Raw genomic sequence first — 57,266 nt, 5'->3', positions numbered from 1 at the left:
TTCTCGTACACCAATAGGTCCAATGGTAGACCAACAGAAATATTACTATTGAGTGTTGAGTCCATGGAGATTAAGGCGCATTTGGTCGCGAGATTGAGTGGGGTGGAATGATTTAAGACGCGATCCAAGATCGGTTTGCCATATTTAGATTCCCCAATTTGGAAGTAACAGGTCTCTGGAGTTGCCTCAATGAAGTTGCCGGCAGAATAAATATTAAAAAGACGCGGGCGCTCACCTTTGATTTGACCGCCAAATATCAGATTGCAATTGAAATCAATACCAGCTTTTTCAAGTGATTTATGTTCGCGCTCATAGACCTGCTTGACTGCATCGCCCACCACTACGGCAGCATCGTGTGAGTTTTTAACAGTCCAAAGATTTTCTTCGTTAAGTAACTGACCTTGGAGCAGGATTTCTTTAACGGCTTGGGTGATCGCAAGATTCCCAGCGCTCATAAGGGTAAAAAAGCGATCATTGTTCTTTTGAAACAATGTCATTTTTCTGAAAGTGCCGATTTGATCAACGCCAGCATTGGTGCGGGAGTCAGATAAAAAAACTAGACCATCTTTTAGACAAAGTCCAACGCAATACGTCATCCCACAACCCCTTTAATGAATTCCTTGGAATTATCTCTTAACTTGAGTGAGCTTAAGTTAATTGCTGGATCGAGATACTGGCACTGAGTTCTTCGCCTCCGCCTCCAGAGCGAACCCCTTTGACTGGGGCAGCAGAGTAGTAATCCCGACCAATCGCTAAGCGAATATGGCGAGAATCTACCAAACAAGCGTGAGTGATATCAATGCTAGTCCATAAGCCTTTGTCGACATCACTGCAAAAATCAATCCAGGCATGGCTTGCAAGGTTAGGGGACTCTTCTGCAAAGAAATAACCGCTAACATAGCGCGCAGGAATTCCGGAGGCGCGGCAGAGTCCCAGCATGACGTGCGCATGATCCTGGCAAACACCCGATTTCATGGCAAAGGATTGGGCTGCCGTCGTTGCGAAATTCGTTTGTCCAGGGACATAAGTAATCGCTTCTTGAACCGCAGCTGCTAGCTTAAGCACCGCATCAACAGAATGCTGCTTCGGTAATTTGCCCTCAAAGTAAGAGATCATTTCTTCAGAGGGCTCGGTGAGATTGGTTTGTTGCAGTAGATAGTACGGGGAGACAGCTTTTGAGTCATCAATATATTCAAAAGCGCCTTGAGTTCTTACTTCCCCTTCAGCCTCAATCATCATTGAAGTGTAGGGAGTCTCTTGAACAAAGGCGCTGCAGGTATTGCCAAAAGCATCCTGAGAAACAGTAGATTTAATCGGTGTACTGACCTTCCATTTTTCAATCTGCTGACCAGCCACGTGTGGTGGGGTCAAGCGTAATTCTTGAATTGAATAATGCACTGGGGTTTCATAACGATATTCGGTGCGATGACGGATCTTGAGATACATATACTCTTTGTTGGTACTTAGGCCACTGCCAATGGAATGAGATAGGCATTACTGAACTCATCTGCGATGTGATTGATACGCTCTAAAAATTGCTCAATGAACTCTTCTAAACCCTGAGAAAAGACCTCATCGATATCTGAGTAGTCTAGACTTGCCTTGAGTTTTCCAAGCAAGCGCTCAATTTCTTTCGATTGCTGATTCTTCATCTCAGATATGAGTGGGATTAACTCGTTGACGCAGCACACTAATGAGCGAGGCATTTGCTTGTTAAAGATCAGTAATTGGGCAACTTGCTTTGGTGTGACCTGATCTGAATAAATTTGACGGTAGATTTCAAAAGCAGACACGGAGCGAAGTAGAGCGGCCCAGTGGTAGAAATCAAAGAAATCCACACCCGCTTCATCGTCAGATTTGTTTTCAGCACGTAGCGCTTTGAGTGATGCCTGGTCTTCGTATTTTGTTTCTAAGATGCGGGCAGTGTTATCAGCGCGCTCTAAGAGGGTGCCAACACTCATAAAGTAGAAGGCTTCATTCTTCAGCATGGTCCCATGCATTACACCTCTAAATAGGTGGCAACGATGCTTGACCCATTCTAGTAGGCGACTTGGATCGGCCTGATTTCTGGCTTCCAGAATGCGCTGCAACTCCAACCAAGTGGTATTTTGTGTTTCCCAAACTTCGGAAGTGATCTTGCCGCGTATGACACGAGCATTCTCACGCGCCGCAAAGAGACAGGAGACGATGCTCGAGGGATTGCTGGTTTCATAGATCATGAAATCCAAGACATTCTCTCGATTGACAACATCGTATTGACTCATGAAAGCTTCTTCGAGCTTGGAGATGGTGAGAAGCTTTCTCCAGCTTTGCTCTAAGAACTCTTCGGGTTGCGGCAATAGGGATGTCTGATGATTCACATCGAGCATGCGAGCGGTGTTCTCTGCACGCTCGGTATAACGAGCCATCCAATACAAACAATCAGCGGTACGACTCAGCATATTCTTTTCTCCGCCTTATTCTTCTAGAACCCAGGTATCTTTAGTGCCGCCACCTTGGGAGGAGTTCACGACTAAAGAACCTTCTTTAAGAGCCACGCGGGTTAATCCGCCGGGAACCATCTTGATGGTTTTCCCAGACAATACGAATGGTCTTAAATCAATATGTCTTGGAGCAATGCCGGATTCCACAAAGGTAGGGCAGGTGGAGAGCGCTAGTGTGGGCTGAGCAATATATTTATCAGGGTTAGCAATCAAATGACCGCGAAACGCTTCAATCTCCGCTTTTGTCGAAGCTGGTCCAACCAACATGCCGTAGCCACCAGCACCATGAGTCAGTTTAACAACCAGCTTTTCAAGGTTGGCAAGTGTGTATGCCAGGTCATCTGGTTTACGACATTGGAAAGTCGGCACATTATTAAGAATAGGTTTCTCACCAAGGTAAAACTCGATCATCTCTGGAACATAAGGGTAGATCGATTTGTCATCGGCTATTCCAGTACCAATCGCATTCGCTAGGGTCACATTACCGGCGCGATGTGCAGAGAGAAGTCCGGCAACACCAAGAGTCGAATCTGAGCGAAACGCAAGTGGATCCAGGAAGTCATCATCGACGCGGCGATAAATGACATCAACACGTTCTGGACCTTGGGTTGTACGCATAAAGACTTGTTCATTCTTCACGAACAAATCTTTACCTTCTACTAGCTCAACACCCATTTGTTGTGCGAGGTAACTGTGTTCAAAGTAGGCTGAGTTGTACATGCCTGGCGTGAGCACCACGACATTTGGTTTTTTGACATCATCTGGTTTGACGGACTTGAGGCACTCCAGCAATAAGTCGGGATAGTGTTCAACCGGTGCGACACGGTATTTCTGAAACAGATCCGGGAAGAGACGCATCATCATCTTGCGGTCTTCCACCATATAAGAGACACCAGAAGGAACGCGTAAGTTATCTTCAAGAACGTAGAACTCGCCTTCACCGGCGCGAACAATATCGATCCCTGCAATCTGTGCGTAAATATCACGTGACACACTGACATTGCGCATCTCGGGACGGTATTGCGCATTGTTAAAAATTTGCTCAGCAGGGACAATGCCTGCTTTGATAATGTTTTCGTCGTGGTACACGTCGTAGATAAAGCAGTTGAGCGCTTTTACACGTTGACGTAAGCCAGCCTCAAGCTGTTCCCATTCTTTTGCAGCAAAGATTCTAGGGACTTGGTCAAACGGAATGGTTCTCTCGGACCCCAGATCGTCTCCGTAGACAGCGAAGGTAATGCCAACCCGACGAAAGATCAGGTCAGCCTCAGCTCGCTTGAGACCCATCAGGGTGTCACTTTGCTGTTTTAGCCAGTTATGGAAAACTTGGTAGTGGGGTCGCGCTTTGCCTGTGGCATCGAGCATTTCATCAAAAGGCGATTTCATAGTTACAAACTAATGCCTTTGGATGGATTGATTTTAATAGTTTGAAGCAGCTTGGTGCTGATATGCACTTTTATAGTGCATAAATGTTCGGATTTGACCCTATTAGCCCTAGGGATAGTCTATACCGTTTTTTAGGCGTTCAAGTCGCCCCTGGCAATGCGACCTTTTTGAACTTCCCATTCCCGCTCTTTGGTGGCAGCCCGCTTGTCATGTTGCTTCTTGCCACGCGCCAAGCCAATCTCACATTTAACATTGCCTTTGGAGAAATGCAGGTTTAAGGGGACGAGGGTGTAGCCCTTTTGCTCTACTTTACCGATGAGCTTGCGTATTTCGATGGCGTTGAGCAGGAGCTTGCGGGTGCGGGTGCTATCTGGAACGATGTGGGTAGAGGCTGAGAGCAGGGGGGTGATATGACATCCGATTAAAAACAGCTCCGCCTTGCGAATGACAACATACGCTTCCTTGACGTGCACGCGACCTGCCCGAATGGCTTTGACTTCCCAGCCTTCTAGAACCAGCCCTGCCTCGAAGCGTTCCTCGACAAAATAATCGAAGAAGGCTTTTTTGTTATCGACGATACTCATATTTATTTAGCTTCTCAAGATCGATTATGGCAGACGTCTACAAGACCGTTTTAATTGGGCAGTCAGCCGAGCGAATGTATGGTTTGGTAACTGATGTCGCTCGCTATCCCGAGTTCCTGCCTTGGTGTGGCGGTGTAGAGATTTTTGAGCAAACCGAAACCGTTTTAGAAGCCAAAATCAATATTAAGTTCAAGGGTATTACTCAGTACTTCCACACCCGTAATATCAACCATTGCCCAGAAACCATCGATATGGTGTTCGTGGATGGCCCCTTTAAGCATTTTTCTGGTCAGTGGAATTTCATTCCCTTGAAGGAAGATGCCTGTAAGGTCGAATTTAAGCTCCATTGGGAATTTAAGAGCAGCATTCTCGATAAGATCATCGGGCCTGTTTTTGGGCATATCGCAGGAACCTTTGTAGATTGCTTCGTCAAGCGGGCTGAAGATATCTATGGCCAGTAAATCTATTGAAATCTTCATCTGTGACGCTAGAAATGGCGAGCCTGTACTGCAGTCATTTCAGCTCAAATTAGCAGATGGTCGGAGTGCTACGGTTGGGCAGGCACTGCTCCAAGTGGGCATTGCCACAAGTCCAGAAGACCCTGTTTTGGCTCGAAAGGGTTGTTTTGGGGTGTTTGGTAAGCGTAAAGACTGGGATAGCCCTATTTATGAGGGCGATAGGTTGGAGCTCTATTCCATGCTCTTAATTGACCCCAAGACGGTACGTCGCAAGAAGGCCAATCAAAACCAGGATGCCAAATTCCAAGCTGCCGCAGCTAAAAGAAAGGCTAGGAGGCTATAATCTGTTTTTGTGACTAGGGGTTTTGCATGCGACTCATTCAAAAAGCACTCACTTTTGACGATGTGCTCCTCGTACCGGCTTATTCATCGGTACTCCCTCGAGATGCCAGTCTGGCAAGTAAGTTAACTCGAGATATTTCACTCAATACACCATTGGTATCTGCAGCGATGGATACCGTGACGGAAGGTCGTTTGGCAATTGCCATGGCCAGCGAAGGCGGCATCGGCATTGTTCATAAAAATCTCACACCGTCAGAGCAAGCTCGTGAAGTGGCTAAGGTGAAGCGTTATGAATCTGGCGTTCTGCGTGATCCAATCACTGTTGGTCCAGATGCTACCTTGCGTCAAGTCATTCAGTTATCACGTGAACACGGATTCTCTGGTTTCCCAGTTCTCACTGGCAAAGAAGTGGTTGGCATTATTACTAACCGCGACTTACGCTTCGAAGAAGATTTGGATGCGCCGGTAAAAACCAAGATGACGCCGCGTGAGCGCCTCATTACTGTTAAAGAAGGCTGCACATTAGACGAAGCAAAACGTTTAATGAGTCACCACCGCTTAGAGCGCGTTCTGGTTGTTAATGACAAGTTTGAATTGCGTGGACTTATTACCGTTAAAGATATTCTGAAGGCGACCGAGCATCCCAATGCTTGTAAAGATAGTGAAGGTAAATTGCGCGTCGGAGCTGCGGTGGGTGTTGGTCCAGATAATGATGAGCGTATTGAACTCTTAGTTCGCGCTGGCGTTGATGTGATTGTTGTCGACACTGCCCATGGCCATAGTCAGGGCGTATTAGATCGCGTCAAATGGGTGAAGATGAATTATCCGCAAGTTCAAGTGATTGGCGGCAACATTGCCACTGGCGATGCTGCAAAAGCATTGGCTGATCATGGTGCTGATGGCGTGAAGGTAGGTATTGGCCCCGGCTCCATCTGCACAACGCGTATTGTTGCTGGTGTTGGTGTTCCGCAAATTAGTGCGATTGTGAATGTAGCCAATGCGCTCAAAGGTACTGGTATTCCGTTAATTGCGGATGGTGGTGTGCGTTACTCAGGTGACGTTGCTAAAGCATTGGCAGCAGGTGCAAGCTCGGTCATGATGGGTGGCATGTTCGCTGGCACAGAAGAGGCTCCCGGTGAAGTGTTCTTGTATCAAGGGCGTTCATACAAGAGTTACCGCGGCATGGGTTCCTTGGGCGCAATGGCCGATGGTTCTGCCGATCGTTATTTCCAAAGCGACATTGTTGCGAATGCAGAAAAACTCGTGCCAGAAGGCATTGAGGGGCAGGTACCTTACAAAGGTAGCGTGCTCGCGATCTTGCATCAACTGACTGGCGGTATCCGTTCATCCATGGGTTACTTAGGTTGCCGAACAATTGATGAACTTCATGAGAAAGCCAATTTTGTGGAAATCACTTCAGCGGGTGTGCGCGAGTCGCATGTTCATGATGTGAAGATCACCAAGGAAGCGCCGAATTACCATATTGATTAAGACTTAAATGAAGGCTGTTCTTTAGTGCACGACAAAATACTGATTCTCGACTTTGGTTCACAGGTAACTCAACTCATTGCAAGACGCGTGCGCGATGCACGTGTCTATTCTGAGATTCACCCCTACGATTGCGATCCAGAATTTATTCGTAAATTCATTCAAGAGCGGGGCGGCAAAGGAATCATTCTTTCTGGCGGTCCAAGTTCAGTAACCGAAGATGGCAGCCCTCGCGCTCCACAAATTGTGTTTGAGCTCGGTGTTCCCGTGCTTGGTATTTGTTATGGCATGCAGACTATGGCAAACCAATTGGGTGGCGCGGTAGCTTCTGCCGAGTCTCTAGGCAAGGCCCGTGAGTTTGGTTACTCAGAAGTTCGTGCTCATGGTCACACCAATCTACTAAAAGGTATTCAGGATTTTTCCACCAGCGAAGGCCATGGCATTCTCAAGGTGTGGATGAGTCATGGTGATTCTGTAACGACCCTGCCACCATCATTTAAATTGATGGCCTCTACCGAGTCTTGCCCGATTGCTGGTATGGCTGATGAAGAGCGCCGTTTCTATGCCTTCCAGTTTCATCCAGAAGTGACGCATACGATTCAAGGTACCGCCATTATTGAGCGCTTTGTGCATGAGATTTGCAAGTGCAAGCCTGACTGGGTGATGGGTGATTACATCTCTGAGGCCGTGGAAAATATTCGCAAGCAAGTTGGTGATGATGAAGTCATTCTCGGTTTGTCGGGTGGTGTGGACTCCAGTGTTGCTGCGGCTCTCATTCATCGCGCTATTGGTGATCAGTTAACTTGTGTGTTTGTTGACCATGGCCTGCTTCGTCTAAACGAAGGCGACATGGTGATGGAGATGTTTGCACGCAACCTCGGCGTAAAAGTCATTCGTGTCGATGCTGCCGCTACTTTTATGGGCGAGCTGGCAGGCGTTGCTGATCCAGAAGCGAAGCGCAAAATTATCGGCAAAGAGTTCGTCGAAATATTTCAGACTGAGTCGGGAAAAATAAAGAATGCCAAGTGGCTTGCTCAAGGCACTATTTATCCGGATGTGATCGAATCTGCTGGTAAAGGTAAAAAGGGTGCTCACACCATTAAGAGTCATCACAATGTTGGTGGCTTACCTGAAGATATGCATCTTAAGTTGCTTGAGCCATTGCGTGAGTTGTTCAAAGACGAAGTGCGTGAACTCGGTGTTGCTCTAGGTTTACCCCGTGAGATGGTGTATCGCCATCCATTCCCGGGGCCAGGTCTTGGGGTTCGCATCTTAGGTGAAGTAAAGGCAGAATTTGCTAGTTTGCTGCAACGTGCCGATGCGATCTTCATTGAAGAGCTACGTAATACGATCGATGAAGTCAGTCAAAAATCCTGGTATGACTTAACAAGTCAGGCTTTTGCCGTCTTCTTGCCAGTAAAGTCAGTAGGTGTGATGGGCGATGGCAGAACATACGAATATGTTGTGGCACTCAGAGCAGTACAAACACAAGACTTTATGACCGCACATTGGGCGCATTTACCCCATGAATTATTGGGTAAAGTATCTAATCGCATCATTAATGAAGTACGTGGCATCAACCGTGTTGTTTACGACATCAGCGGAAAACCACCGGCAACCATTGAGTGGGAGTAGGCGATTTAAGCCTGCTATCACCCATGCTCGAGTTACGAGAAACTTCCCTCGAAATCTTGGCAAACACAGATGTACAAGCTAAGGTAAGTCAGCTATATCACTTGTTTGATGAGTATCAGCATCAACGCATTGCTTTAAATCTTTCTGCCAGCTTGGACGCTCAAGAATTAATACTGCCTGGACGTCCACTCAAGCCAGAGCTCGTTCCACCTTTGCAAGCCCCAAAAAGAAGAATGACTACTGTTCAAGGCAGGGCAATCCTATTGCACTCGCTTGCGCATATTGAATTTAATGCCATGAATCTTGCTTTGGATGCCATCTGGCGTTTTCCGGATATGCCTCAGCAATACTATGAAGATTGGTTAAAGGTTGCTAAAGAAGAGGCTTACCATTTCAGCTTGGTGAATGAACACATTCAGTCATTTGGATTTACCTACGGTGATTTTCCAGCGCATAACAGTTTGTGGGAGATGGTTGAGAGAACGACAGATGCAGTGATCGCTAGAATGGCTTTGGTTCCAAGAACGATGGAGGCAAGAGGTTTGGATGCGGTCCCAGGAATTCGTGATCGGTTTAAGCAAATCAAGGATGATAGGGCGGTCGAAATTCTGGAGATTATTCTCAATGATGAAATTGGACATGTATTGATTGGTAATCGCTGGTTTAATTTCTTATGCGCTAGGGATAATGTATCCCCGATCACGGCATATAGAGAACTCGCAAAGAAATATCACGCACCGGTCCTAAGGGGTCCATTCAACATCGAAGCGCGTAAGCAGGCTGGGTTTACTTCGGAAGAGTTAAGTCTGATGGAGTCGCTATGAAGGTTCTCAGTCTGATCCCACCGATGACGCAGCTCAATACGCCGTATCCATCGACTGCTTATCTCACTGGTTTCTTAAGATCTCGCCAGATTGACGCGGTACAAGAGGATTTAGCGCTAGCTCTCGTGTTAAGTTTCTTTACCTCACAAGGTATCTCTGAGATACATACTCAAGCTCTTACCCTGCCAGAACAAGATCGCAGCGCTAGCGTGAATTATTTCTTAGATTATTTTGAGAGCTACCAAGATACGATTGAGCCTGTAATCGCATTTCTCCAGGGGCGCGACAGCACTTTGAGTCATCGCATTAATACCCGCGATTTTTTACCAGAAGGCCCTCGTTTCTTCTCCCTTGATGCCTATGATGATGAAGATTCTGCCGATCCTTTGGCATGGGCATTTGGGGCGCTGGGTTCCCATGACCGGGCGCGTCATTTAGCAACGATCTATCTCAATGATTTGTCTGATGTATTACGTGATGCTGTAGATGATCGCTTTGAGTTTGTGCGTTATGCAGAGTCACTCGCAAGTAGTCAGCCAACTTTTAACCCATTGGCTGAAGCTTTGGCAGCTCATCCTACTTTAATGGATTTGAGGCTACAGAAATTAACAATCCAAGCGGTAGAGAAACACCAACCGAGTCTTGTTATTTTGTCCGTGCCTTTTCCGGGTGCTATGTATGCAGCCCTCCGAATTGCACAAACAATAAAAGCCAAATATCCAAAAATCAAGATTGCCTTAGGTGGCGGTTATGTCAATACTGAATTACGCGAGCTTACTGAGCCTCGCCTATTTGATTATGTGGACTTCATCAGTTTAGATTCTGGTGAGAGACCTTTGCTTAATATCCTGGAGCATCTCGATGGCAAAAGGTCAGTAGAGCGATTGGTTCGTACCTTCGTTCGCAACGCAGCCAGTCAGGTTCAATATATGAATTGGCAAGAGCCTGATATTCCATTTGAGGATGTTGGGGTCGCCACTTGGGACGACTTGCCTTTAAATTCTTATTTGTCGCTGTTAGATATGCTTAACCCGATGCACCGGCTTTGGAGTGATGGTCGGTGGAATAAGCTCACGGTGGCACATGGCTGCTATTGGAAGAAGTGTAGCTTCTGTGATGTCAGCTTAGATTACATTTCACGGTATGAGACTGCATCAGCCAGCTTATTAGTAGATCGTATTGAGCAAATCGTTACCGAGACTGGTCAGACAGGGTTTCATTTTGTTGACGAAGCTGCACCACCGAAAGCCTTGAAAGCGCTTGCTGAAGAACTCTTACGTCGCAAGGTAATGATTTCTTGGTGGGGCAATATTCGCTTCGAGAAAACATTCACCCCTGACCTAGCAGAACTACTTGCCAAGAGTGGCTGTATTGCGATGTCAGGTGGTTTGGAAGTTGCATCTGATCGATTGCTCAATCTGATGAAAAAAGGTGTCACTGTAGAGCAGGTAGCTCGTGTGACAAAAGGATTTTCTGATGCAGGAATTTTGGTGCATGCCTATTTGATGTATGGATTTCCAACACAAACTGTTCAAGAGACTGTTGATGCTTTGGAGTATGTGCGTCAGCTATTTGAAAACGGCTGTATTCAGAGTGGATTTTTTCATCGCTTTACTTGCACTGTTCATTCGCCTGTTGGTAAAAATCCAGAGGAATACGGCATTACCTTGATACCACTTCCTCCCGTGAGTTTTGCCAAGAATGACATTGCGTTTAATGACCCCAGTGGTATTGATCATGACGCTTTAGGTCTAGGCCTTAAAAAGGCTATCTATAACTTCATGCATGGCGTTGGGTTGGAGCAGGAAGTGCATACTTGGTTTGATGAGTGCGACATGTTAATTCCTCAGTCAAAAGTTGCCCGCAATAAAATAGTCCAATGCCTCTAGACACCTTCATTTGAGGACTATCTTTAAGTACAATATTTAATAGAAACAAGAGATTAGATCATTCACTTGCAACGCATAACGGGGAAAATATGAAACTATCACGTCGCACTTTCATTGCTTCAGCAGCTTTAGTTCCAGTAGCTTGTGGTGTGCCGCTTTCATATGAACGGGGTACACCTGTAGCCCAGCCTAAACCTCTGCCTGCAGTTCGCCCTCCAGAAGTTGGTCAAGAGTGGTCCTATATCAAGCGCAACGTTTTTGATGGTAAAAATCTGGGGCTTGTTACTGAGCGCATTGCTTCAGTTGGGTCAACAATTGTGGTCGAGCGCACTGACGAAAATGGTGGAAAGCTTGCTAATGAGGTGCAGGGTCCGTGGGGAATGGTGATTACAGATCCACATTGGTCACGCGTTATAAACTTCAATCCAGCAATTCCGCTTTGGCCGCAAGAATTATCTGCAAGCTGGAATAAGCAAGTCAGCACTAAATACAAATTGGCTAGATATCCGGACGCCTCTTATGGATGGCAGTTGTATATGAGCGCTCATGGTTGGGAGCAAGTTAACGTGCCCGCTGGGAGCTTTCTGACTTTGCGTTATCAAAACTTGATTAACTACGAAAGTGATGATGACAACAAAGTGAATTGCATTCGTAAAGAAACGATTTGGTTTGCTCCTAGTGTTGGTCGCTGGGTCGCTCGGGAGTCTTCAGGTTCCTACATGATTCAGGGTCAGTTAGGCATGCCTAACTTGGAAGATAGCCTCCAGTGGCAACTCACCTCCTACAAATAAAAGTGCATCAACGTTTACTCCGCGCAGCATTCTTGCTGACGGCAAGTCTGTTGCTATCTGCTTGTATTTCTTCACAACTCTATCCAAGTGGAGTACCTGCGACTCAACCCATTCCAGCGCCTACTACACGCGCTCCGAAGATTGGTCAAGAGTGGGTGTACAACGTACGAAATGTGTTTAACCAAGAATTGGTGGATGTTGTTACTGAGAGAGTAGTTTCGGTCGGTGAGCAGGTTCGCATTCAGAGGTCGGGCGCAAAAGCTGGTCCTTTACCTGATGAAATTCAAAGTCCATGGGGATACGTACTTCAAGATGCTCACTGGAATCCGCCACAAAAGTTTATCAAGCCAATGCCTCTATGGCCCGAACAACTGACATCTGGTTTTAACCAGTTTTACAAAACGCAATATCAAGTTCTTGGCTACCCCGATGGTATCTATTACTGGGGTATGAGTATGAAAGCTAGCCAGTGGGAGTTGATCCAGGTTCCTGCCGGTCAATTTTTGACGCTCAAATACCATGATGAGATGCCTTACTTTGAGAGTAATGACGTTTTCCGGGTGGGTAATATTCGTGATGAAGATGTCTGGTTTTCACCAGAAATTGGCCGCTGGGTCATTCGTAGGGGTACTGGGCGCTACATTACTAATGGTGTCGCCTGGGCCAATGCCTATTGGGAAGACTACCTCCAGTGGGAGCTTGTGTCCTAGAAGTAAGCCTAGCGCTTAAAATCAGTGCATCTCTATGTATACCGTTAAAGAACTTTTTCCAACCCTTCAGGGTGAGGGCGCTCACGCAGGTCGTTCCGCCATCTTTTGTCGTTTTGCAGGCTGTAATCTATGGAGTGGTCGCGAGGAAGACCGTGCTACTGCTATCTGTCAATTTTGCGACACAGACTTTGTGGGCAGCGATGGTGATGGTGGTGGAAAATTCGAGACAGCACTGGCACTAGCTGAGGCTATTGAAGCGGCATGGAGAAGCACTTCAGCAGGCCCGCATAAACGTTATGTTGTTTTTACTGGTGGCGAGCCTCTATTGCAATTAGATGAGGCATTAATTACAGCCTTACATCACAAAGGTTTTGAAGTTGCCATTGAGACCAATGGCACTATTAAAGTACCCAAGGGCATTGATTGGGTTTGCGTGAGTCCTAAGGCTGGATCTGAGCTGATTGTATTTCAGGCTGACGAGTTAAAACTCGTTATTCCACAGGCCGCTCATGACAATCTTCCTGCGCTAATGGATCGTTTTGAGAAGATGGATTATCGCAATCGATTTTTGCAACCAATGGATGGTCCTAACCTGAAGGACAATATTGAATCAGCAGTCCGTTTATGTCAAAAGCATCCATTGTGGCGATTGAGTCTTCAGACTCATAAGCTCATCGGCATTCGCTAGACACTGCAGTGCAATTGAAAGAATTACAAATGACTACTAAACAACCTGCTATCTCGATTACTCGCCGTCTTGAGTTCGACTCTGGCCATCGCATCCCAAATCATGGTGGCCAATGTAAACATCTACATGGGCATCGTTACGCTATTGAGATTACTTTGAAGGGGCAAATTGCAGATCACCCAGGTAAAGCGGATGATGGCATGGTCCTGGATTTTGGAGACATTAAGCGCCTAGCAAATCAGTATGTAGTTGAACCTTGGGATCATGCATTCTTGGTAGCTAAAGAAGATGCAGGGCTGGTTACATTTTTAGAGAGCTTGCCAGATCATAAGACTGTTGTGATGGAGCATGTGCCAACAGTTGAAAACCTTGCCAATGCAGCCTTTCTAATTTTGCAGCCTGTATTTGAGAAAGCATTTAGCGGCCAGTTAACACTGTCATCCATCCGCCTATATGAAACCCCCAATTGTTGGGCAGACGTTACTCACCCATAAATCATGCAAGCCGAGCTTGATCGTCAGTTTATGCAGGAAGCTCTAGAGCAGGCTAAGTTAGCTGCTCTCGCTGGTGAAGTTCCTGTCGGAGCAGTGTTAGTTCGCGATGGGCAGGTGATTTCTCGATCTTTTAACAAGCCTATTGCTAGTCATGATCCTAGTGCCCATGCTGAAATGTTAGCCCTGAGGGGTGCTGCAAGCGAAGAGCAAAACTATCGGCTACCCGGAACAACCCTGTACGTTACTTTGGAGCCCTGTGCCATGTGTGCTGGCGCCATCCTGCATGCTAGGATTGAGCGCGTTGTTTTTGGCGCAGCAGATCCTAAAACGGGTGCTGCAGGGAGTGTGTTAGATTTATTCTCTATGAAGCAGATCAATCACCAGACGGTATCTGAAGGTGGCATCATGCAGGAAGAGTGCGGTCAATTACTGAGAGATTTTTTTAGGGAGCGACGTTGAAGTCTATTCACCTCATTGCTCCTTCGGGGGCTAGCTTGGATATGCGCAGCCCTTTGGCTGGTATTGATTGGCTGAAGAAACAGGGTATCGCTATTCACAATGAAAATTGTGTGAGCAGGGTTGAGCAACGCTTTGCTGGGACCGATGCAGAGCGCCTAGCTGAAATCAATCAACTTCAAAAATTATCCTCCGATCATCTCGTGATGGTCATGCGTGGTGGATATGGCATTCATCGCCTGTTACCCGATATTGAATGGGATGGCATTGCTAAAGCAATTCAGGGTGGTTTGCAGATTTGTGGACATAGTGATTTCACAGTATTTCAGTTGGCGCTATTGGCAAAGACTGGAGCCATTACTTTGGCCGGCCCAATGCTCAATTACGATTTTGGTCGTCAAGATGACCAAGGCAATTCGCTTGCACCAGATGCTCTGATGTGGAAGTACTTCCAGTCTGCCGTTCAAGGGCGCAAGTTAGACTGCCAAGTAACCACTACTCAATCTTATCTTGGCAAAACAGAGTCTGGATCCAGTTCTGGCTTGCTATGGGGTGGTAATTTAACGGTGTTGGCTGGGTTGGTTGGCACACCTTATATGCCAAGTTCCAAGCAAATCCAAGGCGGCATCTTATTTTTAGAGGATGTGAATGAGCATCCCTATCGCATAGAGCGCATGTTGATGCAGTTATTGGATGCCGGAATTCTTGCCAGTCAAAGCGCTGTTGTATTGGGTGGATTTTCAGCGTATCGCCTCTACGATAACGATCGGGGCTATCAGCTTGAGAGTGCCATTGACGCTATTCGCGCAAGGCTTCCAATCAATATTCCGATATTGACGGGACTACCATTTGGCCACCAAGCAGAGAAGTTAACCTTGCCGGTTGGGGCTAATGCAAACCTTAGTCATAACACCCAAGGTTTTGCCCTCCAGTCGCAATGGTAAGCGCATAGTGCATTGGCGTTCGATTTGCAGAGCGTCTCTGCTCCCAATAGCTTTCCTACTAACAGGTACGGCCATGGCAATTGAAGAGCCAAAATATTTTGTAATAGAAAATGCTCCCCCTTTTGAATTAAGGGTTTATGAGTCTTTAATACTGGCGGAAGTAAAGGTAGATGGCGATATGGATTCAGCCTCTAGCCAAGGATTTCGATTAATCGCAGCGTATATTTTTGGGAAAAATCGGATTGAAGAAAAGATCCCCATGACTGCCCCGGTTGGCTTGGAAGAAAAAAGCGCAACTATTGCTATGACGGCGCCCGTCGGCATTGAATCGAATCACAGCCTTTCAACGGTTTCATTTGTTATGCCTTCGCAATATACGCTTGCAAGCTTGCCGCAACCCCTTGATGAAAGGGTGCAATTGCGCGAAGTTCCAGCCACTAAAAAAGCAGTGATCATGTTTTCCGGTTTTTATAGCGAAGAAAAAGTAAAAGAAAAAACTGCGGAACTTGAAAGATGGATCCAGATTCAAAATTTGCAGGCTGTAGGCCCACCCAATTTTGCTCGTTACAACCCACCTTGGACCTTGCCTTTTTTAAGGCGCAACGAGGTGATGATAGAAGTACGGGATCGGTAAGCTTAGGGCTTAGCCTCAAAACTCTTTAGTAGATATTCAGCGCCACTGCCTTGGCCTAAGGCTTTAACCAGTGTTGGTAAAGCTTCTACCAGATTCTTTTCTAGCGTCCAGGGCGGATTAATCACAAACATACCGCTAGCCTGAAGGCGACGCTCACCAGGGGCATTCTCAACCCGTAATTCCGTGTGGAGCCAAGAGCGTTTATGGTTTGCGGCAATCTTTTTCAAGCGATCAGGCAAAGAAGCAGATTCTCTTCTGGAAAGAATCGGGTACCAAATAGCATAACAACCGGTTGCAAAGCGCTGAAGAGCCTCTTCCATCGCCGTTTCAAGATAGCGGTAGTCTTGCTTATCTTCGTACGAGGGATCGATTAATACTAAACCTCTTCTGCTTGGCGGAGGGAGTAGGCCCTTGAGCCTTGCAAAGCTATCTTCAGCGTACACATCAATTTGTTTGGCTTGTTTTAACTGATGGACGTTATGACGCAAGATATCAATCTCTTTGGGATGAAGTTCAAAGAGCTTGAGGCGATCTTGCGGTCTGAGGAGACGCGCCAAGATAAAAGGGGAGCCTGGGTAGATGGTAATCTGCTCTTCAGAGTTTTCAGCGCGAACGTAATCCAAATAATTCTGAATACTTTCACCAACACCCTTGCCAGAGGATTGGCATTCATCGGCAAATTTGATTAGCCGAAAAATACCACTATCTGCTTCTTTGCTAACAGCGGCAAAGCCATCTATGAGGCTGTAGATACCAGCCCCAGCATGGGTATCAACAATTGTGAGGGCACCAGGTTTTTCTTGGAGGTATTCAGCCAGATGAATCATGGTTAGATGTTTGAGGATATCCGCATGACTACCCGCATGAAATGCATGGCGATAACTAAACATAGCAACTCAACATGGTGACTTAGGAGGCATTGGGCATTTGGGCTTTGATAAACAAAACCAGAGTCGCTGCAATCAATGCAACCGAGGCGTACTGTAGTGGTTGGTTTAACTCTAGGTCCATCGTTTGGGTCAACAGCGCATAAATCGTAACGAGTCCGCCAATAGCAATAAAGCGAGGCCAAATCTTATTTGGCAGTAGCTGGCTACCATGGATATATTCAGATAGTGCAACCCCAACCATTCCGCACCAGAGGCCTACGCCAGCACCAGCTAGAACATCAGTGAGCCAGTGTGCCCCAACTGCAATACGGGACAGTCCAACCAATGAGGCAAGGATAAAGAGCCAAAGCAGCGACCCACGTTTACTTTTGGCTGAGGCGAAATAGAGTGCGCTAGCAATAGCAAATGCAGTAAGGGTGTGACCTGAAGGAAACGCCTTGGAGAGCAAGAGTTCTCCGATGCGATGAAAGCTGCCCTCAGGCAAAACACCTGCAGGCCTAGGCAAATCAAAAAAGGGTTTTAGAACAGAGCTGGCAATTGCTGAAATAGCTCCAGCAAAAATACCAGCCGTTAATAATCTTGGGGCCAGTAGAAGCAGAGGGAAAGCAATTGCAAATACTCCCCAGCCATTACCTAAATAGGTGAGAAAGGCCCAAACAATATCTGGAACTCCTTGGGTAAAGCTGTTGATGAATAAGAAGCTGCTTGTCTGCAGGCCTCCAAAATAAATGATGCAAGCCAAGACTATTGGCAAAAGCGGAAGAAGCCATGCAACTGGCGAGAGTTTCTGATTGCTCATGCCAGTTAGCGATTCTTTGCTTGATCAGCACCCTGAATTTGAATCGACACCTTCTCGAGGACTTGGGCAACCGTGATGGCTTGCATGCAAACGTTATCGTGACATGGTGTTTTGCGATGATTGGCAGCACTAACGCAAGGTGAGCAGGCTAGATTTGCAGTAATCGCAATCGAATTACCAACAGAGCCATAAAGAGCTGGCGTTTCAGGGCCAAAGAGCACAACAGTTCTAAGTGGGGTCACAGCTGAGAAGTGTCCAGGGCCAGAGTCGTTTGTAACCATCACATCTGACAATGTATAGAGTGGGGGCAATTCAGCAAAGCTTACTTGGCCAGCAAAGTTAATTGCATTTTTAACATTAGCGACTGCGCGAACTTTTTCAACGTACTCAAATTCAGCAGGAGAGCCCGTAATCAAAATAAGATCGTTTGGATACTTTTGATGAACACTAATAATGAGCTCAGAGAAGCGTTGCTGTGCCCAACGGCGCTGTGGCAATAAATCACTCGCATTAGGATTAATCAGAATAAGGCGCTCTTTACCCTGGGTAAATAAAATACCTGCTTCACTTGCCAATTTTTCAATGCGTTGACGGACCTTATCCATTACTACTGGATCAATCACTGCTTGCTCTAATTTCACTTCGGCGTCAGAGATATGAATTTTGCTAAAGGGAACTTCGATCTTGCTTGCGAATGCCGCATGAATCAAAGAGAGAAAGTTCTTCGTAATATGAATATGTGGGTTGTAGTGCACCTTGCGAGTCAGCATGGCACCGCGCCACAAACCTTCGCCATGGAAGATGTGATAACCGACGCGACGACGTGCACCACAAAGACCGGTCAATAAAGCAGTGAAGCGTGAGAACAGCTCTAGATCAATGACAGTGTCAATACGATGACGGCGGGCGATCATTAAAAAACGCAAAGTATCTTTAATCAAGCCACCTAAGCTAGAAGAATCAATCGTAAAAACATTCTCAGGCTTGACTGTGTTCAATAGGGTTAAGCTAGCACGATTACTTTTGAAGATGAGGAAAAATAACTCTGCGCCACGGGCTTGAGCATTTCGCATTGCTGGGTCAACGAGGATTGCACTCCCCATTTCTGATAATTCAATAAAGAGGAGCTTGCGTGGGGTTTCTGGTCCACGAGAGAAGACGTTCTTAATACCGTCTATTAATGCGACAAGCGGAGTTGCTACAGCGCAAAGCGGAACACCGACCCAATGATCGATGGCGCGCATGGTGTTGACACTAATACTCATAGTTTCACTTTAAATATTATTTTCGTTTTAATAAAAAGTACGCACCTGGAAGTACGCATAGTACTGTCAGTGCACCATAGCTCATGGAGGCCAGTACCGTCAGGGATGGATTAACCCCCCACAGTGCTAACACTGAAGATAGCGTTGCTTCACGTAGTCCCCAGCCCGAGATGCTAATCGGTAGCATCAATAAGAGGCTTAAGGCGGGTAGACCAATCATCAGCCCTTCGATGGGCGCATCGGCACCATAGGCTTTTAAACAAAAACCTAAAGCAAGAATAGTCAGGAAGTGAATGAAGATTGCAAAACTCGCTTGGGCAATATTCATTGGCCAGGAAAACGCCAGCTTAATGCCTGGGAGAGCATGATTCATCTGCAGTCGGTCTAATCCTTTTTGGAGCAGATCGCGGCTTGGCGTCCAAGCCAAAATAAAGGCAATCACCAAGCCTGCAAAAATCATGATGGCAGTGACGCCGTAGCCGAGAGCAGTTCCCCACGCGGCTAAAGTGGCACCACCCAAAATGAGTCCGAGGCCACCCAGAAGGTTATTGCCTGCCAAGCCCAATAAACGATCTACTAGCACCATCGAAAAGCTGAGGCGCAATTTAGGAGGTGCGTGTTCAAGATCAACTTTGTGATGCAACTCTTCATCGAGCTCTTTAGTCTCGCTAAATTTACCGCCGCTATTTAAATGGCTTGCTGTGATCGCGCGATAGCTATCACCGCCGAGAGTACTGGGGAGACCTTGATTAATTAATCCGCCTGCGAAGTAGAGTGCAACGTAGTCTGTCGCGCTGCCTTGAAATCCGACTTTGCGCATTAGAAAGCCCCAGCGTAGACCGCCGCAAATAAAAGCCAAAGTAATGGCAAGACCAGCAGCTAAAAACCATTTCGGCTGCATCTTGATTTCTGAATCGAGCAGGGTGTGCCAATCAATGCCGCTAGTGGCTTTCCAGAGGAGAGCGAGGGATAGCAAAATGCGAATAGTTGGCCAAGCACGCTTAAGCATTGCTTTCCACCCAGATGTGGCTTTAGGGGTGGTTTGGGGTATTGAACTCATAGGCGTAAGGATAATGCCTTGGGCACCTAAGGTCTTGAAATTACTCCGGTAAAGCGGTGTTTTGCCAATTAGTGCAGAGACTAAAGTCAAATTTAGATAAATTCTGTCCAAAACGCTGGATTTCAATGCTCTCTAATGGCGCGCATTTCTCAAATCCTGGCTTGTTTCCAGCGGGGTTGGCAAAACTCATTCCAGACCAATTGATGAGCAGCACGCTAGCGCCTGGAGGTAGTTGCCCAAACCAGAGATCGAATTGATCTTGGCGTTGATCTAGGACGAAGACAGGAATTGGACTTGCATACCAGGCTGCGCGACTTCCTAGAGTCCAGTTTTGAACGGCAATACCATCCACCTGATTTGCTTGCGCAAGCTGTAAGGCTTTTTGACCTGCGATTTCCCAGCCATAAAGATCTGCAATCGGATTGGATTTCATGGAAGTTGAAGGAATGCCACCAGCCAGGACCAATCCAAACCCAAGTAAGCACAGCAGAATTTGAATACTTAAAAATAAGCGAATCAAAATGCGATGATGCATTGACCATGCCTTTGCTAAACCAATGCCAGCAAAGGGAGCGAGACAAAACCAAGCAGGCGTTGTCCAGTGAGGCAATCCACCGCCACCCGACAGAGCTGCAAAGATGGCAAATGGGATGAAGAAAAAGCTCAGCAAAGATGTTAAAGATAGCTTGGCACCATGAAAGCAGTTCTTTAGAAACACAAATCCACCAAGCAGTAGAAGAGGGCCAAAACAAGCAATTTGAACACCTAAAAATGCGGCGACTCTGCGCCATGCCCAAGTACTGCCACCACCATGCGCGATTTGATATTTAAAGGAGATCCAGTCGTTTATCCAGTTCCAATACAGAACAGGCGTGATGAAGAGGAGTGCAATGAATGCCGCTAGCCAGAAACCTGCTTTAGTAATCCAAGGTTTTTTGAAGGAGCTGAAAAATACTAAGAGCAGGGCAAAAGCAGCAAAGACACCTGTGTATTTACTTAGTCCAGACAAGCCTAAAAGAGCTCCAATGATGAGCCAATCCCCTAGGCTGAATTGATCTTGTCTTAGCCAGCGCAAAGCCATCAACATCAAGCCAAGACTAAATAGTGACAAGAGGCTATCTGGCAATAAGCCAATAGCCAAAACATGCGGTAGTGGGGCTGCAATGACAGCAAGAACAGCGAACAGACCACAGTTGCTTGCGGAAGGGAGTGCGCTGGTGAGGTAGCCAGTATTGCGACCCTGAATGAAGTGATGAAGCTCAATCGTCACTTGATAAACCAAGTAGCAAGAAAGGATCCAGAGTAATTCTGGGATGAGTCGAATAATTCCTTCGGAGGAAGTCAATGCTACCAGCGGCCACTGAACCCAACCTACTAGAGGTGGGTGATCAAAATAGCTCCATGCCAAATGCTGGGCATAGAGTGCGTAATGCGCCTCATCGACAGAAAACCCAATTGAAAAACCCAGCGCAAGATGAATCAGCGCAGCAATGAAGATGCAAATTGCTGCCCATGTCGATGGCGATTGCGAGGGTAGTGGATAGCGCATCTAGCTCTTTATTGTGTGATCTAAAACGATTTTAGACTTACTTAGCTATTTCTTTGGGACAATATGAGGATGAGTCGCAAACACCCATTTTTCAACGATAAGGCCGTCACCACTCGCTTTTGGGCTTATGGCTGGATATTGATAGTGGCATTCAATTTAGCGGCTTGTGCCGGTCTCTCACGGGATTCAGTGCAAGACGAGTCCGGGCAAGTGCTGTCATTGGATCAATTGCCGGCGCAGGAAGAGCTGCCCAAATTTTCTGCTGAGACTGCACGTGACGGCATGCCAGTGGGGTGGCATTTTTATCGCATCGCCCCATATAAAAAGAATACTGTTTATCGCTTGGAAAATTACCAGGGCAGAACAGTGCTGAGTGCTAATTCCAAAACATCTGCTTCCGGGCTGGCTATTAAGCTAAGACCACGGCAAGCTCAAAATCTCTGGCTAAAGTGGGAGTGGAAGGCGATCGCCCCCATCCCTGAGGCTGATAACACTGAACGCTATCATGATGATGCGCCACTGCGTATCTTGGTGGCATTTGATGGTAATAAATCTAAGTTAGCGCTCAAAGAAAAAATGACCTTTGAGATGGCGAGTTTAATTAGCGGGCAAGAGATGCCTTATGCAACCCTCATGTATATCTGGTCCGGTAAATCACCCGTGAATTCTGTGTTAGATAACGCCCATACATCACGTATCAAAATGATTGTGGTCGATTCTGGCTGGGAGGGTCTAGGAGATTGGCGCAAGCATGAGCAAGATCTTGCTACCGATTACAAGCGTGCTTATGGAGAGAATCCTGGAGAGGTGATTGGGATTGCATTGTTGACTGATACTGATAACACCAAGTCAGAAACGCGCGCACTCTATGGCGATATTGAATTGATTCGGAAGAATCAGAAATAAAATCACTGATCAATGAGCAGGTCGCCACCGTTTTAATAGCAGGGCGTTGCTCAGAACGCAGAAGCTTGACAAGGCCATAGCACTGCCAGCAAGCATTGGCGAGAGATATCCTAGCGCCGCCAGTGGAATGCCCGTGGCATTAAATATAAAAGCCCAAAATAAGTTTTGCCGAATCTTATTCCACGTTCTCTTTGAGATATCAATAGCATCAGCCACTAAGCTGGGATCACCCCGCATCAAAGTAATGCCTGCCGCTTGCATTGCGACATCTGTGCCAGTAGACATTGCCATACCAACATCTGCTGAGGCTAAGGCTGGCGCATCATTTACTCCATCACCTACCATGGCGACCCAGTGACGCTTTGCATGATCACCAGGCATTTGCAATTGCCGAATAATTTCCGCTTTATTGCCAGGCATGATTTGTCCATACACCTCATCCATGCCGATAGACTGCGCCACCCTTGCTGCTGAAGCCTGGTTATCGCCGGATAACATGACCGTACGAATCCCAAGTTGATGTAATGCTGTAATCGCTGCTTTGGCATTGGGTTTGAGCTCATCACCAAAGGCGAGCAGTGCAATGGGGCTTGTTGGTGCTTCTGTATTCATCAATACCGAAACGGTTTGCCCAAGATCAAAACAGGCTTGTGCTTTTGCAAGAATGGATTGGTACTCTGGATGTGCATCAAGCGAAGCAATGCTTTGCAAACACAGTCGTTTGTCCGCCCACGGACCAAAGTTAGGAATGCCTGCAATTCCAATGCCTGGCAAGGCTTTACTTTCAGAGTTTGCAATTGGAGAAATATTCTGCTCTTTTGCTGCATCTAGTAAGGCTTTGGCCAAGGGGTGCTCACTTCCCAATTGCAGTCCTGCTGCAGTAGCTAAGATTTCTGATTCAGGTGAGCTTACAAAAGGCATCAGCGCTAGCAGTCTCGGGTGACCAATCGTCAGAGTGCCCGTCTTATCAAAGGCGACAATATTTAGTCTGTGTGCTTGCTCCAAGACTTGTGGATCTTTAATCAAGATGCCAAAGCGCGCAGCTACGCCAGTCCCAGCCATGATGGCCGCAGGAGTGGCCAGGCCGAGCGCACATGGACAAGCAATCACTAGCACAGAGACAGCTCGCAAAATTGCAATCGATGCGGAATCTAAATACAACCAGTTAGCAATACCGGTAATGATGGCAATCACAATCACTGTAGGTACAAAGATGGCGCTGACTTGGTCAACCAGTTTTTGAATCGGTGCTTTTTGTGTTTGTGCTTCTTCTACTAAGTTAATGATCTTGGAGAGAACGCTTTCTACACCAACCGCTTGCGCCTCAATGATGAGGACGCCTTCGCCGTTCAGTGCGCCACCAATGACTGTGGAGCCCACCTGTTTCTTCAGGGGCTCGCTCTCACCCGTTAGTAAAGACTCATCTACATGGCTATTGCCCATCAAAATGATGCCGTCAACAGGGATTCTTTCTCCTGGCAATACTAGGACACGATCTTTTGCGAGAACTTGATCTAGCGGGAGATCCCGATATTGATCTAATGCAGTATTGCGATCAATGACAAGCGCAGGATCTAAAACCTTGGCATGCTCTGGCCACAGTTTTTGCAGCGCTCGAATTGCTTCACTGGTTTGACGTTTTGCTCTTGCCTCCAGCCACTTGCCCAATAAGACCATGCAAATAATGACTGCCGCACCTTCAAAATACAGCTCATGCTGAGCGTGAACCGAAGTCAGCATGAGATAGACGCTTAAGCCATAAGCAGAGCTAGTCCCTAGGGCAACGAGTAAATCCATATTGCCAACACCGGCCATGAGTGATTTAAAGCCAGCTTTGTAGAAGCGCCACCCCAGAATGAATTGCACTGGTGTTGCTAAGGCGAGTTGCCACAGCGGGGAAAGGCTCCAATGAATACCAAATGGCATGAGAAACATCGGCAAAAAGAGTGGGGCAGACAAGGTAAAACTCAGAATGACTCGAGCCAGGCCATCTGCCGCCCAAAAAGACTTCGGTGGTTTTTCGCAATGAGGACCCTTGGAGTCGCTAAGTTTTGCCTCGTAGCCAGTTTTTTCCACTGCGGCAATCACATTTGCGATGGTGGTCAAAGAGCCGCTCTTTAGTCTAATCCGGGCCTGCTCAGTCGCTAAATTGACGGTTGCTGCTTCGAGGCCGGGAATCTTACCCAAAGCCTTCTCAACTCGCCCAACGCAGGAGGCACAGGTCATCCCACCAATATCGAGGGTATAAAAGTCTGAATTTGCTGTTGTTGGGGTGCTCATATAGAAGATAATCTACCTTATGACCTCTTTACAGGGGGATTACTTGACCAAAATCGAAGGGGGATCTGCCATGATCAGCTTGAAAGTATCTGGAATGACCTGTGGGGGCTGTATTAATGCCGTTACCCGTGCAATTCAGGCTCAGGACCCTCAGGCTCAGGTCTTCGCAGACTTGGCTGCACAAACAGTTGAATTAGAAACCAGCTTAAGCTCTGAGATTGCCGGTCAACTCATAACAGATGCGGGTTTTCCAGTCTCTAGCTAAGCTTTGTTTAGAATCTCATCAAACCTAACAAAACCCGTAGTTTTTGTTCCCAAAGGATCGTGATTTATGTTCTTCAGTAAGCTAATGCCTCACGATGGTAACTTTTTTGCATTATTCAATCAGCATGCCGAGCAAATTGTCGCCGCATCCGAATCTTTTCTGAAGTTCATTGAGCATTACAACGATGATGCTCTGCGTGCGAAGTACACCCAGGAAATAGACAAAGCAGAGCACGCTTGTGATGATATTGTGAAAGAAGTGCATCGTCGCTTGCACAAGACCTTTATTACACCCATCGATCGTGATCAAATTTTCTCCTTGATTAACACCATGGATGACGTAGCAGATTTGATTCAAAATGGCACTGAGGCAATGCATCTCTATAACGTCAAGCAAATGACGGAAGAAATGTTGCATATGGCTCAGTTATGCAATCAATGCTGTATCTGCCTGAAAAATGCAGTTGGCACCCTCAAAGACATTTCTGATCCTGAGGTAGCAAAAGCAGCCCTAAAGACTTGTGATGAGATTGACCATCTAGAGTCTGGTGCAGATCGACTGCTTTCAACTGCGATTACCAGATTGTTCCGCGAAGAGACTGAAGTACGTGAGCTCATTAAATTGCAGCGCATTTATGAGTTGCTTGAAGAAGTGACTGATAAATGTGAAGACGTTGCCAATTTGGTTGAAGGCATCGTTCTTGAGAACTCTTAAGGCCGATTAACTTGCCTTCGATACAAGCAGCTTTTTGGGTGGTAGCGCTCTTGGTAGCGCTAGCGTTAGCCTTTGATTTCATGAACGGCTTTCATGATGCGGCAAACTCTATTGCCACAGTAGTTTCTACTGGCGTCTTGAAACCCCAGCAAGCAGTTATTTTTGCTGCATTCTTTAACTTCCTCGCGATTTTTATTTTCCATTTGAGCGTTGCGGCGACCGTTGGCAAGGGAATTGTTCACCCATCATCGGTGGATTTGCATGTGATCTTTGGTGCTTTAGTCGGCGCGATCATTTGGAATATCCTGACTTGGTATTACGGCATTCCCTCTAGCTCATCTCATGCTTTGATTGGGGGATTGGTTGGCGCCACAATTCCTAAGGCTGGTTTTGCAGGCTTAGTTTGGTCCGGCATTATTAAGACAGTAGCCTTTATTTTTATTTCACCGTTTGTTGGCTTCTTGCTTGGCTCTCTGATGATGTTGTTGGTGGCTTGGGTTTGCAGAAACAACAACGTAGCAAAAACAGATCGCTGGTTCCGTCGTTTGCAATTAGTATCAGCCAGTGCTTATAGCTTGGGCCATGGCGGTAATGACGCGCAAAAAACCATCGGCATTATTTGGCTCTTGTTGATTATTACTGGCTACGCTGAAGCTGGTGCTAGCATGCCGCCAACGTGGACCATTATTGGTTGCTATATCGCTATTGCCATGGGTACGATGTTTGGTGGTTGGCGAATCGTTAAAACCATGGGTCAAAAGCTGACAAAGCTCAAACCGGTAGGCGGCTTTTGTGCGGAGACGGGTGGGGCAATTACTCTATTTGCTGCAACAGCCCTTGGCGTTCCTGTATCGACTACCCACACAATTACTGGGGCTATTGTTGGTGTTGGTTCAACGCGGCGTGCCAGTGCAGTTCGTTGGGGTGTGGCTGGCAACATCGTCTGGGCTTGGATCTTTACTATCCCAGCCACTGCGCTGATGTCGATGGCGGTTTATTACTTAAGTCTCTGGATCTTCTAAATCCAGCCATTTGCCCTGTAAGTCCTGACTTTTCTGCAAAGAATCCCTTGTGCGGTTAATCTACCCACTATTCAAAAATTCGCAATAATTCACAAATCGATGCATCAAGATGTCCAATGAGGACATGGCTATTCTTAGGAGAATGTAGTGGCAGTCACTATTGAAGTTGTACAGGCGGCGTTAAAAGGTCTCGTTGACCCAAACACACAAGTGGATTTTGTAACAGCAAAGACTGTTAAAAATTTACGCGTTGAAGGTGGTGATATCTCCTTAGATATTTCCCTGGGGTATCCCGCAAAAAGTCAGTTCGAAGCAATCCGTAAATCGGTTATTAACGTGTTACGTAATTTGCCTGATGTAAAAAATGTCAGCGTCAATGTCAACAGTCAAATTGTTTCGCATGCGGTTCAGCGTGGCGTGAAGCTGTTACCAGGCGTTAAAAATATTATCGCTGTCGCTAGTGGGAAGGGTGGTGTGGGTAAATCAACTACTGCCGTCAATCTAGCATTGGCTTTGGCTGCAGAAGGCGCCCAAGTGGGTATTTTGGATGCTGATATCTATGGACCAAGTCAGCCGATGATGCTTGGTATTACTGGTAGACCAGAATCGATTGAAGAAAACACGATTGAGCCTATGGAAGGTCATGGCTTGCAAGCAAGTTCTATTGGTTTTTTGATCGAAGAAGATGCACCCATGGTGTGGCGTGGCCCAATGGTTACTTCTGCTTTAGAGCAATTACTTCGCCAAACACGTTGGCGTGATTTGGACTATCTGATTGTTGATATGCCTCCAGGTACAGGCGATATTCAGTTAACACTTGCACAAAAGGTACCCGTTACTGGCGCTGTGATTGTCACCACTCCTCAGGACATCGCCTTGCTAGATGCACGTAAAGGCCTCAAGATGTTTGAGAAGGTTGGCGTACCGATCATTGGCATTATTGAGAATATGAGTACTTACGTCTGCCCAAAATGTAATCATGAAGAGCATATTTTTGGCACTGGCGGCGGCGAAAAGATGTGCAAAGAGTATGGGACTGATTTCTTGGGCGCTTTGCCATTAAATCTTTCCATTCGTGAGCAGGCCGATGCAGGGCGACCTACCGTAGCTGCCGACCCTGATGGCGCGATTAGTGCCATCTATAAAAATATTGCTAGACAGGTTGCAATTCGAGTTGCTACTCTCTCAAAAGATATGAGTAGCAAGTTTCCTAACATCGTCGTTCAGAACACCTGAGGATTTATGCGCTTTGCGGTAGTGATGCGTAAACAGAACATCGACAACCCATGGATTTCATTTAAATGGGTGCCGCAAGAGGTGTTGCCTGATTTTGGTCAATTTGCAGCCACTACAAAACATCACAATCAGATTTCTGGGCAGTTTCTAGGGCGCGATGATGGTGGCGAGTCTTGGCTCTTTACGGGATATGAACTCAATTTATTTCCGGATGAAGTCGAAGGCTACTACCTCAATTTATCCGCCACTCAACCATGTTGGTTTGTGATGTGGCGTTTAGAAGAAGATATTGAGCGCTATATAGATGGGCAATCTATAGCGCTCGCTAAATCAGAAACCACTACCGCTGTACCTCACCGCCTGTCAGTCAGTTATAACGAGGCAGGGCGCTTATTAGATGGCGGTGAATCGGTAGATAACATTCCGATGACAGTTGAGCATGCTTCTTGGTTGCAAGAGTATGTGAATGAGCATTACCATCCCGAGCCTAAGAAGCGTCACCGCCCTGAATCATTTAAGGGCGCCGATCGCCCGGTGGAAAAATAATGGCTGGGGGCTTTCTGAATCGCTGGTCACGCCGTAAAGCAGGTGAACAAGTAGAGCCAGAAAAAAAACCAGTAGATTTAGTCAAGCAGACAGAAGTCGTAGAACCCAATACGCTATCTCAGGAGCAAGACCTTCCGGCGCCTGTCACCCTAGAAGATGTTGAGAAGATTGATCGCTTTGCTCCCGACTTTTCTGCTTTTATGAAGCCCGGGGTGGATCCCAGTGTTCAGCAAGCCGCCCTGAAAAAGATGTTTTCAGATCCCCATTTCAATGTGATGGATGGCTTGGATATTTATATTGATGATTACTCTAAGCCTGACCCCATTCCTTTGGAAATGCTCAAGCGCATGGTGCAGTCAGATATGCTCAATATTTTCCGCAGGGATGACGGCAGTACGGAGGAAGATGAAAAGCAGCTTGCTGCCACTCCCTCTGAGGATAGTGGGAAGCCTTTGCTATCTAGTGAGAAAGTTGATTTAACATCCACACATTCAAGTGCTGATCTAGGTGGGATTTCCTCAGACAGCACTCCTTCGGACAAGAAAAATAGTTAAGAAAATGATTCATGAGCCAAAAATTAGTCTGTAACTGCAACGGCACCATGCCTTTAGATGCAAAGGCCTTAGGCGTCACGATGCATACCTCTTTGTGTCGACAAGAGGTGGGCTCTTTTCTGAAGGCGTTGGATGGCGATGATTCACTGGTCGTTGCTTGTACCCAAGAGGGCGCCTTATTTAATGAGTTAGCCGCCCAAACCGAAAAGCCATTGGTAGCGCCATTGCGCTTTGTGAATATTCGCGAAGTTGCTGGCTGGTCCCAAGAGGCCAAAACATCCGGCCCTAAGATTGCCGCTCTACTTGCTCTAGCAGAAATGCCTGAGGCCGATCCAGTGCCTGTGGTGAATTACGAAAGTCTGGGAAGATTGCTGATTGTTGGGCCTGGGACACAGGCTTTACCTTGGGCGGAAAAACTGAGTGACTCATTGGATGTCTCGGTTTTATGTACCGAGCCTAGCGCTTTACCAATTGCCAGAAATTTCCCCGTCTATACCGGAAGCGTTACCAGGCTCGATGGCTATCTCGGTCATTTCTCAGTCGACTGGGATTTACAGAATCCGATTGATCCAGAGATGTGTACGCGTTGTGGCGCATGTGTGGATGTTTGTCCAGAAAATGCAATTGACGATGCATTTCAGATTAATTTGGATAAGTGTAAATCGCATCGTGCTTGTGTAACCGCTTGCGCAAGCATTGGCGCTATACAGTTTGATCGGGTTGAGCGTCAGCGTAATTCAGAATTTGATTTAATCATGGATTTACGCGTTGATCCCATGATGCGGATGAGTCAGACGCCTCAGGGATATTTCGCGCCAGGGAAGGATCCATTTGAGCAAGCGCTTGTCGCCAATCAATTGCTCGAATTAATCGGCGAGTTTGAAAAGCCTAAATACTTTTCCTATAACGAGAAAGTTTGCGCCCATGGGCGTAACGGCAAAGTCGGTTGCAATGCGTGTATTGATGTTTGCTCTACTGGTGCCATCACATCCTTGTTTAAGAGCGGGCAGGGCACAGTTGAAGTCAACCCCAATCTTTGCATGGGTTGCGGCGCCTGTTCTATGGTTTGTCCGTCTGGCGCAATGCGCTACAACTACCCAAGCGTTGAACACCAAGGCAAAGAAATCAAACTACTGGCCAATGTATTTGGCGCAGAAAGCATTAAAGCGAAGCAAACAGTTGCACCGAGTTTGTTGCTGCATTCCCTTAAGGCTGGTACAAAGTTGATTGATCTGCTGGGCCGCTCAGCACATTTGCGGTCTAAGCAGTTTGAAGGCTTACCTTCCTTTGTTTTGCCTTATGGCATTGAGCATATTGCTTCTACTGGCTTGGATCTTTGGCTAGGTGCTCTGAGCTACGGCTTTGGTGAAGTGATCTTGCTTTTGAGTGGTGACGAGGATCCGGCCTATCGTGAGGCATTAGAAACCCAAAGCGCTTTAGCCAATGCCATTTTGAAGGCTTATGGATTTGACGCCCGCATTCAGTTGATCCAAGCTAGCGCTGCTGATGACCTTGCGCCAGTTTCGCTCGCTATGGGTAAATTACGTCAGCGTGGCTCCTTGCCATCGGCGTGTACTCCAGCAACTTTTGGATTGAGCAATCAAAAGCGAGAGACTCTTGAAGCTGTTTTAGAGCATCTACAAAAGCAGGCTAAGACACCTATTCCGATCGAGGGTGTTGTATTGCCGAAGTCCTCACTCTTGGGCGGGCTGAATATTAATAAAGAGGCCTGTACTCTTTGTATGTCTTGCGTTGGCAGTTGTCCAGAAGGTGCGTTATTGGATAACCCCGAAGAACCCAAACTATCGTTTATTGAAAAGCAATGTGTTCAGTGCGGGATTTGTGTGCAGACATGTCCAGAACAAGCGCTTACCTTAAGTCCGAGATTATTGACTGTTGAACAGCGTAAACAAAGAGTGGATCTCAATGAGACCCAAGCCTTCCATTGCATTAGTTGCGGCAAGCCCTTTGGCACCATGAAAATGGTAGATCTGATGTTGGCTAAGTTGGGTGCGCACGGCGCTTTTGCTGGCGCTGCGATGGAAAGACTCAAAATGTGTAGTGATTGTCGGGTAGTGGATATGGTGAAAAAAGAAACATGAGTGAACAAGCAAAAGAAAATGCCTCTACCGAAGTGGGTGACGTAGGCTTGCCAGAAGATCTTGCTAGAGCTGACTTATATGGCTTGATCGCTCGACTCTTTCATCAACCACCAGATCAAGACCTCCTGAATTTAATTACTGCATCCATTCCAGAGGGTCAAGAAAGCCAGGCGGATGATGCCCCCTTATCCAAGGTTTGGCATAGCGTTGTTGAAGTGGCCAAATCCAATACGGCAAAAGCTTGGCACGATGAATTTGACTTGAACTTCATCAGTGTGGGGCGCCCGAATATTGTTCTCAATGGCTCTTTTTATATGGCAGGCCATTTAAATGAGCGTCCACTAGTCGAAATCCGTCGTGCCTTGGAGGCTTTTGGTCTAGAGGCGGCTGAAGAGGTGACTGAGACGGAGGATCATATTTCTGCACTGTGTGAAGTAATGCGTTACCTCATCGCCGGGGATGATGTGGAGATCTCTAACCTTACTAATCAAAGGGTTTTTTTCAATGACCATATTCGTCCTTGGTATGACGAGTTGTGCGATGCAATTGAAGGCATTCCTGAGATGCATCTGTACCATCCCGTGGCCGCTCTCACTAGGGAATTCCTGGCAATTGAAGGACAGAGCTTTGACATGATTTGATGTTGCGTCGCAACATACTTTGCCTTAACTAAGAAATGTTTCAAAGATGTGTCAAAAGTGCTATTTCCATTTACACTTGACGGAGATCAAGAATAATCAAATAGGAGCAAGCAATGAGCACTAAATCTACAACTGCAACTATTGAAGACAATAAGCCGTCTCGCCGTAAATTTTTTATCGGTGCAAGCGCAGCTGTTGGCGCTGTGGCAGTGGCATCACAAACCACTATTGGTAAAGCGGTCATCCAAGAGATTGGCAGCAGCGTCAAAGGTAAAGACGATGGTTACCAGTTATCCGAACATGTTCGCAAGTATTACGAAACCACTTTGCTTTAATCAATCGTTTTTTAAAAATATAAAAATCTTTCTCAGGGACAACATATGAGTCTGACTCGTAAATCCAATACCCCACCAAGCAGTCGTTCAGCCCCTAGCTCCCGCCTCATCGGCAGCCTATCGCGTGGACTTAAAGCTGCGGTGCCGACGATGGATCGTCGTACATTCCTCAAGCGATCAGGAGTGGGCGTAGGAGCCGGTATTGCCGCTAGCCAATTAAGCTTGGTACAAAAAGCGGTAGCCGAGCCAAGCAAGGCCATGTTGGATGGTAAGGGCAAGATTGAGGTTAAAAGATCGATTTGCACCCACTGCTCAGTAGGTTGCGCGGTTGATGCCACAGTTGAGAATGGCGTATGGGTGCGTCAAGACCCCGTATTTGATTCCCCAATTAACTTAGGCGCACATTGCGCTAAAGGTGCAGCACTGCGAGAGCATGGTCACGGCGACTTCCGCTTACGTTATCCAATGAAGTTGGTAGACGGCAAGTACGAAAGAATTTCTTGGGATCAGGCTTTAACCGAAATTACTGCGCAGATGAAAGATCTCCGCACGAAGTACAGTCCTGATTCCTTGTTCTTTATTGGTTCTTCTAAGCACAATAACGAGCAAGCTTATTTATTACGTAAGTGGGTTTCATTCTTTGGAACCAACAATACAGACCATCAGGCGCGTATTTGCCACTCCACAACGGTTGCCGGTGTTGCAAACACCTGGGGCTATGGTGCGATGACCAATAGCTATAACGACATGATGAATGCCAAGGCTGCCTTGTACATTGGCTCTAATGCGGCTGAAGCACATCCAGTATCCATGCTCAGTCTTTTGCATGCTAAAGAAAACGGTTGCAAAGTGATTGTGGTTGATCCGCGTTACACCCGTACTGCAGCCAAATCTGATCAGTATGTGCGGATTCGTTCTGGAACAGATATTCCATTCCTTTTTGGCGTGCTGTATCACATCTTTAATAACGGTTGGGAAGATAAGAAGTACATCAACGACCGCGTATATGGCATGGATGAAATTCGTAAAGAAGTGATGGAGAAGTGGACTCCAGCGAACGTAGAACAAGCTTGTGGTGTGCCTGAAGCTCAGGTCTATCAGGTTGCTAAGACTATGGCTCAGAATCGTCCAAGCACCTTGGTATGGTGTATGGGTCAAACACAACATACCATTGGTAATGCGATGGTTCGTGCATCTTGCATCTTGCAATTGGCCTTAGGCAACATCGGTAAGTCTGGTGGCGGTGCGAATATTTTCCGCGGTCACGATAACGTACAGGGCGCTACAGACGTAGGGCCTAATCCAGATTCATTGCCAGGCTACTATGGTCTTGCAGCCGGCTCATGGAAGCACTTCGCTACCGTGTGGGGAGTTGACTACGAGTGGATTAAAGGTCGTTACGCTCCTGACATGATGGAGAAATCCGGCACAACGGTTTCTCGTTGGGTTGATGCTGTGCTCGAGAAGAATGACATGATCGACCAGCAAACCAATGTCAAAGGTTTGTTCTTCTGGGGACATGCCCCTAACTCACAAACTCGCGGCCTCGATATGAAGCGTGCGATGAATAAGTTAGATCTCTTGGTAGTGGTTGATCCATATCCAAGCGCAACAGCAGCCATGGCTGCAATGCCTCCGGCTGAAGGCGATGTCGTTAATAAAAACCGCAACGTGTACTTGTTGCCAGCGACTACCCAGTTTGAAACCAGTGGATCTGCAACAGCTTCCAACCGTTCACTCCAGTGGCGTGAGAAAGTCATTGATCCATTATTTGAATCTGTTCCTGACCACGTGCTCATGCAAGCATTTGCTGATCGCTTAGGTTTTGGTCAAGAGTTGTCTACTAACTACAAGATGCTGAGCTCGAAGTTTGCTGGTAAGCAGTGGAGAGAACCGCAGATTGAAGATATCTTGCGTGAGATTAATCGCTCCTGCTGGACGATTGGCTACACCGGCCAAACTCCAGAGCGCCTTAAGGCCCACATGAGAATGGTTGCCACATTTGATCCAAAGACATTGAAGTCTCGTGGTGGCGTTGATCCAGTAACTGGCTACGACACTACTGGTGACTACTATGGCTTGCCTTGGCCTTGCTACGGCACGGCTGCAATCAAGCACCCAGGATCGCCTAACCTTTATGACACCAGCAAGAGTGTGATGGAGGGTGGTGGTAACTTCCGCGCCAACTTCGGTGTTGAGAGAGAAGGTAAGAGCTTGTTGGCTGAAGACGGTTCGTGCTCTAAAGGCTCTGCGATTACCACTGGATATCCTGAGTTCGATCATGTGTTTATGAAGAAGCTAGGCTGGTGGGATCAACTCACTGATGATGAGAAAAAACTGGCCGAAGGCAAGAACTGGAAGACAGACTTGTCTGGCGGTATTCAGCGCGTTGTCATGAAAAACGGCTGCCATCCATTTGGTAATGCTAAGGCACGTGCAGTGGTTTGGAACTTCCCAGACGCCATTCCAATTCACCGTGAAGCTTTGTATAGCACCAATGAGCCAATGATGCGCAAGTATCCAACGGCTGCTGATAAGAAGAATTTCTGGCGCTTGCCAACCCTGTACAAAACCGTTCAGGACAAGAACTTGAATGAGAAGCTGTACGAGAAGTTCCCAATCATTCTGACTTCTGGTCGCTTGGTCGAGTATGAGGGCGGTGGTGATGAGACCCGTTCTAACCCATGGTTGGCTGAGTTGCAGCAAGAAAACTTTGTGGAGATCAATCCCAAAGCAGCTGAGGCACGTGGCATTAAGAACTGGGATTACGTTTGGGTTAAATCTCCAACCGGAGCTCGAATCAAAGTACGCGCATTAGTGACTGAGAGGGTTGATCAAGGTACAGCCTTTGTGCCATTCCACTTTGCTGGTTGGTGGCAAGGTACTGACTTGCGTAAATACTACCCAGAAGGTGCAGCGCCTATAGTTCTAGGCGAGGCCGTTAATACTGCAACCACTTATGGTTACGACATGGTGACGATGATGCAAGAAACCAAAACCACCATGTGCCAAATCGAAAAATTTGCCTAAGTTAAAAAATAAGGTCAGGAGAACACAATGGCAAGAATGAAATTTATTTGTGATACCGAGCGTTGCATCGAATGCAATGGTTGTGTCACTGCCTGTAAGAATGAAAACGAAGTGCCTTGGGGTGTCAACCGCCGCCGCGTGGTGACCGTCAATGATGGTGTGATTGGTCAAGAGAAATCCGTTTCTGTTGCCTGCATGCACTGCTCAGACGCACCATGCATGGCTGTGTGCCCAGTGGATTGCTTTTATCGCACCGACGAAGGTGTGGTCTTGCATGACAAGGACATTTGCATTGGATGTGGCTACTGTTCATTTGCCTGCCCATTTGGTGCACCTCAGTTCTTGAGCAAAGGCGCCTTTGGTGTGCGTAGCAAAATGGATAAGTGCACATTCTGTAGTGGTGGCCCAGAAGCAAATGGCAGCGTTGCAGAATTTGAGAAGTATGGTCGCAATCGTTTGGCTGAAGGTAAGTTACCTTTGTGCGCTGAGATGTGCTCTACCAAGGCTTTGATTGGTGGCGATAGCGAAGTGATTTCAAGTATCTATAGCAAGCGTGTAGCAGTTCGTGAGTCAAATGGTAAATATGCTGGATCCAATATTTTTGGTTGGTCTACGGCTTATGGTCCTTCAGGTGCACCTGCGCCAACACCCACTCCCGCTGACAAAATCCCAGGAGCGAAATCATGAAATTGAATTTCAAAATCCTCGGAGCCTGTTTAGTAGCAGGAGTGCTCTTGGCAGCTTGCTCTGAGCCTCCTGAGATTGCTGCTAAGGTTGCCAAGCGTCCCGATGTTGCTCCTTACATGGGAGCTGATAACGGCTTCATGACAAAGGGTTGGACACCAGGCAATCAGGAAAGTTGGACGGAGGCGATTAATAAGCGCAATCAGAATCAGTCTGAGTATTCACGCGTTAAGTGATCAGTTAAACAACAATAAAGATAACGAAGACGTTTAAGGACATTTGTATGAATCGATCATTCTCTAGTGTTAGTCGCTCTTGGGTTCTGGCTCTTGGCGTATCGCTAAGTCTCCTAAGTGGGGTCTGTTTGGCAGAACGTGCGCCGATGGATCCACTCCCAACACCAAGTGGCGTTGATGTTCCTAAAAATTTGAGTGCCATCCCGAATGGCACTCAAGCTCAATCGCAACCGGCAAACAGTGCGCCAGCGAGTGGCCCTATTTGGGAGTCTGCCAATAGCGATCCGTTGAACTATGTAAGCATTCCCGACAAGCAAGCCGGCGTATTGATTCAGAGATCAGGTCAGCAATGGCGCTTGATTCGCAATGGAATCATTACGGTATATGGCGGCTGGCTTTTGGCGCTTGCCTTTTTTGGCATCATTGCGATGTATACCTTAAAGGGTTCGATCAAATTGCACGCGCCTGTATCAGGTGTCAAGATTAAACGTTTTAACGGTTTTGATCGCTTGGTTCATTGGACGATGGCCGGCAGCTTTTTAGCGCTTGCGTTTACTGGCTTGTTGATTCTCTACGGCAAATTCTTCGCTTTGCCTTTAATGGGCGGCATGGCTTACGGCTCATTCTTAATGCTTTGCAAGAGTGTCCATAACTTTACGGGCCCATTATTTACTTTAAGTATCGTGATTTTCTTCTTCCTGTTTGTTCGTAAGAACATCTTTGGAGAGGGTGATATGGCATGGCTTCTATCATTTGGTGGCATTTTCTCTGGCAAACATGTTCCCGCAGGATTCTTTAACTTTGGTGAAAAGTTTTGGTTCTGGTTCGGCATGGTTTTCTTGGGACTCACAATCTCCGCATCAGGCTTTGTACTTGATATGATCGTGCCCTTTATGGATGTTCAGTATTGGCGCGGCACAATGCAGTTAGCCAATATCATTCATAGCTCAGGAGCGGTATTGATGACTGCAATGGCTATGGGACATATCTACATTGGTACGATTGGCATGCAAGGTTCAATTGACGGCATGAAGACTGGTTATGTAGATGCTACTTGGGCCAAAGAGCATCATGAAATTTGGTACAACAAGATTAATAAATAAGGACAAAGCCATGAAAAAAATCATTGCTTTCACATTCTGCGCATTTGCTAGTGCTACTGTATTTTCAGCCTTGCCACCCTTAACACCTGAGGCTCAAGAAGCAGCAACCTTAGCAAAAGCAAAAGCAGCGTATGGGGATAAAGTGGGGGCGTATCAACTCTGCCAATCTCAAAACCGCGTGGCTGATCGTTTCAAGATTGCTGGTACAGCAGCTCCAGCTGCTTGCGTAGCACCACCACCATTTGTTGCTCCTGTAGCAGCTGCAGCGGCCCCAGCAAAGTAACTAATCAGCCAATAGCTCTTGATGTAGGTAGCGTTTAGCTGCCTGCGTTTGAAGGGTAGAGAAGAAAGGACCTACGGGTCCTTTTTCTTTAATCTGCCCATCATCAATGAAGATGATGTATTGGGCAATTCTTTGGACTTGCGCAAGCTGATGAGAAGAAAAAATTACTTCAAAACCTTGATTGGTAAATTCACAAATCATGCGCTCCACCTGCTCGGTGGTATTGGGATCCAAGTTGGCCGTAGGTTCGTCCAGTAGCACGACATTGGGTTTTTGCAGAATGACTCTACCAAGACATAGCTTTTGCCTTTCGCCTGCAGATAGCTTATGCGCAGGACTATTGGCAAGACGGGTTAAATCAGTCTGCTCAAGAATGGCATTGATTTGTTCTGTCGTAATACTGGGGTCTGCATCCATCACCATGCTGAGATTGGTGCGAGCCGAAGCCTTAATCATGGGTGTGTGATGCAAAACCAAAGCAGTCTTTGCGGGAGAAAACGAATAGCTAACAGTGCCTGAGTCTGGAGTAATTAACCCAGCTAGGAGCTTGAGTAGGGTTGTCTTGCCTGCACCATTCGGGCCAATGCAAGCGGTAATCCGATCGGCTGGTATGACAGCATGCGGGATATTGAGGATGGTTCTGCCATCACTCTTGACGAGCACATCCTTGAGCTCAATGAACTTTCTAAATTGTTCGTCTTGATTAACCATAGCGACGCTCTGCAATTTGGCGCACTGCGAAGGTAAAGAGATTGGCCATCAACACAATAGACAGCAGAATCATCCCAAGAGCTAAAGCAAGCGGAAGATCTCCTTTGCTGGTTTCCAGGGCAATGGCAGTCGTCATAGTCCGGGTAGAGCGGTCAATATTTCCGCCAACGATCATGACCGCGCCGACTTCAGAAATGGCCCTTGCTAAACCAGCCAGAATGGCAATACTCAGTGAAAAGCGGCAATCCCAAACCAGCCACTTTAAATAGGAAAGGCGTGGCAGGTGGAGGGCAAGGAAAGAATCTCTATGGATACGCCAGGAGTCTTCTAGTATTTGACGGCTTAGGGCGGCAATTAAAGGGGTTGTCAGCAGTGTTTGGGCGATGATCATACCCTTGGCGGTAAAGAGCCATCCCCATGATCCTAGAGGGCCTGTGCGGGACAAGAGAAGATAGACCACTACACCAACAATCACAGTTGGGACCCCCATAAGGGTGTTTAAGGTGACGATAATCCCTTTTTTGCACTTGAACTCCTCTGTCGCAAGGAGGGCGCCTAGCGGGAGTCCGATTAGGGTTCCGAAGAATAGGGCGGTAAGGCTGACCTGCAGGGAGACTAAAACGATCCCCACTACGCCGCCATCTAAATGGGCTAGAAGTGAGAGGGCGTCTTGAAAGGCGATAAGCATGAGCTCGATTCTATCAAGGGGATGGCAAAATGACCCTAATGCTACTAAATCTTCAAATTTTTACCGATGGCTGAGGTGATTTGCCTTTGCAATGAGGTCTGGGATCTCGATTTACGCGAGTACCTAGACGTGCATCCCATCAGCTCTATCGAAGAGCTGCGGGAGCAGGCGTCTATTTGTAATAAGTGTATGCAGTGCCAGGAATTGGTTGAGGGTGAAATTTATCAGGCGCGCATGAGACGCCAGCAAGCGCAGGCATAGTGTGACACCCTTAAATCAGCTTGGTCGGTTTAGCGTGATGACAATGAATGTTCATAAAGGTCTATCACCACTGCATCGTCAATCCACTATTTATCAGTTGCGCCAAAAAATGAGGGCGCATCATCCAGACCTACTGTTTTTGCAGGAGCTACAACAAGAGCACCGTGGCAGAGTTAGAAGATTTGGTCAATGGCCCGTTAACGAGTTAACCCACTTCCTATCGGAAGATTTTTGGCATCACTGGCATTACGGAAAAAATGTTGAGTACCCCGATGGACATCATGGCAATGCCATTCTGTCGAAACTTCCACTTCATAAGGGCAGTAATTACGACATCTCCGCATATCGCTTTGAGAAGCGCGGTTTATTACATAGCGTGACTAATATTGAGGGCTCTACTAAACCCATCCACTGTTTTTGTGTTCACTTAGCATTGTTTGAGGGTGGGCGGGAGCGTCAGCTTGGAGAAATCATTCGGTATATAGATGTTTTGGCAGAAAATGGACCGGCGATCGTAGCGGGCGACTTTAATGATTGGCGTAACCGCATTAGCGCACCCATGAAAGAGGCAGGGTTTAGCGAAGTCTTTGAAGTTCTGACTGGTTCGCCAGCGAAAACTTTTCCAAGTGTTAAGCCTATGCTGCCAATGGATAGAATCTATGTGCGAGGATTAAAAATCCATTCGGTTGATGTCTTGCACGAATGGCTCAAATTATCTGATCACTTAGGCATTACTGCAGAATTGGAATTGATATGAATTTGATTGCTTTTTTTCTAGATGAATTTTTTAACTTCAATTTGTTTTGGCTAACCCCAATCCATGCTGCGATTGTTATCACATTCTTTATTCGTCTGATTTCTGTGAGAAGGCCAGTGGGCGTCGCCTTCGCCTGGCTCTTAATTGTTATTTTATTACCCCTGCTTGGTGTTGCCTTGTATGTATTGATCGGGGAGCGTCCTGTGGGGCGAAGTCTGATGTTGAAAATCGATCGTATGAGTAAAGACTATGTTGCAATTACTGGCAACATGCGCCAAAGGTTTCGGGAAGATCGTAAACTGCTGCCTTTAGAGGGTAGGGCATTAAGTCTTTTAGCTGAATCTAAAAATGGCTCACCGGCTATAGCGGGCAATCATATTGAGTTATTTACGAACTCCTTAGAGATTTTGCAAAAGTTTATTGATGCCATTAATGGTGCCAAGAAAAGTTTACATCTTGAGTTCTACATCTGGGCCTTAGGAGGTGATGCTGACCGGGTTGGAGAAGCATTGATCGCTGCGGCACAGCGCGGGGTCGCCTGCCGAGTTTTATTGGATTCCTTGGGTAGTAAAGACTGGCTGAAATCAAAGTGGCCAGCACGTTTCAGAAATTCTGGAATTCAGGTGACTGAAGCTCTACCGATTCAAATTGGCCGCTTTCAGTTTCGTCGTGCCGATATTCGCCTTCACCGAAAAATATTTGTGATTGACGGGGCTGTTGCCTGGACGGGCAGCATGAATATGGTTGATCCACGTACCTTTAAGCAGGATTCTGGGGTAGGCGAGTGGGTTGATGCCTTAGTGAGAATTGAGGGGCCAGTGGTTTCTCAATTTGATCTCACTTTTCTTTTTGACTGGAGCGTTGCAACTACAAGCGTCACGAAGTTCAATGATCCGGACCCTGAAATTACTACTCGGGCAGGTGGAGCATTGGCTCAAGAATTTGCCTCTGGCCCCGTTTATCGCGATGATATTTTGTATCAGGTTTTACTTTCGGCAATCATGGATGCGCGAGAGGAGCTCACCATTACCACGCCATATTTTGGACCTGATGATGGTTTGATTCAGGCGATGATGGCTGCAGCCAATCGAGGCGTCAAGGTCACTTTAATTGTGCCTAAGCTGAATGACTCTACTTTGGTGGCCTGGAGTAGTCGCAGCATCTATAGCGACCTCTTAAGTGCTGGTGTCAATATCGCAGAATTCCGTGGCGGTCTTTTACACACTAAGAGCATGTTGATTGATAAGCGCATTGCAATCTTTGGATCTGTGAATTTTGATCAGCGTAGCCTGCGTTTGAACTTCGAGATTAGTCTGATTGTGTACAACGAAGATTTTTGCGCGAAGCTTGAAGTGCTCGTTGATTCTTACTTGAAGCAGTCTGATTTTGTTGATGCGCAGGCTTGGGCGAATCAGCCGCGGTGGCGCACTTTATTAGAAAATGCAGCGCACCTGGCTTCGCCGCTACTTTAAATCGCTTGGCTTTTAGCCATCCCCTGGATTTGCTTTTCACTGAGACCAATTTCAGAGAGGATTGTGTGGGTATGCTCGCCCACGGCTGGAATGGCATCCATTCGATACTCATAACTATCGTTCAGGCCGGGCGGAAGCAGTGCAGGGATCTGACCTACCGGTGTATCGACATCGACCCAGCGATTACGGGCTTTGAGTTGATCATGCTTCCAAAGTCCAGCCATATCATTTAGTCGTGCATTTGCAATTTGTGCTGCTTCTAATTTGGCAATGACCTGCTCAGTAGTGAGTTTGCTAAAGCAAGCATCAATAATGGCTAGCAGTTCATCACGCTTTTCATTGCGCTTGAAGTTTTGGTTGAAGCGTTCATCTTTGCCTAGGGCAACATTTTCCAACACAACTTCACAGAACTGCACCCACTCACGTTCGTTTTGCAGACCCAACATGACAGTCCCACCATCCCCCGCCTTAAAAGGGCCGTATGGGTAGATGGTGGCATGTGATGCACCATTTCGAGGGGGTGGCTCCGCGCCATCAAAGGCGTAATACATTGGAAAACTCATCCACTCACTTAATGATTCCAACATGGAAATATCGATGACTGAGCCTTTACCTGTTTTGCCTCTTTGTAGAAGGGCGGCAAGAATATTGGTATAGGCATACATGCCTGCAGCAATGTCGGCAATTGAGTTACCGGATTTACTTGGCGTTTCTGGTGTACCAGTGACCGATAAGAAGCCGGCCTCACTCTGAATCAGCAAGTCATAAGCCTTCTTGTCGCGGTAAGGGCCGTCATTACCGTAACCGGAGATATCACACAGAATGAGTTGTGGATTCTCCTTTTGCAATGCTTCAGCAGTAAGGCCCATGCGGGCTGCAGCACCTGGAGCCAAGTTTTGCACCAAAACATCGGCTGTCTTTAGTAAAGTTTTGAGCGCTGCTAATGCTGATGCTTGCTTTAGATCTAATGTCAGACTTTCTTTGGAGCGATTGACCCAAACAAAATGGGAGCACAGTCCATTGACTTGTTTGTCGTAGGCACGAGCAAAATCGCCAAGGCCAGGACGTTCGATTTTGATGACTCGCGCACCGAGGTCAGCGAGTTGGCGCGTACAAAAAGGAGCAGCAATAGCATGCTCTAAGGAAACAACAGTTATGCCGTCAAGTGGGCGAACCTGTTTTGATGTCATGTCAGATTTTCTCTTAGAACGATCTTGGTAAACCAAGAACGTGTTCTGCGATATAGGAGTAAATCAAATTCGTTGAGATTGGCGCCACTTGGTATAGGCGCGTTTCTCTAAACTTCCGCTCGACATCATACTCATTAGCAAATCCAAAGCCACCGTGAGTTTGTAGGCAGACATTAGCCGCTTCCCATGAAGCTTTAGCAGCAAGATACTTAGCCATGTTTGCTTCTGCACCACAAGATTGTTTGTTATCAAACAACTCGCAAGCCTTAAAGCGCATGAGATTGGCGGCTTCAGTCTCAATGAAAGCATCCGCAATCGGAAATTGGACCCCTTGGTTTTTGCCGATAGGGCGATCGAACACGATGCGATCATTGGCATAGCGTCTAGCCTTGTCTATGAACCAATAGGCATCGCCAATGCATTCAGCTGCGATCAGAACGCGCTCTGCATTGAGACCATCCAAGATGTATTTAAAGCCTAAACCTTCTTGGCCGATCAGGTTCTCTGCAGGAATCTCCAGGTTATCAAAGAACACTTCATTGGTTTCATGATTGACCATATTGGCAATCGGTGAAATTTCCATGCCCTTGCCGAGCGCATCTTTTAAGTTGACTATGAAGATCGACATTCCTTCAGATTTTTTCTTCACTTCCGCAAGGGGAGTGGTACGCGCTAAAAGAATCATCAAATCAGAATGCTGAATGCGGGAGATCCATACTTTTTGACCGTTGATGATGTATTTATCACCCTTCTTAACGGCCGTCGTTTTCAGTTTGGTGGTGTCAGTCCCTGTTGTGGGTTCAGTAACCGCCATTGTTTGTAGTCGTAATTCACCGGTAGCAATCTTTGGAAGATATAGCTGCTTTTGAGTGTCAGAACCATGGCGTAGCAAAGTTCCCATGTTGTACATCTGACCATGGCAAGAGCCTGCATTGCCGCCAGAGAAATTAATCTCTTCCATGATCACTGAGGCTTCAGCCAGCCCGAGCCCAGACCCGCCGTATTCTTCAGGAATCAGGGCAGCCAACCATCCTGCTTGTGCCATAGCATCTACAAATGCTTCAGGATAGGCGCGCTCATGATCTACTTTTTGCCAATAAGCGGAGTCAAAACTGCCGCACAGGTCGCGTAATGCCTCCCGCATATCTTGATATTGATCTGGCTTGGGAATAGGGTGGTTCATTGAAGTCTCTATTGTTATGATTTACAGCACATTAAGGGCTATTACTGATAGTTTAAGCAAGTTTTGAAAATCCGTGAAAATAGCGTATTAAGATAAACAATCGTCCATAAGACTTTGAAAAGAATATGAATTTAAAGCCCAAACAGATACTTTTAGGAATTAAAGTTTTAGAACTGGGGCAATTGATTGCCGGCCCCTTTGCATCTAAAACGTTAGCTGATTTTGGCGCTGAAATTGTTAAGGTTGAATCTCCAGGTGAAGGCGACCCCTTACGTAAGTGGCGCATGCTTCATCAAGGCACCTCTGTATGGTGGCAAGCACACTCGCGTAACAAGCAATCCATCTGCTTGGACTTACGCGTCAAAGAAGGTCAAGAGATAGCACGTCGTTTGGCGCTAGAAGCAGATGTTGTGATCGAGAATTTTCGTCCTGGTACTTTAGAAAAGTGGGGATTGGGCTGGGAGGCATTACACCAAGCTAATCCTAAACTCATCATGCTGCGCATTTCTGGATATGGGCAAGATGGACCAAAACGAGATGAACCGGGTTTTGCAGCGATTGGCGAGGCCATGGCTGGTCTGCGCTACATCACTGGGCACCCTAATGAAATTCCTGTGCGTGCAGGAGTATCACTGGGCGACACTATTGCTGGCTTGCATGGCGCCCTAGGTGTTTTGCTTGCTTTGTATGAGCGTGATGCGCGTGGTGGTGAAGGGCAGATGATTGATGTGGCCCTTTATGAATCTATCTTTAATTTAACGGAGAGTCTGCTGCCAGAGTATTCAGTCTTCGGCGCTATTCGTCAGCCTGCTGGAGGCGCTTTGCCTGGCATTGCTCCTTCCAATGCTTACCGCTGTGGTGATGGTCAGTACGTCCTGATTGCTGGCAATGGTGACTCTATCTTTAAGCGTTTAATGACGCTCATTGGTAGATCTGATTTGGGCGATGACCCAAGTCTGGCCCAGAACGATGGTAGGGCTAAGCGAGTTGTAGAGATTGACGCAGCTATTAATACTTGGACTGCTACCCTTGGCTTAGATGAGGTACTAAAGGGTTTGATTCAGGCACAAGTGCCATCTGGAAAAATATACACAGCCAAGGATATTGCCGAAGATCCGCATTATCAGGCGCGTGGTGTGATCGAAACCGTAGAGAGTGCTGATGGCCTCAAGGTACAAGTGCCTGGAATCATTCCAAAACTCTCACAGAATCCTGGCGCTATTCGTCATCGGGCGCCAACTCTGGGGGAGCATACTGATCAGATTATGAAATCAGCCGGTTTGACTGAAGAACAAATCGCTATCCTCAAAAAATCCGGGGTACTCGCTTAATGGAGCAAATGTTTGAGCATTTCTTTGGATGGTTTGGAATGCCATCAATTGGATTGCCAGCAGTTTTTCTCAGTGCCTTCATTTCTGCAACTCTTGTACCGGTTGGATCAGAACCCATCTTATTTGGCTACATCACAGTTAATCCACACCTCTATTGGATTGCGATATTGATTGCCACGATAGGCAATACCTGCGGCGGCATGTTTGATTGGTGGCTAGGCTTACTTGCCCATAGCAAACTGAAGTCACTTAAGGGCCCGCAAAATGGTCGGGTGAAAGCGTGGCTAGAACAGCATGGACCAAAGGTGCTGCTCTTATCTTGGCTACCCGGTTTGGGGGATCCTTTGTGCTTAGCAGCTGGATGGTTGCGCCTTGCATGGGCACCATGTTTGATCTATATGTTTTTTGGGAAGCTTCTTCGCTACCTCACCATGACATGGTTGCTCACTCTAGTGCCAGATAGTGTTTGGCACCAGTTAGGCCACTGGCTTCATTTAATTTAAACAGCGCAATATTTCTGCTGAATCTCATCGTTTTCTAAAAGATTCTGAGCGGTGTCATGAAACACAATTTCACCCTGATCCAGAATATAAGCCCTATCGGAAATCCTCAGCGCCTGCTGGACATTTTGTTCGACAAGCAAAATGGTCAGACCTTGCTGCTTCAGCTTTAAAAAGAGTTCGAACATTTCATCTACGAGGACCGGCATGATGCCTTCCGATGGCTCATCTAAGAGGATGACCTTTGGCTTGCCGATCATTGCCCTGGCAATGGCTAGCATCTGTTGTTCACCACCAGACATGGATGTGCCGTCTTGATGAAGGCGCTCTTTGAGGCGAGGGAAGATCTCGGCAATCTCGTCGACCATGGCGCTGATATCGCCATGATTCTTTTTGGCGATCACACCTAATTCTAGATTTTCTTTAACGGTGAGCCCTGGAACAATGCGGCGATCTTCCGGAACATAAGCTAGGCCTAGGTGATAGCGTTCGTGAGCGGCCAAATCCAAGAATGATGTGCCATCGATAAAGGCGCTACCTTGACGCTTAGATAAAAGCCCCATGAGTGAGCGCAGGGTAGTGGTTTTACCGGCACCGTTACGGCCCATGAGCGTCACAATTTCACCCTTATTCACTTCAAGGGATACGCCTTGTAAGACATGGCTTCTGTCGTACCAGGCATTTAAGTTTTCTACTCGCAACATATTTAACCTTAATTCCTTTAGCCTTGGCCTAGGTAGACGCGGCGCACTTCTGCATTATTTTGAATTTCTTCTGGAGTTCCCTCTGCCAGAAATTCGCCATGATGAAGCACGATAATTCGCTTGCAAAGTCCCATGATCAGTTTCATCTTGTGCTCAACTAGGATGACCGTTCTTTCACTGGCTAGAGTGCGAATTAAATCCATCATGACCATCGTCTCTTCAGGTGACATTCCTGCGGTGGGTTCATCTAGCAATAGCAAGCTAGGGTTGCAGGCTAAGGCCATAGCGATTTCTAGTGCACGTTGCTGACCATGAGCCAAATCACCTGTTGTTTTATTGCGTAAGTGTTCTAAGTTCACTCTACGTAAGAGTTCATCGGCAAGCTCAATCGGCTTTCGATAGTTTTTCGCATTACTCAAAAAGTTATAGCGCGAAGTTTCCATTTGCGCAGCGACGCGAACGTTTTCATGAACTGACAGTTGTTTGAAAACATTGGTGATCTGAAAGCTTTTAGAAATACCAATGCGCGCAAATTCATGCTGTGGAATACCGGTGATATCTTTTCCATTAAATAGAATTTGTCCGCTAGAGGGCGGGAATGCCCCGCTGAGGACATTAAAGAAGGTGCTTTTTCCTGCGCCATTAGGGCCGATGATGGCTGTAATAGTGCCAGGCATGAAGCGGGTTGAAACATCATTCAATGCTTTGAACTTGCCAAAGCTCTTACTGACATTACGTGCTTCAAGAATAGGGGTTTGATCCATGTTGCTCATATTATTGGACATCCTGATTGATGCGTAACTTGCTCAGAATGGTTCCCCAGATGCCTTTGGGGAAGAACAGCACAAAGAACATAAAGACTAGGCCAATGACCGCCATCCAATGCTTTGTGAAGGTAGTGACAACATCCTCTAAATAAAGCATGACCGCAGCGCCTACAAACGGTCCAAAGAAAGTGCCCATACCACCCAAGATGCTCATCATGACAGCTTGGCCTGATTGCAGGTAGTGAAGTGAATCAATAGGAACAATCGATAAATGTAATGCGCGTAACGATCCAGCCAATCCACAGATGGCTGCGGATAAAACAAACACCAGCAATTTAGTTTTGGTTACATCAAATCCACAGGCTGCTGCACGCTTCTCATTTTCACGAATGGCTTCCATGACGGCGCCGAGTGGAGAGTTGAGGATGCGAGAGATTAGCCATAGGGCAATAGATACAAAAAATAGAATGATGTAGTACTTAGTGAGGGGGTTGAGAAAATCAACTGGTATGCCAAGGATGTTGAAGGTCTCCACTTTTACACCCCGTAAACCGTTCTCACCACCAGTAAAACTCTCTGCCTTATAAAAAATGTAGTAAACGATTTGGCCAAGCGCCAGCGTCACCATGGAGAAGTAGATGCCCCGTGTGCGGATCGCTAAGAAGCCCATGATGAGTCCACCAATGGCCGCCCCAATGACGCCAATCAGGATTGCAGTACCCCAGGGGAGGGAGTAATGAACAATGCTGATGCCGGTGAGGTAGCTACCAATTCCTAAAAATGCAGCGTGCCCAAAGGAGAGCAACCCCATATAACCAAACAGCAAGTTAAAGCCCATGGCAAACAAGCCAAAGATCAAGATATTGATAGCTAAGGCTTCATACGGCATAAAGAAGGGGAAGACCATCAAAAACAGAATGCTGGCAAACAGTCGATGACGAGCAATGAATTGAAAAAATGCGTTCATAATTTTCACGAGCCTTAGCCCATTGCTCCTGCTTTACCGAATAAACCCTGCGGACGAATCAGTAGGACGACAGCCATGAGAACAAAGATAGAGAGCTCTGCAAGATCTGGGAAGAAGAGTGAAGTCATGCTGTAGACAATGCCAACTAGTAGGCCTGCAACCACTGCGCCAGCTGGTGAACCCATGCCACCAACTACGGTGACAACAAAAGACTCCGCCAGAATCGGAATGCCCATCTCTGGATTGACTGAGCGGGTTGGTGAGGCCAAGATACCGGAGAGGCCGGCAATGGCACACCCCATACCAAACACCAAAAGCCATACTTTGGCGATATCAACACCTAGGACTTTGACGATCTCTTGATCAGCAGCACCCGCTTTGATAATGAGTCCATAGCGTGTTTTTTGAATAAACAACCAGACGGCAAAAATAATGAATGCAGTGGCCGCAATCAGGAATAAGCGATATTTAGGGAAGGTGCCGATACCAACATCCACGGTCCCACCTAAACCCTCTGGCGTAATGGAGGGGAGACCTTCAATACCAAAAGTAACTCGCATCGCTTCAATGAGAACGTAGGAGAGGCCAAAAGTGAGGAGTAGCGGGTAGTCAAGTCCGCGACCATAGAGTGGGCGCACTAAGAAGCGCTCCGTGATTAAGCCCAGGCCACCAGTAACGAGTGGGGTCAGGATGAGGCTAAACCAGAAATTGCCGGTAATACCCAGGAAATAGACGCCCAAGAATGCGCCGACCATAAAGAATGCGCCATGCGCAAAATTCACCACGTTGAGCATGCCAAAAATCAGACATAAGCCAAGCGCAAGCAGTGCATAGATGCTACCCAAGGCAATGCCTGTGAGCAACTGCATGCATAAAAGTTCGAATGAAAGTCCGGTCATAGATGTACTCAGAAAAACTCCCCTTAGACCAAGGTCTTCAGGGGAGTGAATCAGGGTTAATCAACGATCAACCCTGAAATTTCAGGATCAGGCTTTATGGCCCAACTCTGCGCAACTGCGCATGTTTTTCTCAGTAGTAGGTTCAATCGTCAAAATCTTAAAGACATCGTACTTATCTTTCATATCTTTGGATTTGGACTCTACGATGATGACGGACTGCACGGCTTGGTGGTCGCACTTGCGATAGTATTCTGGACCTTTGTACCAGTCGTACTTGAGGCTCTCCATCGCAGACACCACTTTCATCGTGTCAGTAGATTTGGCAATCTTAATAGAGGCTAGGACGCTCTTGATGCCAGCGTAGCCTAGTGCGCCGTAGTCTGATGGTACTGAACCGTTATACATTTTACGGAAGGCATCATTAAATACTTTGGCGCTAGGGATGCGGTCTTCCAGACCCCAGTAGTAAGAGGTGCCACCAAGAATGCCTTCAAAGGCTTCTGGGCCACCAGCAAGACGCGAGGTGTAGAGCAGTACAGGGGCAACGATCTTCATATTTGCTTTTAGGCCGAAGTCAGTACATTGCTTGGCAGCATTAACAAGATCACGACCAAAATTACAGAGCACCAAGATGTCAGGGTTCAAGGCCTTAATACGTGGCAAGAAAGCTGAATAGTCAGAAGCACCCAATGGATGACGAATATCCGCAAGGGTAGTGGCGCCCATTTCTTTGCCTGCGCGCTCAAACGCACGCACCATCTCATGACCATAAGCATAGTCAGCCGTTAAGAAGACAATCTTTTTACCGAAGCGCGGAATACTATAGCGCGCAACAGCACCAGCAGTCATGGTTGGATTGAGAGCCTCGTGGAAGGTATAGACGCTCCAGTCTTTCACTTCATTGATCGCATCGGATTGGCTGATGGAGTTGAATAACACTTTACGTTCTTTACAAACTGCATTGATCGAGAGTTGGGTTGCTGCTGAGAGTGAGCCAACAACATAATTCACCTTATCTTTTTCAATCAACTCCAGTGTGCGGGTTGCAGCCTCACCAGGATTGAGTTTGTCATCGCGCACTAATAACTCTGCTTTGCGACCATTAAAACCACCGGCATCATTAAATTCTTTAATCGCGAGTTCTGCAGCTTTCACTTGATCTTGGGCTTCTGCAGAGAAGGCGCCTGTCAGCGGGGTTGGAAAACCAATCTTGATGGTATCGGCTTGTGCGCTTGCTCCGCTCATCCAAATTGGCGTACTTGCAGCCGCCGCTCCACCGATGAGGATCTTTCTTCTTGTCTGATTCGTTACTTTTTGTTTCATGGTGTCTCCTCCATATAAAACAGTTAATAAATCTGATACTTTTTTGTAGTTTTGTAAATCTTAACTGAATGCCCAAATTAATGTGTGGCTTCAGGTACTGCCTTTCCTTGAGCTAAAAGGGTGCTGATATCAATCGCCGTTTCGGACATCACAGTGGTGGCATTCCTTTTCAGGTTGCTGCTATCGCCATTCCCCTTTAATCCCTGAGCCTGCATATAACGACCCAAATACTGCGCCCTGGCTACGACTTGTTGCCCTAAGGCTAAACGTTCTCTACCGTAGGCTGCCAAGGCCTCAGGCGTAGCCCCCAACGCAGAAATATGTCTGGCGATCACCAAGGCCTCATCACCTGCTTTGGTGACACCCATGCCCACATGCGGACGGCCAACAAAAGCAGCATCACCCATTAGAGCAATTCTTCCAAAAACAATTTGCTCTGATCTCACGTCATAGATGGGTTGTAAGAATGGGGTGGCAGTTTTTTCAAGTATCTCGGCATATTGCGGAGCGAGAATCGCTCTTGCAGCCTCACGCATTTTCGCTATATGTTTCCAAGAAACTTTTAATGGGGGAATTCCAAAAGGGAAATAGTTGCCATCGGCATCCGTGAGCAAATCAATCAGTTCCTGATCTTCAGAAGCAGGCCGGTACCAAACAAAGTTATAGCGACGCTGGCCCACTTGCGTGTTATTACCAGGCCCAGCAACTGGGTAGCCAAGCATTTGCTCGCCATTAGGTAGGCAGAAGCCAAAGTAATTAAAAAGCGTATCTAAGGTGTGCTTGGATAAATGGCTTTCATCACAGACGCCACGCCAAGCGATATACCCAGCGTATTCAGGCTGAATATTCGGAGCGACTTGCGCGCGTACTACTGAGCGAATGCCATCAGAGGCAATGAGTAACTCCGCTTCATGCTTGCTACCATCTTCACAACTGACTTGGACCCCATTGTCATCTTGAGTAACGGTTTTTACAGTCTTGCCTTGTAGGTAGCGTTCATTTGGAAAACTTTCCTTGAGCATGTGATACAGGCGGCTCCAGGACGTTAGTACTTGTGGCAAGACCATCTCGCCAAGTCGTTCTCCATCAGCTCCCAGGGTGACGCGACCGGTTACAGGAACGCCAAGGCTTTCGTCAACCGTAACGCCTGCTGCTCGCAAGGCATCTGCCAATGCGTCATGCGTCACAATCCCTGCGCCGCGACCATCCATTGAGCCCATTGCTTTTTCTAGTAGGGTGACCTCATGCCCCTGGCGGAGCAATATATTTGCCGCGAACAGGCCACCAAGCGATCCACCAATGACCAGAATTTTTGCCATATCTCTTTTATGCACTCTTGGCATCAAGCGCTGCTTTTTCAGCAGCGGGGTAGTTCAGTTCAATCACTACGCCATTTGGATCATCTAGAAAGATTTGATGTAGCTTTAGAACGGGTACCGTGCGCTCACGGTAAGGCACCTTTAACGTTTTCAGTAATTGAATCTTTTCTTCCAGGCCATTTGCAAAGAAGGCAATATGGTCAACAGCCCCAGAGCCATGGAGCGAGCTGGTATCCCGGTCTCCTAAGTATTTCTTCAGACCTTCAGGATCATTTTTATCGATAGCGATCAAATGTAATACCGCATTAGCCCAACTACTCTCATCGCCGTTATAGAGCCACACACCCGGAAATGGGAACTCTGGGCGTGGGCCAATGGTTAGGCCAAGCACCTGATTAAAAAAGGCGGAGGTCTTCTCGATTTCCAAACTCCGAATAGAAAAGTGATTCAGGCTTAAGTTAGACATGATGGCTTTCTACTTATTAAATAAGGTTTTTGCAGAATGTAGATAGGAGCTGATTCGATCTCGAATAATTTCTTGTTCAGCATGGGGGCTGCTGGCGTCATATATAGCTTGGCCATAAATCCAGCGACGGATACCAATATAAAAGACCCCACCATGCAATCCCATTAAGTGCTCTAACTCTCTGTGGCTGGGCTTTGCACGCGTATTGCGTTGGCAATATTTACGAGTTTCTCGGATCAATCTTGGTAGCAAGCGTGACCGCAGCATTTCAAAGAAGCGATCGCTAATCGAATGATCGCTCAAGCCCGAAAAAATCAGAATGCGAACGAGGTCATAGGTGAGGACGGTAGCAGAGTAGTCTAGATAAAACGCATTGAGCTTTTCTTCTGGAGAGAGCTTATTGTCATCAAGCAAGGCTTCCCATTCTGGCTTCCAACGAGACTCAAAAACGTCTTCATAAACTTGCTTAATCAGCGCGTCTTTTGTTGGAAAGTAGTGGTAGAGCAGGGTATGCGTAATTCCCAGCTCTTTTGTGAGATTGCGCAATTGACCATCTAAACCATGGGTGGCAAAAAATTGAATAGCACCATCAACGATCTGGCGCCTACGGTCAGTAGTATTCATTCGGCGACGAACAGGCATAGCTGGGCTAGCAACTTTATTTGCTTTACGCAGGCTTGGAATGCTGTCTTGAGTGAGGCGCATGAAGATCAGGGTTTATCCGAAGTTGGGCTTATTGACCAAAAGTTAAATAATGGTACATTGTTGAGCAGTTGGTCAATAAGACTCTATTCGTACAAACCCCAAGGAGAAGTAATGGAACTCAATGGCGAGCAACTCATAGCCGCTCCAATCCCAGAAGTATGGAAGGGATTGAACGATATTGATGTTCTCGCTAAGTCCATACCAGGCTGCGAAGAGATTAATCGTATTGCTCCAGAAGAGATTCACGCTAAGGTGATGTTTAAGATTGGCCCAGTCAGAGCCCGCTTCGCTGGAAAGTTATTGCTCAGCGATATCGTTGAGGATCAATCCTGCTCTATGGCATTCGAAGGATCTGGCGGCGCAGCAGGGTTTGCTAAAGGTAAATCGCGTGTTGAGCTCAAGCCTGCTGATGGGGGTACTTTAGTTTGCTACACCACCGAAGCTTCCATTGGTGGAAAGTTAGGTCAAATTGGTGGACGCTTAATTAGTGCTTCTGCAAAAAAAATCGCAGATGATTTTTTTCAGAGGTTTGCAGCAGAGCTGGGTGGCGAAATCATCCCCTTAGAAGATGTGCCAACTGAAGAATAAGTCATTAAAAAATACACATAGTAAAAAGCTAAATGGCAATAAGACCAAAAGGCATTACTGAGATAGAAGTGGTGGAGGAGACAATATGAAATCAGCAGCATTCGATTATGTAAAGCCAGGATCCTTAACAGAGGCGCTAGGGGTGCTGGCCGAGGCGGGCGAGGATGCACGCTTGATTGCTGGGGGCCAGACCTTATTGGCTACTTTAAATATGCGCCTATCAGAACCAAGTGTGTTGATCGACATTACTAATGTAGAGGAACTTAAGGGCATCACACTCGATGGCAAGCATTTACGCATCGGTGCTTTAGTGACCCATACTGAAATTGAAGAATCTGACTTAATTGCCAAGCATGCGCCTTTACTCAAGGCTGCAGCACCACATATTGCACACCGTGCTATTCGGAACCTAGGTACTTGGGGTGGGTCGCTGGCATATGGAGATCCTGCTGCAGAATGGCCAGCCTGTAGTTTGGCACTGAACGCTACGATGATTATTCATAGTCCATCAGGCGAGAGAAGAGTTGCCGCCAGCGATTTTTTCATCGACCTGTACACCACATCATTAGAGCCGGATGACATTTTGGTGGCTACTGAGATTCCAATCGCTGATAGCGCACAAGTATTTTGCTTCCAGGAACTGGCTCGTAGGCATGGAGACTATGCCGTTGCTGGCTTAGCAGCAGTAGCGCAAAAGCAAGGCGATATGTTGACCCAATGCAAATTCATATTCTTCTCCGTTGGCGCTACTCCGCTTATGGCTGGCAAGACTCAATCATGGATTGATGGCAAAAATCTCAACGAGCAATTGATCGTCGACGCTGTCAAAACCGCAAGAGAAGAGATTGAAGTCATTGCCGATTTAACCAATAGTGCCGAAGCAAAACAACATTTAGTGGGTGTTTTGCTGGAGCGCGCCCTCAAGCAAATGATGGCTTAAAGACAGAATAAAAAGTACTCGGAGACTGCGATGAGTTTGAAGAAAAAAATTACCTTAACTGTAAATGGTGTTCAAGTGACGGCAGAAGTTGAGCCGCGCATGCATCTAGTTGATTTTCTGCGGGAAGATTTGCATCTGAAGGGCCCACATCTTGGTTGCGAGCAGGGTGCCTGTGGGGCTTGTACCGTGAAAGTAGACGGGCAAATTATTCGCGGATGCTTGTACTTGGCAGTACAGGCTAATGGCTCAGTTGTTGAAACCATTGAGGGGTTAACCAAAAGCGGTGCCTTGGCAGATCTGCAAGAATCATTCATGCGTCATAACGCGATGCAGTGCGGCTTTTGTTCTTCAGGGATGTTATTGGCCGCTGCTGAATTGGTTGAGAAGCAGCCTAAAGCAAGTCGGGAGCAGGTGCGCGAGTGGATCTCTGGGAACTATTGCCGCTGCACTGGCTACCACTCCATTGTTGATGCGATTGTTGCCGTGCTTGATGCTCGCTCAAAAGGTCAAAAAATTAAACCTGTTGTTGCTAACGCTTAACGGATTTGGATACGCAATATGAATAAGCCAAGTGATTTAAAGGGATTAGTTCTCGATCCTGTGACTAATGATCAGCGTTATATCGGTGTTAGCGAGCCTAGACATGGCGCGCGTCGATTGCTCGAAGGTCAGGGTACTTATATTGACGATATCAAATTGCCTCGCATGGCACATGTGGTGTACTGGCGATCACCAGTCGCCCACATGAAGATCGGCAAGATTCATAGTGAGCACGCCCGCAAGATGCCTGGCGTACTAGCCGTGGTTGATGGCGTGCAGATGGCAGAAATTTGCAAACCATGGGTTGCTACCCTTGGTCACTTAGTGGGTATGAAATCAGCCCCTCAATACGCTTTAGCAATAGATCGTGCCTGTTGGCAAGGTGAGCCAGTCGTAGCAGTCGTCGCAGAAACTCGTGCCCAAGCTGAAGATGCCTTGCAACATATCGAGGTGGAGTGGGAGGAGTTGCCGGCGGTGGTGAGCATGGAGACTGCGTTAGATCCTGCGACACCGTTAATACATCCTGAGCTAGGCGATAACCTTTGTTTTAGTCGCACTTTAGATGTGGGGCAAGTAGATGAGGTGTTTGCTAGTGCCGATGTGGTCGCAGAAGCCACATTTGGTTTTGGACGTCATACCGGGGTCACACTTGAGCCTCGTTGCCAAATTGCAGATTACAACCCTGGAGACAAGCGCTTAACGGTATATCACTCACAACAAGCGCCCCACATGATGCAAGATTTATATTGCCGTCAGTTTGGCTTGTCTGAGTCGGATGTGCATGTGTTGTGTAAGGATGTTGGTGGTTCTTTTGGTATCAAGGTTCACGCATATCCCGATGACTTTGCTACTGTTGGTCTGGCAATCATGCTGGAACGTCCAGTGAAGTTTGTGGCAGATCGCTTAGAGTCGTTTACCAGTGATATTCATGCACGTGAGCATCGTATTAAAGGCCGTATTGCTGCAAACAATGCGGGAGATATTTTGGCCTTTGAGATCGATGATCTCACCGCGATTGGCCCGTATTCTATGTTTCCAAGAACCAGCGCCATTGAAGGTAATCAAGTCGTAAATTTAGTTGGTGGACCCTATAAGCATCAGCATTACCGCGCCAATTTAAATGTGGTCTTTCAGAATAAGACGCCTACTTGTCAGTATCGCGGTGTGGGTCATCCCATCGCTTGCGCTGTCACTGAAGGCTTGGTTGATCTAGCCGCTCAAAAACTGAAGATGGATCCATTGGAGTTTCGTAAGCGCAATGTGATTCCGGACGATGCTTATCCATGCTCTGGCGCTTCGGGAATTAAATTAGAAGTGCTGTCTCACGAGCAATGCCTACGCACGATTGAGAAGATGATGGACTACCCAGCCTTGCGTAAAGAGCAGGCTGAATTACGCAAAAAAGGAATTTATCGGGGCATTGGTTTTGCTACTCTGATTGAGTTGACCAATCCTAGCCCCGCCTTTTATGGTGTGGGAGGTGCTCGCATTGCCTCGCAAGATGGTGCTTCTGCACGACTAGATCCAAGTGGAGTCGTGTCTATTCTGATTGGTGTTGGTGAGCAAGGGCAGGGAACTGAAGGTATCTATGCTCAGATTGCTGCTGATGCCGTCGGCATTTCTATTAAAGATGTTCGAATTGTTACTGGCGATACAGATGTCACACCTTATGGTGGTGGAACCTGGGCGTCGCGCGGCGCAGGTGTTGGTGGTGAAGCAGTCTTGCTTGCTTGCCAAGCTTTACAAGAGAATATTTTGAAATTGGCTGGAGCGATCTTGCAACGAGCCCCAGAAGAATTAGTGGTGCGCCGCAGTCATGTCTTGGATAAGGCGACAGGCGAACAGTTATTGCCTTTTAGCGAGATTGGTCGCATCGGGTATTTTAGGACTGACACTTTGCCAGCTGGATTCTCGGCAGACTTAATGGTGACTCGTCATTACACCCAAAAAGATTACCCATTTATCTTTACGAACGGGGTCCAGGCCTCCTATGTTGAAGTGGATCCGGATACTGGCTTTGTAAAACTCTTAAAGCATTGGGCGGTGGAGGATTGCGGCCGTGTATTAAATCCAATGTTGGTGGATGAACAAGTGCGCGGTGCAATTGTTCAAGGTATTGGTGGGGTGCTATTTGAAGAGTGCCTCTACGATGAGAGTGGCTTACTTCGAAACGGGAGCATGGCCGATTACCTAGTGCCGATGGCTAATGAAATGCCGGATATTGAGGTTGCGCACGTCGAGACACCAACTCAATCTTCCAAGCTAGGTGCAAAGGGTGCAGGTGAGGCTGGTACTGCTGGAGCCCCAGGCGCAGTCATGAATGCGATTAATGATGCCTTAGCCCCATTTGCGGCAAGCGTCTTTGATCAACCCATTACTGGTGAAAAGATTCTGCGGGCATTGGGCAAGATCTAAAAAAAATCTTTGCGCCGGAAGGTGTAGTCGATAGCTTAAGACCCATAAAAAAACCCAGGAACAAGTCCTGGGTTTTTGATAATGATCTAAGGACAATTAACCAGCTTGAATGTTGGTAGCCTGTTTGCCTTTAGGACCTTGGGTAATATCAAACGTTACCTTTTGGTTCTCTTGGAGGGTTTTGAAACCACCCATATTGATTGCGCTGAAATGCGCGAACAACTCTTCTTCACT

Annotated in this window: 60 protein-coding genes (1 of these 60 running past the window's edge); 36 read left to right on the top strand and 24 right to left on the bottom strand. The window is 47.0% G+C overall.

Annotated features, from left to right (window positions below):
• The 5 genes from ICN49_RS10770 to smpB all read right to left on the bottom strand — a co-directional run.
• Nucleotides 1-596, bottom strand: the 5' portion of a protein-coding gene (locus ICN49_RS10770; protein ID WP_255535513.1) for a proteasome-type protease. The gene continues 280 nt to the left of window position 1, outside the view; the window shows 596 of its 876 coding nt (coding positions 1-596); the start codon lies at nt 594-596; its stop codon lies beyond the left edge, outside the window.
• Between the two features lie 52 nt (nt 597-648).
• Complete coding sequence (locus tag ICN49_RS10765) at nt 649-1,446, bottom strand: transglutaminase family protein (protein WP_216168072.1); 798 nt, start codon at nt 1,444-1,446, stop codon at nt 649-651.
• 17 nt (nt 1,447-1,463) lie between these two features.
• A complete protein-coding gene (locus tag ICN49_RS10760) occupies nt 1,464-2,441 on the bottom strand; it encodes an alpha-E domain-containing protein (protein ID WP_216168071.1) in 978 nt (325 codons plus the stop codon).
• A gap of 15 nt (nt 2,442-2,456) precedes the next feature.
• A complete protein-coding gene (locus tag ICN49_RS10755) occupies nt 2,457-3,869 on the bottom strand; it encodes a circularly permuted type 2 ATP-grasp protein (protein WP_216168070.1) in 1,413 nt (470 codons plus the stop codon).
• 131 nt (nt 3,870-4,000) lie between these two features.
• The gene (gene smpB / locus ICN49_RS10750; protein ID WP_216168069.1) at nt 4,001-4,453 is read right to left on the bottom strand and encodes an SsrA-binding protein SmpB; all 453 of its coding nucleotides are present in this window, start codon (nt 4,451-4,453) and stop codon (nt 4,001-4,003) included.
• A 26-nt stretch (nt 4,454-4,479) separates the two neighbouring features.
• On the opposite strand from smpB, the gene ICN49_RS10745 reads away from it, so the two are divergent.
• From ICN49_RS10745 to ICN49_RS10685, 13 genes are all read left to right on the top strand, one after another.
• A complete protein-coding gene (locus tag ICN49_RS10745) occupies nt 4,480-4,914 on the top strand; it encodes a type II toxin-antitoxin system RatA family toxin (RefSeq protein WP_216168068.1) in 435 nt (144 codons plus the stop codon).
• Nucleotides 4,904-5,254 (top strand): RnfH family protein, encoded by a 351-nt coding sequence (locus ICN49_RS10740; RefSeq protein ID WP_216168067.1) that lies wholly within the window; start codon nt 4,904-4,906, stop codon nt 5,252-5,254. Before ICN49_RS10745 ends, ICN49_RS10740 begins: the two co-directional genes overlap by 11 nt.
• Nucleotides 5,255-5,280: 26 nt before the next feature.
• Nucleotides 5,281-6,744: an IMP dehydrogenase gene (gene guaB, locus ICN49_RS10735; protein ID WP_216168066.1), complete on the top strand. Its 1,464-nt coding sequence runs from the start codon at nt 5,281-5,283 to the stop codon at nt 6,742-6,744.
• Between the two features lie 24 nt (nt 6,745-6,768).
• On the top strand, nt 6,769-8,376 hold the full coding sequence (gene guaA / locus ICN49_RS10730; RefSeq protein WP_216168065.1) for a glutamine-hydrolyzing GMP synthase: 1,608 nt from the start codon (nt 6,769-6,771) through the stop codon (nt 8,374-8,376).
• A gap of 23 nt (nt 8,377-8,399) precedes the next feature.
• Nucleotides 8,400-9,200, top strand: coding sequence for a ferritin-like domain-containing protein (locus ICN49_RS10725; RefSeq protein WP_216168080.1), 801 nt, complete (start codon nt 8,400-8,402; stop codon nt 9,198-9,200).
• Nucleotides 9,197-11,089 (top strand): B12-binding domain-containing radical SAM protein, encoded by a 1,893-nt coding sequence (locus ICN49_RS10720; protein WP_216168064.1) that lies wholly within the window; start codon nt 9,197-9,199, stop codon nt 11,087-11,089. Before ICN49_RS10725 ends, ICN49_RS10720 begins: the two co-directional genes overlap by 4 nt.
• An 89-nt stretch (nt 11,090-11,178) precedes the next feature.
• The gene (locus ICN49_RS10715) at nt 11,179-11,880 is read left to right on the top strand and encodes a hypothetical protein (RefSeq protein ID WP_216168063.1); all 702 of its coding nucleotides are present in this window, start codon (nt 11,179-11,181) and stop codon (nt 11,878-11,880) included.
• Nucleotides 11,856-12,590 (top strand): hypothetical protein, encoded by a 735-nt coding sequence (locus tag ICN49_RS10710; protein WP_369411535.1) that lies wholly within the window; start codon nt 11,856-11,858, stop codon nt 12,588-12,590. Before ICN49_RS10715 ends, ICN49_RS10710 begins: the two co-directional genes overlap by 25 nt.
• A 34-nt stretch (nt 12,591-12,624) precedes the next feature.
• Nucleotides 12,625-13,278, top strand: coding sequence for a 7-carboxy-7-deazaguanine synthase (queE, locus tag ICN49_RS10705; protein ID WP_216168062.1), 654 nt, complete (start codon nt 12,625-12,627; stop codon nt 13,276-13,278).
• A 29-nt stretch (nt 13,279-13,307) separates the two neighbouring features.
• Entirely contained in the window at nt 13,308-13,772 is a 465-nt protein-coding gene (gene queD / locus ICN49_RS10700) for a 6-carboxytetrahydropterin synthase QueD (RefSeq protein WP_216168061.1), read from the top strand.
• 3 nt (nt 13,773-13,775) lie between these two features.
• The gene (tadA, locus tag ICN49_RS10695) at nt 13,776-14,231 is read left to right on the top strand and encodes a tRNA adenosine(34) deaminase TadA (RefSeq protein ID WP_216168060.1); all 456 of its coding nucleotides are present in this window, start codon (nt 13,776-13,778) and stop codon (nt 14,229-14,231) included.
• Nucleotides 14,228-15,172 carry an LD-carboxypeptidase gene (locus tag ICN49_RS10690; RefSeq protein WP_216168059.1) on the top strand — a complete coding sequence of 315 codons (945 nt, stop codon included), beginning with the start codon at nt 14,228-14,230 and terminating at the stop codon, nt 15,170-15,172. The genes tadA and ICN49_RS10690 overlap by 4 nt, the downstream gene beginning before the upstream one ends.
• Nucleotides 15,173-15,245: 73 nt before the next feature.
• Nucleotides 15,246-15,806: an SOUL family heme-binding protein gene (locus ICN49_RS10685; protein WP_216168058.1), complete on the top strand. Its 561-nt coding sequence runs from the start codon at nt 15,246-15,248 to the stop codon at nt 15,804-15,806.
• A gap of 2 nt (nt 15,807-15,808) precedes the next feature.
• Here ICN49_RS10685 and ICN49_RS10680 read toward each other — a convergent pair whose 3' ends face one another.
• Genes ICN49_RS10680 through ICN49_RS10660 form a run of 5 tightly spaced genes read right to left on the bottom strand, consistent with a single transcriptional unit; the run spans nt 15,809 to nt 21,369 of the window.
• Nucleotides 15,809-16,696: a 23S rRNA (adenine(2030)-N(6))-methyltransferase RlmJ gene (locus ICN49_RS10680; protein WP_216168057.1), complete on the bottom strand. Its 888-nt coding sequence runs from the start codon at nt 16,694-16,696 to the stop codon at nt 15,809-15,811.
• A 19-nt stretch (nt 16,697-16,715) separates the two neighbouring features.
• Complete coding sequence (locus tag ICN49_RS10675) at nt 16,716-17,495, bottom strand: phosphatase PAP2 family protein (protein ID WP_216168056.1); 780 nt, start codon at nt 17,493-17,495, stop codon at nt 16,716-16,718.
• Between the two features lie 5 nt (nt 17,496-17,500).
• Nucleotides 17,501-18,760 (bottom strand): glycosyltransferase family 9 protein, encoded by a 1,260-nt coding sequence (locus tag ICN49_RS10670; RefSeq protein ID WP_216168055.1) that lies wholly within the window; start codon nt 18,758-18,760, stop codon nt 17,501-17,503.
• A 16-nt stretch (nt 18,761-18,776) separates the two neighbouring features.
• On the bottom strand, nt 18,777-19,820 hold the full coding sequence (locus ICN49_RS10665) for a lysylphosphatidylglycerol synthase transmembrane domain-containing protein (RefSeq protein ID WP_216168054.1): 1,044 nt from the start codon (nt 19,818-19,820) through the stop codon (nt 18,777-18,779).
• Between the two features lie 40 nt (nt 19,821-19,860).
• Nucleotides 19,861-21,369 (bottom strand): glycosyltransferase family 39 protein, encoded by a 1,509-nt coding sequence (locus ICN49_RS10660; RefSeq protein WP_216168053.1) that lies wholly within the window; start codon nt 21,367-21,369, stop codon nt 19,861-19,863.
• Between the two features lie 69 nt (nt 21,370-21,438).
• Between ICN49_RS10660 and ICN49_RS10655 the strand changes: the two genes are divergently transcribed.
• Entirely contained in the window at nt 21,439-22,275 is an 837-nt protein-coding gene (locus ICN49_RS10655) for a DUF3047 domain-containing protein (RefSeq protein ID WP_216168052.1), read from the top strand.
• Between the two features lie 9 nt (nt 22,276-22,284).
• Here ICN49_RS10655 and ICN49_RS10650 read toward each other — a convergent pair whose 3' ends face one another.
• Nucleotides 22,285-24,555: a heavy metal translocating P-type ATPase gene (locus ICN49_RS10650; protein WP_216168051.1), complete on the bottom strand. Its 2,271-nt coding sequence runs from the start codon at nt 24,553-24,555 to the stop codon at nt 22,285-22,287.
• Between the two features lie 70 nt (nt 24,556-24,625).
• On the opposite strand from ICN49_RS10650, the gene ICN49_RS10645 reads away from it, so the two are divergent.
• The 14 genes from ICN49_RS10645 to ICN49_RS10580 all read left to right on the top strand — a co-directional run bounded on the left by ICN49_RS10645 (nt 24,626) and on the right by ICN49_RS10580 (nt 37,306).
• The gene (locus ICN49_RS10645) at nt 24,626-24,820 is read left to right on the top strand and encodes a heavy-metal-associated domain-containing protein (RefSeq protein ID WP_216168050.1); all 195 of its coding nucleotides are present in this window, start codon (nt 24,626-24,628) and stop codon (nt 24,818-24,820) included.
• A gap of 66 nt (nt 24,821-24,886) precedes the next feature.
• Entirely contained in the window at nt 24,887-25,534 is a 648-nt protein-coding gene (locus tag ICN49_RS10640) for a DUF47 domain-containing protein (RefSeq protein WP_216168049.1), read from the top strand.
• Between the two features lie 11 nt (nt 25,535-25,545).
• Nucleotides 25,546-26,556 carry an inorganic phosphate transporter gene (locus tag ICN49_RS10635; RefSeq protein ID WP_216168048.1) on the top strand — a complete coding sequence of 337 codons (1,011 nt, stop codon included), beginning with the start codon at nt 25,546-25,548 and terminating at the stop codon, nt 26,554-26,556.
• Nucleotides 26,557-26,703: 147 nt separating this feature from the next.
• Entirely contained in the window at nt 26,704-27,792 is a 1,089-nt protein-coding gene (apbC, locus tag ICN49_RS10630; RefSeq protein ID WP_216168047.1) for an iron-sulfur cluster carrier protein ApbC, read from the top strand.
• Nucleotides 27,793-27,798: 6 nt separating this feature from the next.
• A complete protein-coding gene (locus ICN49_RS10625; RefSeq protein ID WP_216168046.1) occupies nt 27,799-28,338 on the top strand; it encodes a DUF3305 domain-containing protein in 540 nt (179 codons plus the stop codon).
• Nucleotides 28,338-28,892 (top strand): DUF3306 domain-containing protein, encoded by a 555-nt coding sequence (locus tag ICN49_RS10620; RefSeq protein WP_216168045.1) that lies wholly within the window; start codon nt 28,338-28,340, stop codon nt 28,890-28,892. Before ICN49_RS10625 ends, ICN49_RS10620 begins: the two co-directional genes overlap by 1 nt.
• Before the next feature lie 11 nt (nt 28,893-28,903).
• Nucleotides 28,904-30,994 (top strand): 4Fe-4S binding protein, encoded by a 2,091-nt coding sequence (locus ICN49_RS10615; RefSeq protein WP_216168044.1) that lies wholly within the window; start codon nt 28,904-28,906, stop codon nt 30,992-30,994.
• Complete coding sequence (locus ICN49_RS10610; RefSeq protein ID WP_216168043.1) at nt 30,991-31,635, top strand: TorD/DmsD family molecular chaperone; 645 nt, start codon at nt 30,991-30,993, stop codon at nt 31,633-31,635. The genes ICN49_RS10615 and ICN49_RS10610 overlap by 4 nt, the downstream gene beginning before the upstream one ends.
• Before the next feature lie 113 nt (nt 31,636-31,748).
• Nucleotides 31,749-31,970, top strand: coding sequence for a formate dehydrogenase (locus tag ICN49_RS10605; RefSeq protein ID WP_216861202.1), 222 nt, complete (start codon nt 31,749-31,751; stop codon nt 31,968-31,970).
• Nucleotides 31,971-32,015: 45 nt separating this feature from the next.
• On the top strand, nt 32,016-35,000 hold the full coding sequence (locus tag ICN49_RS10600; protein ID WP_216168042.1) for a formate dehydrogenase subunit alpha: 2,985 nt from the start codon (nt 32,016-32,018) through the stop codon (nt 34,998-35,000).
• Nucleotides 35,001-35,027: 27 nt separating this feature from the next.
• Nucleotides 35,028-35,687 (top strand): formate dehydrogenase FDH3 subunit beta, encoded by a 660-nt coding sequence (gene fdh3B, locus ICN49_RS10595; RefSeq protein ID WP_216168041.1) that lies wholly within the window; start codon nt 35,028-35,030, stop codon nt 35,685-35,687.
• The gene (locus tag ICN49_RS10590; protein ID WP_216168040.1) at nt 35,684-35,920 is read left to right on the top strand and encodes a hypothetical protein; all 237 of its coding nucleotides are present in this window, start codon (nt 35,684-35,686) and stop codon (nt 35,918-35,920) included. The genes fdh3B and ICN49_RS10590 overlap by 4 nt, the downstream gene beginning before the upstream one ends.
• Nucleotides 35,921-35,967: 47 nt before the next feature.
• On the top strand, nt 35,968-37,023 hold the full coding sequence (locus ICN49_RS10585) for a formate dehydrogenase subunit gamma (RefSeq protein ID WP_216168039.1): 1,056 nt from the start codon (nt 35,968-35,970) through the stop codon (nt 37,021-37,023).
• 10 nt (nt 37,024-37,033) lie between these two features.
• Nucleotides 37,034-37,306 (top strand): hypothetical protein, encoded by a 273-nt coding sequence (locus ICN49_RS10580; protein ID WP_216168038.1) that lies wholly within the window; start codon nt 37,034-37,036, stop codon nt 37,304-37,306.
• On the opposite strand, the gene ICN49_RS10575 is transcribed toward ICN49_RS10580, so the two are convergent.
• Both ICN49_RS10575 and ICN49_RS10570 read right to left on the bottom strand, forming a co-directional pair.
• Entirely contained in the window at nt 37,307-38,017 is a 711-nt protein-coding gene (locus ICN49_RS10575; RefSeq protein WP_216168037.1) for an ATP-binding cassette domain-containing protein, read from the bottom strand. It abuts the gene before it with no gap.
• Complete coding sequence (locus tag ICN49_RS10570) at nt 38,010-38,705, bottom strand: ABC transporter permease (RefSeq protein ID WP_216168036.1); 696 nt, start codon at nt 38,703-38,705, stop codon at nt 38,010-38,012. Before ICN49_RS10570 ends, ICN49_RS10575 begins: the two co-directional genes overlap by 8 nt.
• Before the next feature lie 304 nt (nt 38,706-39,009).
• On the opposite strand from ICN49_RS10570, the gene ICN49_RS10565 reads away from it, so the two are divergent.
• Nucleotides 39,010-39,723, top strand: a complete 714-nt coding sequence (locus ICN49_RS10565; protein WP_255535512.1) for an endonuclease/exonuclease/phosphatase family protein — start codon at nt 39,010-39,012, stop codon at nt 39,721-39,723.
• Complete coding sequence (gene cls / locus ICN49_RS10560) at nt 39,720-41,195, top strand: cardiolipin synthase (protein ID WP_216168035.1); 1,476 nt, start codon at nt 39,720-39,722, stop codon at nt 41,193-41,195. The genes ICN49_RS10565 and cls overlap by 4 nt, the downstream gene beginning before the upstream one ends.
• Here cls and ICN49_RS10555 read toward each other — a convergent pair.
• Nucleotides 41,192-42,385: a CaiB/BaiF CoA transferase family protein gene (locus ICN49_RS10555; RefSeq protein WP_216168034.1), complete on the bottom strand. Its 1,194-nt coding sequence runs from the start codon at nt 42,383-42,385 to the stop codon at nt 41,192-41,194. The genes cls and ICN49_RS10555 overlap by 4 nt on opposite strands.
• 13 nt (nt 42,386-42,398) lie before the next feature.
• The gene (locus ICN49_RS10550; RefSeq protein WP_216168033.1) at nt 42,399-43,568 is read right to left on the bottom strand and encodes an acyl-CoA dehydrogenase family protein; all 1,170 of its coding nucleotides are present in this window, start codon (nt 43,566-43,568) and stop codon (nt 42,399-42,401) included.
• Between the two features lie 125 nt (nt 43,569-43,693).
• Here ICN49_RS10550 and ICN49_RS10545 point away from each other — a divergent pair, with 125 nt between their 5' ends.
• Together ICN49_RS10545 and ICN49_RS10540 are read left to right on the top strand one after the other, a co-directional pair.
• Complete coding sequence (locus tag ICN49_RS10545) at nt 43,694-44,899, top strand: CaiB/BaiF CoA transferase family protein (protein ID WP_216168032.1); 1,206 nt, start codon at nt 43,694-43,696, stop codon at nt 44,897-44,899.
• Nucleotides 44,900-44,907: 8 nt separating this feature from the next.
• Nucleotides 44,908-45,402: a YqaA family protein gene (locus ICN49_RS10540; protein ID WP_439650864.1), complete on the top strand. Its 495-nt coding sequence runs from the start codon at nt 44,908-44,910 to the stop codon at nt 45,400-45,402.
• On the opposite strand, the gene ICN49_RS10535 is transcribed toward ICN49_RS10540, so the two are convergent.
• From ICN49_RS10535 to ICN49_RS10500, 8 genes are all read right to left on the bottom strand, one after another.
• Entirely contained in the window at nt 45,399-46,103 is a 705-nt protein-coding gene (locus tag ICN49_RS10535) for an ABC transporter ATP-binding protein (RefSeq protein ID WP_216168030.1), read from the bottom strand. The genes ICN49_RS10540 and ICN49_RS10535 overlap by 4 nt on opposite strands.
• A 17-nt stretch (nt 46,104-46,120) precedes the next feature.
• Entirely contained in the window at nt 46,121-46,876 is a 756-nt protein-coding gene (locus ICN49_RS10530; RefSeq protein ID WP_255535511.1) for an ABC transporter ATP-binding protein, read from the bottom strand.
• Between the two features lies 1 nt (nt 46,877).
• Nucleotides 46,878-47,837: a branched-chain amino acid ABC transporter permease gene (locus ICN49_RS10525; RefSeq protein WP_216168029.1), complete on the bottom strand. Its 960-nt coding sequence runs from the start codon at nt 47,835-47,837 to the stop codon at nt 46,878-46,880.
• A gap of 14 nt (nt 47,838-47,851) precedes the next feature.
• Nucleotides 47,852-48,706, bottom strand: a complete 855-nt coding sequence (locus ICN49_RS10520; protein WP_255535510.1) for a branched-chain amino acid ABC transporter permease — start codon at nt 48,704-48,706, stop codon at nt 47,852-47,854.
• Between the two features lie 117 nt (nt 48,707-48,823).
• Entirely contained in the window at nt 48,824-50,059 is a 1,236-nt protein-coding gene (locus tag ICN49_RS10515) for an ABC transporter substrate-binding protein (RefSeq protein ID WP_216168027.1), read from the bottom strand.
• 77 nt (nt 50,060-50,136) lie between these two features.
• Nucleotides 50,137-51,378: an FAD binding domain-containing protein gene (locus tag ICN49_RS10510; RefSeq protein ID WP_216168026.1), complete on the bottom strand. Its 1,242-nt coding sequence runs from the start codon at nt 51,376-51,378 to the stop codon at nt 50,137-50,139.
• 7 nt (nt 51,379-51,385) lie between these two features.
• Entirely contained in the window at nt 51,386-51,844 is a 459-nt protein-coding gene (locus ICN49_RS10505) for a VOC family protein (protein ID WP_216168025.1), read from the bottom strand.
• A 9-nt stretch (nt 51,845-51,853) separates the two neighbouring features.
• Nucleotides 51,854-52,549 carry a TetR/AcrR family transcriptional regulator gene (locus ICN49_RS10500; RefSeq protein WP_216168024.1) on the bottom strand — a complete coding sequence of 232 codons (696 nt, stop codon included), beginning with the start codon at nt 52,547-52,549 and terminating at the stop codon, nt 51,854-51,856.
• A 111-nt stretch (nt 52,550-52,660) separates the two neighbouring features.
• Here ICN49_RS10500 and ICN49_RS10495 point away from each other — a divergent pair, with 111 nt between their 5' ends.
• From ICN49_RS10495 to ICN49_RS10480, 4 genes are all read left to right on the top strand, one after another.
• Nucleotides 52,661-53,137, top strand: a complete 477-nt coding sequence (locus tag ICN49_RS10495; protein ID WP_216168023.1) for an SRPBCC family protein — start codon at nt 52,661-52,663, stop codon at nt 53,135-53,137.
• An 85-nt stretch (nt 53,138-53,222) separates the two neighbouring features.
• Nucleotides 53,223-54,077 carry an FAD binding domain-containing protein gene (locus ICN49_RS10490; RefSeq protein ID WP_216168022.1) on the top strand — a complete coding sequence of 285 codons (855 nt, stop codon included), beginning with the start codon at nt 53,223-53,225 and terminating at the stop codon, nt 54,075-54,077.
• A 30-nt stretch (nt 54,078-54,107) separates the two neighbouring features.
• Nucleotides 54,108-54,617: a (2Fe-2S)-binding protein gene (locus tag ICN49_RS10485; RefSeq protein WP_216168021.1), complete on the top strand. Its 510-nt coding sequence runs from the start codon at nt 54,108-54,110 to the stop codon at nt 54,615-54,617.
• Nucleotides 54,618-54,635: 18 nt separating this feature from the next.
• Nucleotides 54,636-57,032, top strand: a complete 2,397-nt coding sequence (locus ICN49_RS10480; protein ID WP_216168020.1) for a xanthine dehydrogenase family protein molybdopterin-binding subunit — start codon at nt 54,636-54,638, stop codon at nt 57,030-57,032.
• 96 nt (nt 57,033-57,128) lie between these two features.
• Here the strand turns inward: ICN49_RS10480 and ICN49_RS10475 are convergent.
• The coding region (locus ICN49_RS10475; RefSeq protein WP_216168075.1) for a cold-shock protein at nt 57,129-57,266 on the bottom strand (138 nt) is incomplete at its 5' end.

Origin of the sequence: Polynucleobacter finlandensis, from assembly GCF_018881755.1 — a bacterium.
GTDB lineage: Bacteria > Pseudomonadota > Gammaproteobacteria > Burkholderiales > Burkholderiaceae > Polynucleobacter > Polynucleobacter finlandensis.
This window is presented reverse-complemented; position numbering and strand designations above follow the sequence as displayed.

Coding starts and splice junctions, on each gene's coding strand:
- ICN49_RS10765 (WP_216168072.1), bottom strand. CDS start 1,446: ATGTATCTCAAGATCCGTCATCGCACCGAATATCGTTATGAAACCCCA.
- ICN49_RS10760 (WP_216168071.1), bottom strand. CDS start 2,441: ATGCTGAGTCGTACCGCTGATTGTTTGTATTGGATGGCTCGTTATACC.
- ICN49_RS10755 (WP_216168070.1), bottom strand. CDS start 3,869: ATGAAATCGCCTTTTGATGAAATGCTCGATGCCACAGGCAAAGCGCGA.
- smpB (WP_216168069.1), bottom strand. CDS start 4,453: ATGAGTATCGTCGATAACAAAAAAGCCTTCTTCGATTATTTTGTCGAG.
- ICN49_RS10745 (WP_216168068.1), top strand. CDS start 4,480: ATGGCAGACGTCTACAAGACCGTTTTAATTGGGCAGTCAGCCGAGCGA.
- ICN49_RS10740 (WP_216168067.1), top strand. CDS start 4,904: ATGGCCAGTAAATCTATTGAAATCTTCATCTGTGACGCTAGAAATGGC.
- guaB (WP_216168066.1), top strand. CDS start 5,281: ATGCGACTCATTCAAAAAGCACTCACTTTTGACGATGTGCTCCTCGTA.
- ICN49_RS10725 (WP_216168080.1), top strand. CDS start 8,400: ATGCTCGAGTTACGAGAAACTTCCCTCGAAATCTTGGCAAACACAGAT.
- ICN49_RS10720 (WP_216168064.1), top strand. CDS start 9,197: ATGAAGGTTCTCAGTCTGATCCCACCGATGACGCAGCTCAATACGCCG.
- ICN49_RS10715 (WP_216168063.1), top strand. CDS start 11,179: ATGAAACTATCACGTCGCACTTTCATTGCTTCAGCAGCTTTAGTTCCA.
- queE (WP_216168062.1), top strand. CDS start 12,625: ATGTATACCGTTAAAGAACTTTTTCCAACCCTTCAGGGTGAGGGCGCT.
- queD (WP_216168061.1), top strand. CDS start 13,308: ATGACTACTAAACAACCTGCTATCTCGATTACTCGCCGTCTTGAGTTC.
- tadA (WP_216168060.1), top strand. CDS start 13,776: ATGCAAGCCGAGCTTGATCGTCAGTTTATGCAGGAAGCTCTAGAGCAG.
- ICN49_RS10685 (WP_216168058.1), top strand. CDS start 15,246: ATGGCAATTGAAGAGCCAAAATATTTTGTAATAGAAAATGCTCCCCCT.
- ICN49_RS10680 (WP_216168057.1), bottom strand. CDS start 16,696: ATGTTTAGTTATCGCCATGCATTTCATGCGGGTAGTCATGCGGATATC.
- ICN49_RS10675 (WP_216168056.1), bottom strand. CDS start 17,495: ATGAGCAATCAGAAACTCTCGCCAGTTGCATGGCTTCTTCCGCTTTTG.
- ICN49_RS10670 (WP_216168055.1), bottom strand. CDS start 18,760: ATGAGTATTAGTGTCAACACCATGCGCGCCATCGATCATTGGGTCGGT.
- ICN49_RS10665 (WP_216168054.1), bottom strand. CDS start 19,820: ATGAGTTCAATACCCCAAACCACCCCTAAAGCCACATCTGGGTGGAAA.
- ICN49_RS10660 (WP_216168053.1), bottom strand. CDS start 21,369: ATGCGCTATCCACTACCCTCGCAATCGCCATCGACATGGGCAGCAATT.
- ICN49_RS10655 (WP_216168052.1), top strand. CDS start 21,439: ATGAGTCGCAAACACCCATTTTTCAACGATAAGGCCGTCACCACTCGC.
- ICN49_RS10650 (WP_216168051.1), bottom strand. CDS start 24,555: ATGAGCACCCCAACAACAGCAAATTCAGACTTTTATACCCTCGATATT.
- ICN49_RS10645 (WP_216168050.1), top strand. CDS start 24,626: ATGATCAGCTTGAAAGTATCTGGAATGACCTGTGGGGGCTGTATTAAT.
- ICN49_RS10640 (WP_216168049.1), top strand. CDS start 24,887: ATGTTCTTCAGTAAGCTAATGCCTCACGATGGTAACTTTTTTGCATTA.
- ICN49_RS10625 (WP_216168046.1), top strand. CDS start 27,799: ATGCGCTTTGCGGTAGTGATGCGTAAACAGAACATCGACAACCCATGG.
- ICN49_RS10620 (WP_216168045.1), top strand. CDS start 28,338: ATGGCTGGGGGCTTTCTGAATCGCTGGTCACGCCGTAAAGCAGGTGAA.
- ICN49_RS10615 (WP_216168044.1), top strand. CDS start 28,904: ATGAGCCAAAAATTAGTCTGTAACTGCAACGGCACCATGCCTTTAGAT.
- ICN49_RS10610 (WP_216168043.1), top strand. CDS start 30,991: ATGAGTGAACAAGCAAAAGAAAATGCCTCTACCGAAGTGGGTGACGTA.
- ICN49_RS10605 (WP_216861202.1), top strand. CDS start 31,749: ATGAGCACTAAATCTACAACTGCAACTATTGAAGACAATAAGCCGTCT.
- ICN49_RS10600 (WP_216168042.1), top strand. CDS start 32,016: ATGAGTCTGACTCGTAAATCCAATACCCCACCAAGCAGTCGTTCAGCC.
- fdh3B (WP_216168041.1), top strand. CDS start 35,028: ATGGCAAGAATGAAATTTATTTGTGATACCGAGCGTTGCATCGAATGC.
- ICN49_RS10590 (WP_216168040.1), top strand. CDS start 35,684: ATGAAATTGAATTTCAAAATCCTCGGAGCCTGTTTAGTAGCAGGAGTG.
- ICN49_RS10585 (WP_216168039.1), top strand. CDS start 35,968: ATGAATCGATCATTCTCTAGTGTTAGTCGCTCTTGGGTTCTGGCTCTT.
- ICN49_RS10580 (WP_216168038.1), top strand. CDS start 37,034: ATGAAAAAAATCATTGCTTTCACATTCTGCGCATTTGCTAGTGCTACT.
- ICN49_RS10575 (WP_216168037.1), bottom strand. CDS start 38,017: ATGGTTAATCAAGACGAACAATTTAGAAAGTTCATTGAGCTCAAGGAT.
- ICN49_RS10570 (WP_216168036.1), bottom strand. CDS start 38,705: ATGCTTATCGCCTTTCAAGACGCCCTCTCACTTCTAGCCCATTTAGAT.
- ICN49_RS10565 (WP_255535512.1), top strand. CDS start 39,010: ATGAATGTTCATAAAGGTCTATCACCACTGCATCGTCAATCCACTATT.
- cls (WP_216168035.1), top strand. CDS start 39,720: ATGAATTTGATTGCTTTTTTTCTAGATGAATTTTTTAACTTCAATTTG.
- ICN49_RS10555 (WP_216168034.1), bottom strand. CDS start 42,385: ATGACATCAAAACAGGTTCGCCCACTTGACGGCATAACTGTTGTTTCC.
- ICN49_RS10550 (WP_216168033.1), bottom strand. CDS start 43,568: ATGAACCACCCTATTCCCAAGCCAGATCAATATCAAGATATGCGGGAG.
- ICN49_RS10545 (WP_216168032.1), top strand. CDS start 43,694: ATGAATTTAAAGCCCAAACAGATACTTTTAGGAATTAAAGTTTTAGAA.
- ICN49_RS10540 (WP_439650864.1), top strand. CDS start 44,908: ATGTTTGAGCATTTCTTTGGATGGTTTGGAATGCCATCAATTGGATTG.
- ICN49_RS10535 (WP_216168030.1), bottom strand. CDS start 46,103: ATGTTGCGAGTAGAAAACTTAAATGCCTGGTACGACAGAAGCCATGTC.
- ICN49_RS10530 (WP_255535511.1), bottom strand. CDS start 46,876: ATGAGCAACATGGATCAAACCCCTATTCTTGAAGCACGTAATGTCAGT.
- ICN49_RS10525 (WP_216168029.1), bottom strand. CDS start 47,837: ATGAACGCATTTTTTCAATTCATTGCTCGTCATCGACTGTTTGCCAGC.
- ICN49_RS10520 (WP_255535510.1), bottom strand. CDS start 48,706: ATGCAGTTGCTCACAGGCATTGCCTTGGGTAGCATCTATGCACTGCTT.
- ICN49_RS10515 (WP_216168027.1), bottom strand. CDS start 50,059: ATGAAACAAAAAGTAACGAATCAGACAAGAAGAAAGATCCTCATCGGT.
- ICN49_RS10510 (WP_216168026.1), bottom strand. CDS start 51,378: ATGGCAAAAATTCTGGTCATTGGTGGATCGCTTGGTGGCCTGTTCGCG.
- ICN49_RS10505 (WP_216168025.1), bottom strand. CDS start 51,844: ATGTCTAACTTAAGCCTGAATCACTTTTCTATTCGGAGTTTGGAAATC.
- ICN49_RS10500 (WP_216168024.1), bottom strand. CDS start 52,549: ATGCGCCTCACTCAAGACAGCATTCCAAGCCTGCGTAAAGCAAATAAA.
- ICN49_RS10495 (WP_216168023.1), top strand. CDS start 52,661: ATGGAACTCAATGGCGAGCAACTCATAGCCGCTCCAATCCCAGAAGTA.
- ICN49_RS10490 (WP_216168022.1), top strand. CDS start 53,223: ATGAAATCAGCAGCATTCGATTATGTAAAGCCAGGATCCTTAACAGAG.
- ICN49_RS10485 (WP_216168021.1), top strand. CDS start 54,108: ATGAGTTTGAAGAAAAAAATTACCTTAACTGTAAATGGTGTTCAAGTG.
- ICN49_RS10480 (WP_216168020.1), top strand. CDS start 54,636: ATGAATAAGCCAAGTGATTTAAAGGGATTAGTTCTCGATCCTGTGACT.